General features: G+C 68.1%; 55 protein-coding genes and 1 tRNA gene (2 of these 56 only partly in view). 21 read left to right on the forward strand and 35 right to left on the reverse strand.

Annotated elements, in window-relative coordinates:
• Window positions 1-493, reverse strand: partial view of a DUF2232 domain-containing protein gene (locus H7J86_RS21505; protein ID WP_267293375.1) — the 5' end (the start) only. 1523 nt of this gene lie to the left of the window's left edge; the window shows 493 of its 2016 coding nt (coding positions 1-493); the start codon lies at window positions 491-493; its stop codon lies off the left edge, out of view.
• Window positions 494-598: 105 nt separating this feature from the next.
• Here H7J86_RS21505 and H7J86_RS21510 point away from each other — a divergent pair, with 105 nt between their 5' ends.
• The gene (locus H7J86_RS21510) at window positions 599-1051 is read left to right on the forward strand and encodes a MarR family winged helix-turn-helix transcriptional regulator (RefSeq protein ID WP_267293377.1); all 453 of its coding nucleotides are present in this window, start codon (window positions 599-601) and stop codon (window positions 1049-1051) included.
• A gap of 518 nt (window positions 1052-1569) precedes the next feature.
• Here the strand turns inward: H7J86_RS21510 and H7J86_RS21515 are convergent.
• From H7J86_RS21515 to H7J86_RS21525, 3 genes are read right to left on the reverse strand one after another with little or no spacing between them, the layout of a single operon-like run.
• Entirely contained in the window at window positions 1570-2604 is a 1035-nt protein-coding gene (locus tag H7J86_RS21515) for an isopenicillin N synthase family dioxygenase (RefSeq protein ID WP_267293379.1), read from the reverse strand.
• A gap of 34 nt (window positions 2605-2638) precedes the next feature.
• On the reverse strand, window positions 2639-3601 hold the full coding sequence (locus H7J86_RS21520) for an isopenicillin N synthase family dioxygenase (RefSeq protein WP_267293381.1): 963 nt from the start codon (window positions 3599-3601) through the stop codon (window positions 2639-2641).
• 19 nt (window positions 3602-3620) lie between these two features.
• Window positions 3621-5012 carry a purine-cytosine permease family protein gene (locus H7J86_RS21525; RefSeq protein WP_267293383.1) on the reverse strand — a complete coding sequence of 464 codons (1392 nt, stop codon included), beginning with the start codon at window positions 5010-5012 and terminating at the stop codon, window positions 3621-3623.
• Window positions 5013-5151: 139 nt separating this feature from the next.
• On the opposite strand from H7J86_RS21525, the gene H7J86_RS21530 reads away from it, so the two are divergent.
• Entirely contained in the window at window positions 5152-5760 is a 609-nt protein-coding gene (locus tag H7J86_RS21530; protein ID WP_090353581.1) for a helix-turn-helix domain-containing protein, read from the forward strand.
• A gap of 3 nt (window positions 5761-5763) precedes the next feature.
• Here the strand turns inward: H7J86_RS21530 and H7J86_RS21535 are convergent, their stop codons facing one another.
• Window positions 5764-6846 carry an esterase-like activity of phytase family protein gene (locus tag H7J86_RS21535; RefSeq protein ID WP_267293385.1) on the reverse strand — a complete coding sequence of 361 codons (1083 nt, stop codon included), beginning with the start codon at window positions 6844-6846 and terminating at the stop codon, window positions 5764-5766.
• Window positions 6847-7013: 167 nt separating this feature from the next.
• On the opposite strand from H7J86_RS21535, the gene H7J86_RS21540 reads away from it, so the two are divergent.
• On the forward strand, window positions 7014-8984 hold the full coding sequence (locus tag H7J86_RS21540) for an acyl-CoA dehydrogenase family protein (protein ID WP_267293387.1): 1971 nt from the start codon (window positions 7014-7016) through the stop codon (window positions 8982-8984).
• Here H7J86_RS21540 and H7J86_RS21545 read toward each other — a convergent pair whose 3' ends face one another.
• Entirely contained in the window at window positions 8985-12035 is a 3051-nt protein-coding gene (locus tag H7J86_RS21545; RefSeq protein WP_267293389.1) for an MMPL family transporter, read from the reverse strand.
• Between the two features lie 107 nt (window positions 12036-12142).
• Here H7J86_RS21545 and H7J86_RS21550 point away from each other — a divergent pair, with 107 nt between their 5' ends.
• Window positions 12143-12703 (forward strand): TetR/AcrR family transcriptional regulator, encoded by a 561-nt coding sequence (locus H7J86_RS21550; protein WP_267293391.1) that lies wholly within the window; start codon window positions 12143-12145, stop codon window positions 12701-12703.
• Here the strand turns inward: H7J86_RS21550 and H7J86_RS21555 are convergent.
• Window positions 12700-13179, reverse strand: a complete 480-nt coding sequence (locus tag H7J86_RS21555) for an LppP/LprE family lipoprotein (protein WP_267293393.1) — start codon at window positions 13177-13179, stop codon at window positions 12700-12702. The genes H7J86_RS21550 and H7J86_RS21555 overlap by 4 nt on opposite strands.
• A gap of 98 nt (window positions 13180-13277) precedes the next feature.
• Between H7J86_RS21555 and H7J86_RS21560 the strand changes: the two genes are divergently transcribed.
• Window positions 13278-13955, forward strand: coding sequence for a cutinase family protein (locus H7J86_RS21560; RefSeq protein ID WP_267293395.1), 678 nt, complete (start codon window positions 13278-13280; stop codon window positions 13953-13955).
• Between the two features lie 56 nt (window positions 13956-14011).
• Here the strand turns inward: H7J86_RS21560 and H7J86_RS21565 are convergent.
• A tRNA-Asn gene (locus H7J86_RS21565) sits at window positions 14012-14087 on the reverse strand.
• A 145-nt stretch (window positions 14088-14232) separates the two neighbouring features.
• On the opposite strand from H7J86_RS21565, the gene H7J86_RS21570 reads away from it, so the two are divergent.
• The gene (locus tag H7J86_RS21570) at window positions 14233-14487 is read left to right on the forward strand and encodes a hypothetical protein (protein WP_090353981.1); all 255 of its coding nucleotides are present in this window, start codon (window positions 14233-14235) and stop codon (window positions 14485-14487) included.
• On the opposite strand, the gene H7J86_RS21575 is transcribed toward H7J86_RS21570, so the two are convergent.
• Genes H7J86_RS21575 through H7J86_RS21585 form a run of 3 tightly spaced genes read right to left on the reverse strand, consistent with a single transcriptional unit; the run spans window position 14484 to window position 18062 of the window.
• The gene (locus H7J86_RS21575; protein ID WP_090353980.1) at window positions 14484-14780 is read right to left on the reverse strand and encodes a DUF7155 family protein; all 297 of its coding nucleotides are present in this window, start codon (window positions 14778-14780) and stop codon (window positions 14484-14486) included. The two genes, H7J86_RS21570 and H7J86_RS21575, sit on opposite strands and share 4 nt — an antisense overlap.
• Window positions 14781-14830: 50 nt before the next feature.
• Entirely contained in the window at window positions 14831-16786 is a 1956-nt protein-coding gene (gene dnaG, locus H7J86_RS21580; protein WP_090353570.1) for a DNA primase, read from the reverse strand.
• Window positions 16787-16790: 4 nt separating this feature from the next.
• A complete protein-coding gene (locus tag H7J86_RS21585; RefSeq protein ID WP_090353569.1) occupies window positions 16791-18062 on the reverse strand; it encodes a deoxyguanosinetriphosphate triphosphohydrolase in 1272 nt (423 codons plus the stop codon).
• A gap of 32 nt (window positions 18063-18094) precedes the next feature.
• Between H7J86_RS21585 and H7J86_RS21590 the strand changes: the two genes are divergently transcribed.
• Window positions 18095-20110: a TPM domain-containing protein gene (locus H7J86_RS21590; protein WP_267293397.1), complete on the forward strand. Its 2016-nt coding sequence runs from the start codon at window positions 18095-18097 to the stop codon at window positions 20108-20110.
• Here H7J86_RS21590 and H7J86_RS21595 read toward each other — a convergent pair.
• Entirely contained in the window at window positions 20107-20556 is a 450-nt protein-coding gene (locus H7J86_RS21595) for a winged helix-turn-helix transcriptional regulator (protein WP_267293399.1), read from the reverse strand. The two genes, H7J86_RS21590 and H7J86_RS21595, sit on opposite strands and share 4 nt — an antisense overlap.
• 76 nt (window positions 20557-20632) lie before the next feature.
• Here H7J86_RS21595 and H7J86_RS21600 point away from each other — a divergent pair, with 76 nt between their 5' ends.
• The 3 genes from H7J86_RS21600 to H7J86_RS21610 are packed head-to-tail and all read left to right on the forward strand — an operon-like array spanning window position 20633 to window position 22855.
• Entirely contained in the window at window positions 20633-21310 is a 678-nt protein-coding gene (locus H7J86_RS21600; RefSeq protein ID WP_267293401.1) for an SDR family oxidoreductase, read from the forward strand.
• A 13-nt stretch (window positions 21311-21323) separates the two neighbouring features.
• On the forward strand, window positions 21324-22349 hold the full coding sequence (locus H7J86_RS21605; protein WP_267293403.1) for an alcohol dehydrogenase catalytic domain-containing protein: 1026 nt from the start codon (window positions 21324-21326) through the stop codon (window positions 22347-22349).
• Complete coding sequence (locus H7J86_RS21610) at window positions 22346-22855, forward strand: DUF302 domain-containing protein (protein WP_267293405.1); 510 nt, start codon at window positions 22346-22348, stop codon at window positions 22853-22855. Before H7J86_RS21605 ends, H7J86_RS21610 begins: the two co-directional genes overlap by 4 nt.
• Here the strand turns inward: H7J86_RS21610 and H7J86_RS21615 are convergent.
• From H7J86_RS21615 to H7J86_RS21625, 3 genes are all read right to left on the reverse strand, one after another.
• On the reverse strand, window positions 22843-23199 hold the full coding sequence (locus tag H7J86_RS21615) for a hypothetical protein (RefSeq protein WP_267293407.1): 357 nt from the start codon (window positions 23197-23199) through the stop codon (window positions 22843-22845). The genes H7J86_RS21610 and H7J86_RS21615 overlap by 13 nt on opposite strands.
• 113 nt (window positions 23200-23312) lie before the next feature.
• Window positions 23313-23822 (reverse strand): EspA/EspE family type VII secretion system effector, encoded by a 510-nt coding sequence (locus H7J86_RS21620; RefSeq protein WP_267293409.1) that lies wholly within the window; start codon window positions 23820-23822, stop codon window positions 23313-23315.
• A 77-nt stretch (window positions 23823-23899) separates the two neighbouring features.
• The gene (locus H7J86_RS21625) at window positions 23900-25285 is read right to left on the reverse strand and encodes a glycine--tRNA ligase (RefSeq protein ID WP_090353561.1); all 1386 of its coding nucleotides are present in this window, start codon (window positions 25283-25285) and stop codon (window positions 23900-23902) included.
• Between the two features lie 96 nt (window positions 25286-25381).
• Here H7J86_RS21625 and H7J86_RS21630 point away from each other — a divergent pair, with 96 nt between their 5' ends.
• Window positions 25382-25735, forward strand: coding sequence for an ArsR/SmtB family transcription factor (locus H7J86_RS21630; protein ID WP_090353559.1), 354 nt, complete (start codon window positions 25382-25384; stop codon window positions 25733-25735).
• Entirely contained in the window at window positions 25732-26124 is a 393-nt protein-coding gene (locus H7J86_RS21635; RefSeq protein ID WP_090353558.1) for a Fur family transcriptional regulator, read from the forward strand. Before H7J86_RS21630 ends, H7J86_RS21635 begins: the two co-directional genes overlap by 4 nt.
• Here H7J86_RS21635 and H7J86_RS21640 read toward each other — a convergent pair.
• Genes H7J86_RS21640 through recO form a run of 4 tightly spaced genes read right to left on the reverse strand, consistent with a single transcriptional unit; the run spans window position 26117 to window position 28677 of the window.
• Entirely contained in the window at window positions 26117-26515 is a 399-nt protein-coding gene (locus H7J86_RS21640) for an NUDIX hydrolase (RefSeq protein ID WP_267293411.1), read from the reverse strand. The genes H7J86_RS21635 and H7J86_RS21640 overlap by 8 nt on opposite strands.
• Entirely contained in the window at window positions 26512-26919 is a 408-nt protein-coding gene (locus H7J86_RS21645) for a hypothetical protein (protein ID WP_267293412.1), read from the reverse strand. Before H7J86_RS21645 ends, H7J86_RS21640 begins: the two co-directional genes overlap by 4 nt.
• Window positions 26920-26960: 41 nt before the next feature.
• Window positions 26961-27854 carry a decaprenyl diphosphate synthase gene (locus H7J86_RS21650; protein WP_090353554.1) on the reverse strand — a complete coding sequence of 298 codons (894 nt, stop codon included), beginning with the start codon at window positions 27852-27854 and terminating at the stop codon, window positions 26961-26963.
• Window positions 27790-28677, reverse strand: coding sequence for a DNA repair protein RecO (gene recO, locus H7J86_RS21655; protein ID WP_090353553.1), 888 nt, complete (start codon window positions 28675-28677; stop codon window positions 27790-27792). The genes H7J86_RS21650 and recO overlap by 65 nt, the downstream gene beginning before the upstream one ends.
• A gap of 96 nt (window positions 28678-28773) precedes the next feature.
• On the opposite strand from recO, the gene H7J86_RS21660 reads away from it, so the two are divergent.
• Together H7J86_RS21660 and H7J86_RS21665 are read left to right on the forward strand one after the other, a co-directional pair.
• Window positions 28774-30201, forward strand: coding sequence for an amidase (locus H7J86_RS21660; protein ID WP_090353551.1), 1428 nt, complete (start codon window positions 28774-28776; stop codon window positions 30199-30201).
• 11 nt (window positions 30202-30212) lie between these two features.
• Window positions 30213-30701 carry a CAP domain-containing protein gene (locus H7J86_RS21665; protein ID WP_267293414.1) on the forward strand — a complete coding sequence of 163 codons (489 nt, stop codon included), beginning with the start codon at window positions 30213-30215 and terminating at the stop codon, window positions 30699-30701.
• Here H7J86_RS21665 and era read toward each other — a convergent pair whose 3' ends face one another.
• From era to H7J86_RS21695, 6 genes are all read right to left on the reverse strand, one after another.
• The gene (gene era, locus H7J86_RS21670; RefSeq protein ID WP_090353550.1) at window positions 30702-31613 is read right to left on the reverse strand and encodes a GTPase Era; all 912 of its coding nucleotides are present in this window, start codon (window positions 31611-31613) and stop codon (window positions 30702-30704) included.
• A complete protein-coding gene (locus H7J86_RS21675) occupies window positions 31610-31924 on the reverse strand; it encodes a cytidine deaminase-like protein (RefSeq protein WP_090353549.1) in 315 nt (104 codons plus the stop codon). Before H7J86_RS21675 ends, era begins: the two co-directional genes overlap by 4 nt.
• Window positions 31914-33209: a hemolysin family protein gene (locus H7J86_RS21680; RefSeq protein ID WP_187096194.1), complete on the reverse strand. Its 1296-nt coding sequence runs from the start codon at window positions 33207-33209 to the stop codon at window positions 31914-31916. The genes H7J86_RS21675 and H7J86_RS21680 overlap by 11 nt, the downstream gene beginning before the upstream one ends.
• Window positions 33206-33742, reverse strand: coding sequence for an rRNA maturation RNase YbeY (ybeY, locus tag H7J86_RS21685; RefSeq protein ID WP_090353976.1), 537 nt, complete (start codon window positions 33740-33742; stop codon window positions 33206-33208). Before ybeY ends, H7J86_RS21680 begins: the two co-directional genes overlap by 4 nt.
• Before the next feature lie 61 nt (window positions 33743-33803).
• On the reverse strand, window positions 33804-34841 hold the full coding sequence (locus H7J86_RS21690; protein ID WP_090353545.1) for a PhoH family protein: 1038 nt from the start codon (window positions 34839-34841) through the stop codon (window positions 33804-33806).
• Window positions 34842-34977: 136 nt separating this feature from the next.
• Window positions 34978-35145 (reverse strand): hypothetical protein, encoded by a 168-nt coding sequence (locus tag H7J86_RS21695; protein ID WP_090353543.1) that lies wholly within the window; start codon window positions 35143-35145, stop codon window positions 34978-34980.
• Between the two features lie 124 nt (window positions 35146-35269).
• Here H7J86_RS21695 and H7J86_RS21700 point away from each other — a divergent pair, with 124 nt between their 5' ends.
• On the forward strand, window positions 35270-35764 hold the full coding sequence (locus tag H7J86_RS21700) for a GNAT family N-acetyltransferase (RefSeq protein ID WP_090353542.1): 495 nt from the start codon (window positions 35270-35272) through the stop codon (window positions 35762-35764).
• Here H7J86_RS21700 and dctA read toward each other — a convergent pair.
• The 4 genes from dctA to hrcA form a co-directional block, all read right to left on the reverse strand.
• Window positions 35761-37137, reverse strand: a complete 1377-nt coding sequence (dctA, locus tag H7J86_RS21705; RefSeq protein ID WP_187096196.1) for a C4-dicarboxylate transporter DctA — start codon at window positions 37135-37137, stop codon at window positions 35761-35763. The two genes, H7J86_RS21700 and dctA, sit on opposite strands and share 4 nt — an antisense overlap.
• A gap of 76 nt (window positions 37138-37213) precedes the next feature.
• Window positions 37214-37948, reverse strand: a complete 735-nt coding sequence (locus H7J86_RS21710; RefSeq protein WP_090353538.1) for a 16S rRNA (uracil(1498)-N(3))-methyltransferase — start codon at window positions 37946-37948, stop codon at window positions 37214-37216.
• Window positions 37949-37975: 27 nt separating this feature from the next.
• Window positions 37976-39127 carry a molecular chaperone DnaJ gene (gene dnaJ, locus H7J86_RS21715; RefSeq protein ID WP_090353537.1) on the reverse strand — a complete coding sequence of 384 codons (1152 nt, stop codon included), beginning with the start codon at window positions 39125-39127 and terminating at the stop codon, window positions 37976-37978.
• Between the two features lie 38 nt (window positions 39128-39165).
• Window positions 39166-40197: a heat-inducible transcriptional repressor HrcA gene (gene hrcA / locus H7J86_RS21720; protein ID WP_090353535.1), complete on the reverse strand. Its 1032-nt coding sequence runs from the start codon at window positions 40195-40197 to the stop codon at window positions 39166-39168.
• 122 nt (window positions 40198-40319) lie between these two features.
• On the opposite strand from hrcA, the gene H7J86_RS21725 reads away from it, so the two are divergent.
• Entirely contained in the window at window positions 40320-40634 is a 315-nt protein-coding gene (locus H7J86_RS21725) for a type II toxin-antitoxin system VapB family antitoxin (RefSeq protein WP_090353534.1), read from the forward strand.
• 10 nt (window positions 40635-40644) lie between these two features.
• Here H7J86_RS21725 and H7J86_RS21730 read toward each other — a convergent pair whose 3' ends face one another.
• The 3 genes from H7J86_RS21730 to H7J86_RS21740 form a co-directional block, all read right to left on the reverse strand.
• The gene (locus tag H7J86_RS21730; RefSeq protein ID WP_267293416.1) at window positions 40645-42246 is read right to left on the reverse strand and encodes a phospholipase D-like domain-containing protein; all 1602 of its coding nucleotides are present in this window, start codon (window positions 42244-42246) and stop codon (window positions 40645-40647) included.
• 156 nt (window positions 42247-42402) lie between these two features.
• Window positions 42403-43815 carry an APC family permease gene (locus H7J86_RS21735; protein ID WP_267293418.1) on the reverse strand — a complete coding sequence of 471 codons (1413 nt, stop codon included), beginning with the start codon at window positions 43813-43815 and terminating at the stop codon, window positions 42403-42405.
• Between the two features lie 60 nt (window positions 43816-43875).
• Complete coding sequence (locus H7J86_RS21740) at window positions 43876-45333, reverse strand: aldehyde dehydrogenase family protein (RefSeq protein WP_267293420.1); 1458 nt, start codon at window positions 45331-45333, stop codon at window positions 43876-43878.
• 282 nt (window positions 45334-45615) lie between these two features.
• Between H7J86_RS21740 and H7J86_RS21745 the strand changes: the two genes are divergently transcribed.
• Genes H7J86_RS21745 through H7J86_RS21765 form a run of 5 tightly spaced genes read left to right on the forward strand, consistent with a single transcriptional unit; the run spans window position 45616 to window position 51153 of the window.
• Window positions 45616-46218: a TetR/AcrR family transcriptional regulator gene (locus H7J86_RS21745; RefSeq protein WP_090353528.1), complete on the forward strand. Its 603-nt coding sequence runs from the start codon at window positions 45616-45618 to the stop codon at window positions 46216-46218.
• A 22-nt stretch (window positions 46219-46240) separates the two neighbouring features.
• A complete protein-coding gene (locus H7J86_RS21750) occupies window positions 46241-47554 on the forward strand; it encodes a glycosyltransferase (RefSeq protein WP_267293422.1) in 1314 nt (437 codons plus the stop codon).
• Between the two features lie 2 nt (window positions 47555-47556).
• The gene (locus H7J86_RS21755) at window positions 47557-48777 is read left to right on the forward strand and encodes a glucosamine kinase (protein ID WP_267293424.1); all 1221 of its coding nucleotides are present in this window, start codon (window positions 47557-47559) and stop codon (window positions 48775-48777) included.
• A complete protein-coding gene (locus tag H7J86_RS21760; RefSeq protein ID WP_267293426.1) occupies window positions 48774-49748 on the forward strand; it encodes an SIS domain-containing protein in 975 nt (324 codons plus the stop codon). The genes H7J86_RS21755 and H7J86_RS21760 overlap by 4 nt, the downstream gene beginning before the upstream one ends.
• Before the next feature lie 34 nt (window positions 49749-49782).
• The gene (locus H7J86_RS21765) at window positions 49783-51153 is read left to right on the forward strand and encodes an NAD(P)/FAD-dependent oxidoreductase (protein WP_267293428.1); all 1371 of its coding nucleotides are present in this window, start codon (window positions 49783-49785) and stop codon (window positions 51151-51153) included.
• Between the two features lie 4 nt (window positions 51154-51157).
• Here the strand turns inward: H7J86_RS21765 and H7J86_RS21770 are convergent, their stop codons facing one another.
• The 3 genes in view from H7J86_RS21770 to H7J86_RS21780 are tightly spaced (each overlapping or abutting the next) and all read right to left on the reverse strand, a layout consistent with a single transcriptional unit that may run on beyond the window.
• Window positions 51158-51367 carry an MbtH family protein gene (locus H7J86_RS21770; RefSeq protein WP_187096205.1) on the reverse strand — a complete coding sequence of 70 codons (210 nt, stop codon included), beginning with the start codon at window positions 51365-51367 and terminating at the stop codon, window positions 51158-51160.
• Window positions 51345-52640, reverse strand: coding sequence for an NADPH-dependent L-lysine N(6)-monooxygenase MbtG (gene mbtG / locus H7J86_RS21775; RefSeq protein ID WP_090353520.1), 1296 nt, complete (start codon window positions 52638-52640; stop codon window positions 51345-51347). The genes H7J86_RS21770 and mbtG overlap by 23 nt, the downstream gene beginning before the upstream one ends.
• A protein-coding gene (locus H7J86_RS21780) for a non-ribosomal peptide synthetase (RefSeq protein ID WP_267293900.1) crosses the window boundary here: on the reverse strand, window positions 52637-56849 show its 3' portion. 89 nt of this gene lie beyond the right edge of the window; the window shows 4213 of its 4302 coding nt (coding positions 90-4302); its start codon lies beyond the right edge, outside the window; it ends in the stop codon at window positions 52637-52639. The genes mbtG and H7J86_RS21780 overlap by 4 nt, the downstream gene beginning before the upstream one ends.

The raw sequence follows: 56849 nt of genomic DNA on the forward strand, positions 1-56849 counted from the left end.
GGGCGAGGTCCTGCAGCCCGGGGATGCGGCCGAGGATCTTGGCGGTGCCTTCGACGTTGGCGGTCATCGCGTCGAACACCAGCTGGCGCAGCCGCGACGCGACGGCCAGCGCGCCGACGACGAACGCGCCGAACACCACCCCGGCGACGACCGACACCAGCATGGCCGTGGTCAGGCCACGTCCGCGCCGCTTCACCGCGCCGGTCAGACCGCCGATGTAGGCGCAGTTGAGCACCGTCATCAACCCGCCCATCCCGGCGATGAGGAAGGCGATGGTCGCCCCGGCGACGGCCGCGGCGATGAGCACCTTGATCCGGTATCGGTACGCGAGCAGTCCCATCGGCACCGTGCCCAGGACGGACAGGCCGGCGGCGAACGGAACGACCACCGCGATGATCGCGATGGCCGCGCACAGTGCCGCCATCACAGCGGCTTGGGCAAGCTCGTTGGGGTGCAACGATCCCGCCCGCCGACGGGTGTGGGTAGCGGGCATTTCTCGATTCTGCCAGGCGCAACGAGCACGTCGCCGCGGTGCACTGTGACGGTCCGCACGAACACCGGCGCTATCTACATAGTGATTCTATGCAACCATGGAGCCATGCCGACTACCACCGCGTTGGGTGCCGACCTGCTGTCCGTGGTCGCGCGTGTGAACCGGCTGGCCAATCAGCGGGCCCGCTTCCCGCTGCCCTTCGCCCAAGCGCGACTGCTGTCGACGATCGAGGACCAGGGGGCCGCCCGCATCTCGGACCTGGCCGCACTGGACCACTGCTCGCAGCCGACGATGACCACCCAGGTGCGCCGGCTGGAAGACGCCGGGTTGGTGTCCCGCATCGCCGACCCCGGTGATGCGCGCGCGGTGCTCATCAGCATCACCGAGGACGGCAGGGCCACGCTGGCGCGGGTACGAGCCGACCGCGCCGCGGCCATCGACCCCTTCCTGGAACGCCTGGACAGCAAGCAGCGCACCACCCTCACCGACGCCGTCACCGTGCTGCGCGACCTGCTCGAGGTCGCGCAGTCCCGTGCAGGTGTGGCTGAATCCGACTGACAAAGGTCACCTCACCGTTGTGCCGGTCCTCGATGGCAGGGCAATCACGGCCGCCGGTGGTCCGTGTCCACCATTCGGAGGACAACCCTTGCCTCACAGCAGATTCGGCCAGTGTCCGTCGTTCGGCGGATTATTCGTGCGCAACAGCGGATTCGGACTGACTCGCAGCGCCATCACAGCTGCCGCGCCGTACGCTCCCTTCATCCCGCGCAACCGCATTGGACAGGTGAGGGCGCATTCCAGGGTCCGAGTCCGTAGTGCCAGCAAAGCCCTGAACGGTTGAGAAAGGGATCGAAAGTGCTCAAGAAACTTCGTCACTGGTGGACCACACCTCTCATTCGTCCGACGCCTGCCATGTTGGAGGACCGGTTGGCCCCGCAGGAGTTCAAGCGAGCGAGCGCGGGTCACCACCTGGGCGATGCGGTCGAAGAGAGCGAACCCTCGGGAAACCCAGTTCCGATCCCGTGAGCTGGCCGTTTGGGCAAGGCACCCGGCGGCGGCGAATCGTCGGGGCCGGGTCAGCGCGCCAGCCGGGCCGCCTCCCGTTCCGCGCCGGGATTCAGCACCCGGCTGCGTGAACCGGCGAGCTTCGCGCGCAGGTGCTCACCGACAGTCACCGGCTCGTAGCGGGCCGGCCGCCCAGGGCCGACGCAGGTCGACAACGGGGCGATCACGGCGTCGATATTGCCGTCGTGGAAGTACGCGGCAGACCGGCGCGGCACCAGGACTCCGCCGATCCGCGGAGCGGCGACCCGGTGCATCGTCGATATCCACTCGTCATTGGTCCATCTGGCCAGTGCGTCACCGAGATTCACCAACAACGCGCCGGGCGCCGGCTGGACCGGATGCCAACGGCCGCCGTCGCCGAGCACTTCCAGACCGGGCACCGCGTCGGCCCACAGCACGGTGACGATGCCATAGTCGGTATGCGCCCCCATCCCGACCTGATCGGGCTCGAGCACCGTCTCCGGTGAGGGCAGCCGATAGTTGATCATCCGCAGCACGTCCAAGGAGTGGTCGGTGACGGAGACGAGACCGTCGTCCCCGAGCCCGAGCGCGCGTCCGAAGATCCGGACCATGGTGCGGGCGACAGCGCCCGCCGCGGAAAACCAATCACTCACGGCCCCAGTGAATCCCGGCACTTCGGCGGGCCAGATGTTGGGGGCGTAATCGGTGGCGGACAGCTCGAGTGCGGGATACTCAGCGGCTTCGGTGCCGATGTTGAAGGCCTCGAACAGGTCGGCCGCGCTCACCAGCCCCAGACTTGCGGCCAGGGCTTCGGACTTCGGCGGGGTGTAGCCGCGGTTGACCGACGGCGGACACCGGTAGGCCGCTTTGACGACGGAATCGAGGGCGAAGAAGGCATCGGTGGCGGCCGTGAAGGCGTGCAAGGTGGAGGCCGGGATGCCGTGACCCACGATCTGCATGAAGCCGACGGTGCGGGCTGCGCGGTCGACCTGGGCGGCAACCTCATCGCGGTGACGTTCGGCAGCCTCGGGATCGTTGAAGGCCCCGATATCGATGGTGGGGATGTCGAATTCGGGCATGTTCATGGGTGATTCACTTCCTGGAGATGGTTGACGGGTATCAGCTGACGGTGGCTGCCGCGGCCCGTTCGTCGAGGTACTCACCCGCGACGACGTCGGGATGGGTGACCGAGCCGACCGGGGCGGGCAATGTCCTGATGACGGCGTCGGCGTCCGCTTCGAGGAACATGATCAGTGAGATCAACTCCTCCCCCGGCGCGTCGGCGGCCGGTGGCAGCACCCGGTGCCGGGTGGAGCGCCAGCGGTCCCCCGTCCACCGCGCCATCAGATCACCGATGTTCACCGTGAAGGCGCCGGGCACGTAGGGAGCGGGCAGCCAGCTGCCGTCGGTGTGCTGCACCTCCAGGCCGCCGTACCCCGCCTGCCGGTCCAGGATGGTCAGCACACCCCAATCGGTATGCGGGGCAATGCGATATTGCCCCGGCGCGGGCGCCCCGGTCTCAACCAACGGCGGATACCGGTTGATGTTGAACGTGTGTGGCGAGTTGCGGGTCTGGGCGGCGAACCAGTCCGGCTCCAGGCCCACCGCCGAGGCGAGTAATCGCAAGGTGTCGCCATAGACCTCGCGAACCGCGGCCGCGTATCGGTCACACAGGTTGCGCAACTCCGGAACTTCGGCCGGCCAGACATTGTCGGCGAACCACATCTGGTCGATGCGGGGGTCGCCGGTGCGGAAATCGCGGCCCATGGTGTAGCTCTCCTTGAGGTCCGGCCGGGTGCCGTCGACATCCTCACCGTAGAACCCGTTGGCCTCGCGGCCTGGCCCCACCCAGCCACGACCCCCCACCGCTGCGGCGTACCGGGCCTTGACGTCCTGAGGAAGGGCGAAGAAGCGGCGCGCTGCCGACCGGATGTTCTCGCGCAGAACGGCACTCACACCGTGGCCGGCGAGCATCAGGAAGCCCGAGTCCTGCAGCGCCTCGTCCACTTGCCGGGCGAGTGCCGCGCGTTCCGATGCGGATCCGGTGCGCCAGATCTGCAGATCGATGAGGGGAATGGTCATGGGATACGTTCCTTTCAACTCAACGGGTGGCGTCGCGCCGGGCGAGCAGGAGGTAGGTCAGGGCCGCCACACCGAAGCCGGCCGGCGCACTCAGGTCCGCACCACCACCGGCGGCGCTCGCGAGCGGCCCGACGAAGACGGTGGTGTTGATCCACAGCAGGGCGGCGATCATGCCCGCGGCCTGCGCCGCGATTCCCGCCGGGGCGAATGCCCGTCCGCCACCCCCGAGGACGACGGGGTCATAGCGTCCCTTGCGCAGCAGGTGGTCGACGACGAACACGCCGGCCCACGGCGCCAACCACACGATCATGAAGAGCAGGAAATTGCTCACGAAGGCCATGAACGATCCGGACAGCACGACCAACAGACCCACGACGGCACAGATGACCCCGTCGAGTGCCACCGCCTGCCACCGGCTGACACGAATCCCGATGGCCTGCAGCGTAACTCCGGAGGAGTAGAGGTCCACCGCGTTGAGCGCGATCATCTGAACGACGAGCAGGACCAGGTACGGGATCACGAACCAGACGGGGTACGCGGTGGGCAGGCCGCCGACCGGATCGGTGGCCGAGGGAACGACACTGGCGACCGCGACCCCGAGCAGCATCAACAGGGATTGCGGTACCCCACCGCCGACCAGAACCCACCCGACCAGCCCACGCCGGGACACCGCGGCGGGCAGGTACCGCGAGTAGTCCGCGGCGTTGGGCGACCAGCCCAGACCGGAACCGCTGGCCGCCAGCGCGATACCGCCGAGGAAGACAGCCCAGTCCGCGGGCGGTGTGACCTGCAGGTGGAGCCTGCCGGCGGTGAGCCAGGCCAGCATGAGGAAGAGCGCACCGAACGGGACGATCAGCGTGCGCAGCACGCGGGTGATCGCGGCGTGCCCGACGATCGGCAGCACACTCTGAATCACCGCCAGTACCAATACGATCGTGACGGTTGCCGAATTCGACAGGGTGATGCCGCCCAGGCCGAACAACGCGGTCACCGCGAGGGTCATCAGCACGAGGTCGAGCACTTCGTATCCGAGTTGCATGACCCAGTTGAAGAAGGCCAGCGGACGGTTGCCGAGCCGCCCGAAGGGAACCCGATTGACGGTGAAGGTGGTGGTTCCGGCCGCCGGCCCGGCCAGGCTGCACAGTCCGGCGACGATCCAGGTCAGGTTGCCGATCACGATCGCGGCGACGCACTGCCAGATGTTGAGGCCGAAGGTGACCAGCAGCGCGCCGTAGACCACCACCTGGACGTTGAGTACGACACCGCTCCACATCAGGCCGACCTGGCGCGGTGTGCCCCGGCGTTCGTCATCCGGGATCCGGTCGATACCGCGCTGCTCGATCACACGACTGCCTTTACCAATCACACCCACCCCGGCCTGGGATACAGTCCGTTCCAGGTCGATAGCCATCGACACACTCCTGAGGTCTGGGAGTGCACTCGAGCTTCGACCCTGCGCACGCCATATTGATTGTTGCTAGCGATCAATATGGCGATTTTGAATGTCATAGACGTTCAGCTGAGGTTACGAACATGTGAGGAATCCGCGGATGACACAGCCTGACGAAGGCGCGCTCAATGCCATGATCGGCGCCACCGTGAAAAGCCTGCGCGAGAAGTCAGGCTTATCAATGCGCGAGCTCGCCCGCCGCTCGGGCGTCAGCCAACCTTTCCTGAGCCAGATCGAGCGCGGCGTCAGCGCACCGTCGATGATCACCACCTATCGGCTCGCGGATGCCCTCGACGTCCTGCCGGGAGCTCTACTGCCCGCGCCGCCCGCGTCCCGCGTCTCGGTGATCCGGGCCGGTGAGGGCCGATCGATCCCGGTGGCCAACCGGGCCGACGCGGCCGCAGGCAGGGCGCTGGTCATGCAGCCGGGTAACCCGTTGGAGGTCATCGACTACCGCATCGAACCCGGCCAATACATCTCCGAATGGTTCGAGCTTCCCGGTGAGCTGGCCGTCTATCTCATCAGCGGTGTGCTGGACGTCGAGATCTCCGGGCATCCGACCGTTCGACTCCAACCCGGAGATCTGGTGAGCCACCCTGCCGACCTGCCCCACCGCTGGCTGCTGGTCGACGACGAACCCGCCCACGCCCTGCTCGCCATCGCCCACCCCGGTGAAGGTGCGGCACATCGCGCGCCGTCGCACAGCTGACGCTCAGAGCGCGAACGCCAGCAGCTGCGTCACCTGATCGGGCGAGAAGTTGTCATCGGTGACCATGATCACCGACTGACGACCGTCGGACAGCTTGGGCCCCAAGGTGATTCCCTCTACGTTGTCCACCGAATGCACCGTCGCAGACAGGTCTGCCACCAGGGTCTTGCGCATGGGTGCCGCCCCCGCCGACGACGGCCGGCCCAGAATGTCGTCCGCCCCGGCGATGCTCGCCCGGTAGATGTGCACCGAGGTCCTGGTGCCGTGCCCACGCTCGATGACCAGGAAGTCCTCGGCGTTGAGCGCCACCAGATCGGACAATCCGTTACCGCCGCCGGCACCGGAGCTGACCGGATCCAGCGGATAGGCGTACTGCGCCGTCGCCTCCCGCGTCTCGGGATCCAGCCGGGTGATCCGGGTCAACGCACCGTGCTCGGCGGTAGGCAGCGGTCCGTCGTCGAAACCGGGCTCCTCCATACCCGCCCACAGTGCGGTCCCGTCGGGCGCCAGCGTGAGTCCCTCCAGTGCCTGATTCTTCCGCGGCCCCGCATCGGCAGCGGACATGTGCAATTCCGGCGGCAGGGCGAACTGGCCGCGGAATGCGCCGTCGAGCCCCGCCGTCCGTACCCAGGGATCGAGCAGCACCGGCGGAGCATCCGGTTTCACGATCCGCTCCCCCTCGCTGGACCAGTACAACTGCTGGCGGCGGGAATCGAAGGCGATGCCCTCGGGATCCGGGGGCACGGTGGTGGCCGACTTCGGCGCGAACCGCTGACCGTCGGTGTTCAGCAGTGGCGTGGCACCCCGCAGGTCGACGCGGGCCAGATTGCTGCCCGAGAGGGCGATGCTCATGGTGTAGAACCGGGCCGGGCTCTTCGCGGACCGATCGTCGCTGATCACGTAATACTGGTCGCGGCCGGCGTCGTAGGTGATGCCGGAAAGACCGCCCACCGTCGTATCGGCGAACAGCAGACCGTGCGCCAATTCGACCTTGCCGAGAAACTCCAGCTGGGAGGTGGGTGCCGGCGCGGCCGCACAACCCGCCACCACCAGAACCGCCGACAGCACCCACGCCGATCGCTTCACGCCAACAGATAACCACAGGCGCCACGAGCCCCCGTCGCACCGAATGTTGCTGCCCGCGGCCGGCCGCAGCTCACGTCGGCGTGGGTGTGGTCGCCGTCGTGCGGCAATTCGACCTCGGCGTTGCCAGAGTCACGTTTGCGGACCGCTTTCACGGGCTAAGTTCGGGTATGACCTCCACCGCGGAACATCTGCGCAACACCCTCGACGGACGCTGGCGCGACGTGAAGAACGCCGTGCGGACCGAACTGTCCGGTGAGATCTTCAAGCCGCACTACACCCCGAACACCGTCATCGCCCGCACCAAGGTCGGCGAACAGCTCAAGATCATGGCCGCCGCGGGCGCCGCGGAGGACGGCTTCCGCAAGGAGCACGGCGGCACGGGAGATGTCGGCGCGGCCGTCACCCGGATCGAGATGCTCGCCATGAGCGACCTGTCGCTGATGGTCAAAGCGGGTGTGCAGTGGGGGCTGTTCGGCGGCGCGATCGAGAACCTGGGCACCGAACGCCATCACAAGGCGTATGTCCGCGACATCATCAGCCTGAACCTGCTCGGCTGTTTCGCCATGACCGAGACCGGCCACGGCAGCGATGTGCAGTCGCTGGAGACGACAGCCACCTATGACCCGGCGACCAAAGAGTTCGTCATCGACTCCCCCACCCCGAGCGCCCGCAAGGACTACATCGGCGGTGCGGCCCAAACCGCGCGGGTGGCCGCGGTTTTCGCGCAGTTGATCACCCAGGGCGAAGGCCACGGTGTGCACTGCTTCGTGGTGCCGCTGCGCGATGAGGAGGGTAACGATCTGCCCGGCGTCACCACCTCGGACTGTCACTACAAGGGCGGCCTGCCCGGAGTGGACAACGGTCGCATCCAGTTCGACCACGTCCGCGTCCCGCGGGAGAACCTGCTCAACAAGTACGCCGACGTCGCCGAGGACGGTACCTACTCCTCACCCATCGAGAACCCCGGGCGGCGGTTCTTCACCATGCTGGGCACCCTGATCCGCGGCCGGGTCACCGTCGGCGGCAGCGCCGCCGCGGCAGGCCGGGTGGCGCTGGACATCGCGACCCGGTATGCGTTGCAGCGCAAGCAGTTCAGCGCACCCGATGCCGATGACGAAGTGCTCATCATGGATTACCTGGTGCACCAGCGCCGGCTGTTCCCCCTGATCGCGCGGTCCTACGCCCTGCAGTTCGCGCAGAACGAGCTGGTGGCCAAGCTGCACGAGATCCAGTCCTCGGACTTCCCCGACGCCGAGGACCAGCGCGAGGTGGAAGCACGGGCGGCGGGGCTGAAGGCCGCGAACACCTGGCATGCCAGCCGGGCCATCCAGGAGGCGCGCGAAGCCTGCGGCGGCGCGGGCTACCTGGCCGAGAACCGGTTGATCGCGCTGCGCGGTGACATCGACGTGTTCACGACGTTCGAGGGTGACAACCACGTGCTCACCCAGTTGGTGGCCAAGGAGCTGCTGACCGCCTACGCCGACGACATCAAGGGCATGAGTCCGGTGGAGTGGGTGCGCTTCGCCGCCAACTTCGCCGGCGAGCGGGTGCTCAAGCGCACCGCGGCCGAGACCATCATGCAGACCATCCTCGACACCCGGCAGGACAACGAGGAGGAAGGCAGCCTCTTCAACCGCGGCACCCAGGTCAAGATGTTCGAGGACCGCGAGGAGTACATCCTGTCCACCGTCGCGCGCCGGCTGCAGGGCAAGGCCAAGGAGATGAGCGCGTTCGAGGCGTTCAACTCGGTGCAGGATCACGTGCTGCACGCCGCCATCGCGCATATCGACCGGGTCGTGCTGGAGGCCTTCGTCGCCGGCGTCGACGCCTGCGAGGATGACGAGGCACGCGAGATCCTCAACCTGGTCTGCGACCTGTATGCCCTGAGCATCATCGAGGACGACAAGGCATGGTTCGTCGAGCACCGGTTCCTGTCCACCGAACGCGCCAAGGCCGTCACCCGCGCCATCAACGACCGCTGCCGCAAGCTGCGTCCGCATGCCGAACTGCTGGTGGACGGTTTCGGGATTCCCGAGCAGCTGCGGTACGCCGAGATGCTGCATCCGGAGAACATCCCGGACGCCGACGAGCATCAGGAGAAGGACGCCGTCAGCTCCGGCACCATCGAGCCGAAGTAATCACCCCCGCCGGGGCTTACTCGGCCACCAGATACGGTCGCCGATCAGGGACATGGCGGCCGGCACCAGGATGGTGCGTACCAGGGTGATATCGATGAGCAGACCGACGCCCACGGTGAACCCGATCTGCAGCAGGTTGATCACCCGGCCGCTCATCAACGCGAACATGGTGAGCGCGAAGACGATTCCGGCGGTGGTGATGACGCTGCCGGTGCTGCCGAAGCTGCGCATGATGCCGCGGACCATGCCGTCGCCGGACTCCTCGCGGATGCGCGCGGCAAACAGCATGCTGTAGTCGGCACCGACGGCGATCAGCGCCATGAACGACACCGGGAACACCGACCAGTCGACGTCCACCCCGATCAGGTGCTGCCACACCAGCACGCTGATACCCGAGGCCGCACCGAACGACAGCACCACGACGGCGACCATGAACACCGGTGCGGCGATGCTGCGCAACAACACCATCAGAACCAGCAGCACACCCAGGATGGCGACCACGCCGTAGACGGCGAAGTCCCGCCACACCTGGTCACGCATATCCGCCGACAACGAGGCCAACCCGGTGGTGGCGAAATGTGCGCCCTGCAGCGAGGTCCCGTCCGCGGCTTCGGTCGCCGCCGGGCTCAGTTCGCGGGTGGCGTTCAGCGCCGCATCGCTGTAGGGATTGATCCGCCACACCACGAGCATCCGCGCGGTCCGGCCGTCGGGGGCGAACAGCAGGCGTTGGCCCTCCTGAAATGCCTTGTCGGCGAAGCCTTGTGCGGGTAGGTAGAACCCGGCCCCGGCCCCGGCCGAGGTGTGCGCGGCCAGCGCGGCCAGATAGTCCGAGGCCTGGGTGAGTCCGTCGGTGAGCTGACCGGTCAGCCCCACCACCTGGTCGACGCCCCCCTTCACCTGATTCAGACCGGCGGCCAACCGGCTCATGCCCTCGTCGAGGCGATCCGCACCGCGGACCAGTTCGGCGAGCTGGGCATTGGCCCGCTCGGGTGAACCGCCGGGCACCATGGCCACCATGGCCTGCAGCCGGGCCAGGGCGTTCTTGATGCCCGGTTGGGCGGCGCGCACCTTGTCGACGGTCACCTGCGGTACCGCGGCCAACAACTGGGCCTGACGCAGCGTGCGGGTGACGGCACCGTCGGACACGGCATCCAGATCGGCGAGACTGGACCGGGCCCGCATGCACACCGGGTTGAGCAGACAGTCCGGTCCGGGCTGCGGGGTCAGCGCCGCGCCCAGTGCCGAACTGACCACCCGGCCGCCGTCGGCGATCTGGGCATTGTCCGGTATCGCCTGCAGGGCCACGTCGAGCAGGCCCACCGACGCGTTCAGATCGGCCAGCACCGCGGGGACGTCGACCCGGCCGTCGGTGACGGTGCGCAGCGCGGAGTCGGCTTCCTGATATCCGCCGAGTACCTGGTGCGCCAGTGCGGTGACGGACTTGATCCCCGAAACCAGTTGCGGGAGCTGCGCATCGGCACTGGCGGCGCCGTCGCGAAGGGTCGCGGTGCCCGCGGCCAGCCGCTGCAGGTCGGGGGTCGCCGTGCCGATGCGGTCCCTGGCGTCGCCGAGCCGGTGGGCGACGATACCGGCCTGATAGCCCACCGTCGTCTGTTCCAGCTGGCTGCCCGTCGGCCGCGTCATGGCACGGACGTACGCCACCTGCGGCATGCCGGCGATGCGGGCGGCGACCCGGTCCAACGCCGCCAGATCGTTGGTGTTGCGCATGTCGTGGTCGGCCGAGACGATCAGGTATTCGGGCGCCACCTCGTTGACTCCCCAATGGGCATAAGCCTTTTCATAACCCGTGGCGCTCTCGGTGCGGTCGAGTTGCATGGCGTTCTCGTCGAAGTTCACCCGGAAGGTGAGCAGCACCGAGGCGGCGGCGAGCAGCAATACCAGCGACGCCGCGGACAGCGCGCCCGAACGCCGGATCATCGTCGTGCCGATCCGGCGCCACCGGCGTTCGTTGAGCGGCCGCGGTTCGGCGAAGCCCCGGCGGCCCAGGAGGGACAGCAGCGCATACGGCAACGTCATCGAGATGGCCAGGGCGATCACGATGGCGATGGCGATCGGCGGCCCCGCGGCCCGGAACATGCCGAGCTGGGTGAAGGCCATCGCGGTCGCGGCCGCGGCGATGGTGAGCATGGAGGCGATCAGGATCCCGGAAACCTTCTGCCCGGCTTGCCCCAACGCGTCCGGCACGGCCAGCCCGTTGCGTCTGCCCTCGTGGTAGCCCGCCAGGATGAAGATCGCGTAATCGGTTGCCGCGCCGAGCAACATCGCGGTCATCAGCGCGATGGTGAAGTTGGAGACGGTCAGCACGCCGGCTCCGCCCAGCAGCGACACCACCGGCCGTGCCACACCGAGGCCGATGCCGATGGTGAGCAGCGGGATGAGCGCGGTGACCATCGAGCGGTACACCGCCAGCAGTACCAGGGTGATCAGCAGCACCGAGACCCCGGTGATGATCAGCAGCGAGAAGTCCATGGCGCTGAACAGATCGGCCAGCGTGGGCGACGGCCCGGTGTAGTACATCTGCAGACCCGTCGGCTTGGCCAGGGCGTCGATGGTGTTGCGGATGTTGACGGTGTTCTGATGCGCCTTGGTCGATCCGACGTCTCCGGTGCCGGCGACCACCAGGTTGATCGCCTTGCCATCCGGGCTCAGCGCGATGCTGCGCAAGGTGTCGCTGCTGTAGCCGTCCAGGACGTAGGCCACGTCATCGGTATCGGCCCGCAGCGCGGCCACCAGGTCGCGGTAAACCTTCTCGTCGGCGGCGCCGATACCGCTCTCGTTGACCAGCAGCACGCTGCCGATGGCCGATGAGGCCGGCACGCCGAACTCCTTGGACATATGCCGAAGTGTTTGCGCCGCTTCGATATTGCTGGGGATGAACGGTGCCGAATGCTCGGCGACGGTGCGTTCCAGCTGCGGGATGGCGAGGTTCAGCGCGCCGACCAGGACCACCCAGAACACGATGACCCACCACGCGTAGCGCGCACAGAACCGGCTGAACCGGCCGAACACCCTGCTCTCCCCATGAGCCACTTCGTCCCCCTCGCGCACCCCATGTAGACCAAACGGTCTACGCGTGGCGACAGACGTTAGTAGACTGATCGGTACACCGCAATCACCCTCAGGTAGGAAAAACGCGCATGCAGGCTCGAGACCGGCTCATCTCCTGTGCCGTCGACCTCATCCGGCGCAACGGCGTCGCAGGTACCGGGCTTGCACTGCTGCTGGAACTGAGCGGGACGGCCCGGCGCTCGCTGTACCTGAATTTCCCCGGCGGCAAGGCCGAACTCATCGCCGACGCCACCGCGGTGGCGGGCAAGGTGACCGGTGCCGCGATCGACCGGTTGGCCCGCGACGGCGATCCGGTGGCGGTGATCCAGCGCTTCATCGCCGGCTGGACCGACGCGCTGCGGGCCACCGATTTCACCGCGGGCTGCCCGATCGTGGCCGCCGCCCTCGGCCGCTCGGAGGCTTCCGTGGCCGCCGATACCGCCGGCGAGGTGTTCACCGACTGGGAACGACGCCTCACCGGCCATCTGCACGAGGCCGACCTGTCACCCGCGGATGCCGCCCAACTGGCCACGATGACCGTCGCCGCCGTCGAGGGCGCGATCATCATGTGCCAGGCCACCAAGTCCGATGAGCCGCTGCGCCGCGTCGAGGCGGGGCTGATCGAGCTGTACCAGCAGAAGGCGCGCTAGGGGTTCGGGATCGGGTCCAGCGCCTTGAGCTTGTCGTCGTCGCCGATCTGGAAGCGCACCTGGGCGATCCCGGTCGGGCAGCACGGTTTATCCGCGCCCTGCAGCCACTGATACTGCACCGTCGCGATCTTGTCCCCCAGCGGCACGACCGTGGTGTACGGGCGCGGGCGCGGGGTGGGCGGGCCCAGCGGCGAGTTGCGGTCGAAGAACAGCACCTGCACGGCCGCGTCCAGGGCCTTGTCACCCGTGCCGACGACCACCCAGTGCAACCGGCAGTCGCCGGTGTGCCCGTGCGAGGTCTCATGCCAGCGGTCGCCGAGTTGTTGCACCGCGGCGGCCACCGTCTCCGCGGTCGGGGTGTCCTCGGGCTTGCAGTCGGTCGACGTGGTGGAGCCGGAGTTCGGTGGGCTCCAGCCGCAGGACGCGGCGAGAAGCGTGACCGTGGTGACGAGCGGGATCATCCGCGAGAGCCGCATGGGTACGAGCTTACGGAGCACTGACATGCTCGCCCGGTCGCGGCGGGCCACCTGTCGCGCCGGTCTGCGCAGCGAACGCTGCGAGTAGCATCGGCCACATGGGTTTTCGTCATTTGCGCCGGTTGGTCGGCCCGTTGGTCGTTGTCGGCACGTTGGGCGCTGCGACGCTGGCAACCGGTGCCGCCCCGATGGCCTCCGCCGACCCGTGCCCCGATGCCGAGGTGGTGTTCGCCCGCGGCAGCGATGAGCCGCCCGGCGTCGGCACCGTGGGCCAGGCGTTCATCGACACGTTGCGCGGTCAACTCCCGGGCAAATCCATCGGCGTCTACCCGGTGAACTATGCGGCCACCGGCGATTTCGGCAATAAAGCGGTCTTCCCGTCCACGATGTTCGACGGTGTCCACGACACCACCTCACATCTTCAGGCGATGGCCGCGAACTGCCCGAACACCAAGCTCCTGCTCGGCGGGTACTCGCAGGGCGCGGCGGTGGCCGCCTATGCCACCACCGCGGACATCCCCGCCGAGGTGCACAACCACGTCGCCGGGATCGTGCTGTTCGGTAAGCCGACGGCCGAGCTGCTGGGCGGGTTCGGGGCCCCGCCCGCGAACATCTCACCGCTGTACAACGGCAAGTCACTGGATCTGTGCGCACCCGGGGACAGCATCTGCGACGGCTCGCCGGGTTCGTTCCTCTCGTCGCTGGCCCATGCCCTCTACCCGCTCAACGGCTTGGTCGCCACGGCAGCGTCGAAGGCTGCGGGCCGGCTGGTGTAGGTGGGTCGACCGACCCCTCCAAAGCACGAAGGCCAGCGCATTCGCGCTGGCCTTGCTGGCTCCCCCGGATGGACTCGAACCATCAACCGTCCGATTAACAGTCGGAAGCTCTGCCAATTGAGCTACAGGGGAATGAACCGAAGACAGACTCTAGCGCATATGGGCCGCGCGACCCGAATCGCCATGTCAGAGCCGTTTCCTCACGCCCGTCGACCAACTCTCAGCTGCGTGAGGCAGGATGGTGAGCGTTCTGCTGTGACCCGGGGAGGGAGTGCGCGTGTTCCGGATCGTGTTCGTGTTGGGGGTCGGCTACGTATTGGGTGCCAAGGCTGGTCGACGCCGCTACGAACAGATCGCCGGCACCTACCGGGCCGTCACCGAGAATCCGGCCACCAAGGCCGTGCTGGACGCCGGACGGCGAAAATTGGCCGACCGGGTATCCCCCGATCCGGCGTTGGTGAAGCTGACGGCGATCGACGCGGAGACCACCGTGCTGGAACCTCTCGAAGACGAGACCGCCGAGAGGCGTTAGCCCATCGGGACGTTCCAGGTCTGACCCGGGAGCAGCGGCCCGGAATTGATGCCGTTGCTGCCCACGGAGATGCCCGGGCTGCCGAAACCGAGGCCCCCGCCGCTGCCACCGGAGTTCGAGTAGGACAGGCACTTGCCGTCCTCTTTGTTCCCGAACCACGCCAGGCACGCAGGCTGGGCCTGCACCGAACTCTGGGATCCGGCGGCCGAGAATGCCACCAGCGGTGCCGCGGCGGCGGCCACCGCAAACGCGCCCACCAGGACCACACGCCTAGCTGAAGTGTTCACCGGGATGCCTTTCTCGTGGCGCCATCGCACGCCTCACCATAGCGTGCGACGCCTGTTCACGCAGTCATGTCGTCACCGCTGGCCTGCTCCAACAGGCTGCGGCGATAGGTCTCCATGGCCACCAGGTCACCGAACAGGGCGTGGTATTCGTCGCTGTGGTCCACCGGCGACATCCGCTGCAGCTTGGACTTGACCTCGGCGATCTGCCGCCCCACCGACACCTCCTGCAGGCGGGCGAGCACCCCGGAGACATAGCGGACCAACTTCTCGTCGTCCTCGAACCGGATGGCCTCCACACCGAGTTCATTCACCAGGTTCGCGCCCTCGGGGGAATCCTGCAGATCCCGCACCGTCTCGATCCACTGGGCGCCGGACAAGCCGGCCGACATGCCGCCCGCGTCCGCGATGGCCTTGCGCACGGCGGCATAGCCGGGATGGGTGAAACTCTCTGCGGTGAGCGTGTCGAAGACCGGACCGGCCAGCCCCGGATACTGCAGCGCCGCCTTGAGCGCCTCCCGCTGCGGGCGCAGGGTCGGATCCCGCGGATCGGGACGGGTGACGGTGACCATGGGCCGCTGTCGGACCGGTTCGGCCGACCCCCGCGACCGGCCGGCGTCGCGCCCCTTGGCGGGTCCCTTGCGCCCGGCCTCCTCGCGTACCCGGGAGAGGACCTGGGCGACGTTGTCCCAGCCCACCCAGCCGGCCAGCTGGCGGGCGTACTCGTCACGCAGGGTCGGGTCCTTGATCCCGGCCACCATCGGCACGCAGCGCCGCAGCGCCGCCACCCGGCCCTCGGCGCTGTCGAGGTTGTGGTCGGCGAGCGCGGTGCGGATGGCGAATTCGAACAGCGGGGCCCGGCGGGCCACCAGGTCGCGCAACGCCCCGTCACCGGAGCGCAGCCGCAGATCGCACGGATCCATCCCGTCGGCAGCCACCGCCACGAACGACTGGCCGGCCAGGTTCTGCTCCCCCTCGAACGCCTTCACCGCGGCGGCCCGGCCGGCCGCATCGCCGTCGAAGACATAGATGAGCTCACCGCGAAAGAAGTTGTCGTCCATCATGAGTCGGCGCAACATGGACAGGTGGTCGTCGCCGAAAGCGGTGCCGCACGCGGCCACCGCGGTGGTCACCCCGGCCAAGTGCATCGCCATCACGTCGGTGTAACCCTCGACCACGACGGCCTGGTGGCCCTTGGCGATATCCCGCTTGGCCAGATCCAGCCCGAACAAGACATTCGACTTCTTGTACAGCACCGTCTCGGAGGTGTTGACGTACTTGGCTTCGATATGGTCGTCGTCGAACAGCCGGCGGGCACCGAAGCCGATGGTCTCCCCCGACGACACCCGGATGGGCCACAGCAACCGCCGGTGAAAACGGTCCATCGGACCGCGCCGGCCCTCGCGAGACAGCCCGGCGGCTTCCAGCTCCTTGAATTCGAATCCCTTGCGCAGCAAGTGCTTTGTCAAGGTGTCCCAGCCCGACGGCGCGAAACCGCAGCCGAACCGTTTGGCCGCGTCGGCATCGAAGTTGCGCTCGATCAGATACCGGCGCGCCGGTTCCGCTTCCGCGGACTGCAGCGCCTCGGCGTAGAACTCCTGCGCGGCGGCGTTGGCGGCGATCAGCCGGCTGCGGCTGCCGCGGTCACGCTGCACATTGGTGGTCGACGAACCTGTGTAGGTGACGGTGTAGCCGACCTTGTCGGCGAGGAGTTCGACGGCCTCGACGAAGCTGACGTGCTCGATCTTCTGCAGGAAGGCGTAGACGTCGCCGCCCTCACCGCAGCCGAAGCAGTGGAAGTGGCCGTGGTTGGGGCGCACGTGAAACGACGGTGACTTCTCGTCGTGGAAGGGGCACAACCCCTTGAGCGAATCCACCCCGGCGCGGCGCAACTGGACATAGTCGCCGACGATTTCCTCGATGCGCACGCGGTCGCGGATGGCCGCGATATCGCGATCGGGGATACGCGCACCTTTACCCCGGGTCGCTTCGCTCCTGCCCACCGGACCAGCCATCGCGTCAGTCTAGAGGGCGGGGCGAACGTGCCTCATGCACTCGCTCCAGCCGACTCTCGGTGTAGGACGCGATCTGGTCGATCACCACCCGCAGCCGTGCCCCGTCGTCGGCGGCGGCGGCGAACTCGGGCGCGAACTGCGGGTCCAGGCTGCTGGGTGCCTGTGCCCACAGCACCAGGGCGACCTCTTCGACCAGGGTGCGCTGGTCGGCCTGGACCTGCAGGTGCCGGTGATCGGACATGATGAACTGCAGGGCCAGCATCTTGAGCACCGCGACCTCGGCGCGCACCAGCGCCGGCACCGCGAGATCGGTGTCGTAGCGGCGCAGCGGGCCGTCACCGGCTATTGCCCGGGTTTCGGTGATCGCCGCGTTGGCGAACCGTCCCACCAGCTCGCTGGTCATGTTCTTGAGCCCAACTGACGCTGCCAAGGTGCCGTCGAACTTGCCCACCGCGGCCACCACCGGCATCTCCGAGAGCCGCTGCGCGGCGGCCAGCAGGTCGTCGTGGGTCACCGTCGGGAAGGCGTCCGCGCCCAGGCGGGCCAGCGCGTCGGCCGCGTCGTCGTCGGCGAGCACCCGAAGGTCGATGCGGCCCGAGATGACCCCGTCTTCGACATCGTGCACGGAGTAGGCGACATCGTCGGCCCAGTCCATCACCTGGGCTTCCAGGCAGGTCCGCTCGGCGGGCGCACCGGCGCGCATCCAGGTCGCGGCCTCGGCGTCGTCGTCGTAGAAACCGAACTTCTTGCGCCCGCCGGCGCGGTACCACGGGTACTTCATCACCGCGTCCAGTGCGGCGCGGGTCAGGTTCAAACCAGCCGAATGGCCGCCCGCGTCAAGAATTTTGGGCTCCAGCCGGGTGAGGATGCGGAAGTTCTGGGCATTGCCCTCGAACCCGCCGAACGCCTTGGCGATCTCGTTGAGTGCCCGCTCGCCGTTATGCCCGTAGGGCGGGTGGCCGATGTCATGAGCCAGCCCGGCCAGGTCCACCAGGTCGGGGTCGCAGCCCAGTCCGACGGCCATCCCGCGGCCGATCTGCGCGACCTCCAGCGAATGGGTCAGCCGGGTGCGCGGGGTGTCACCCTGCCGCGGTCCGACCACCTGGGTCTTGTCGGCCAGGCGGCGCAGCGCGGCGCAGTGCAGCACCCGGGCCCGGTCCCTGGCGAAGTCGGTGCGGTGTTCGGAGCCGGTCCCGGGCAGCGCGGCAGCCTTGGGCGCCTCGATCACCAGGCGCTGCCTGTCGAGGTCGGTATAGGTATCGGTCGCGGTGCCCACTAACGGACAGTCTGCCAGCTAGATTTGCGGACATGCGCCTCCCCCGCCTGTTCAGCATGATCTTCGCGGTGTTGTCCGTCGGCCTGCTGGTGGCTCCACATGCGGGAGCCGAGCCGCCGTTCCGGCTGTCCACCCAAATCGTGGACAACGCACACGCGCTCAGCGGCCAGGACCTCGATCGGGTGACCCAGGCCATCGACAAGCTCTACGCCGATCGGCATGTCCGGCTGTGGGTGGTGTACGTGGACACCTTCTCCGGCCAGGACGCCGAGCCGTGGGCCCGGGCCACCCTGGCGGCCAGCGACCTGGGCACCTACGACGCACTGCTGGCGGTCGCCACCACCGACCGGGCGTACGCGTTCCTGGCCGGCGGTGTGGCTGCCAGCAACGCCGAGGCGAACAGTTTACGGCGCAACAAGATTGAGCCCGCGCTGCGCGACGGCGACTGGGCCCAGGCGGCCGTCAGCGCGGCCGAGGGGCTCGACACGAACGCCTCCGCAGCTCCGTCTTCATCCTCGAATGCGGAGATGAACTGGGTGGGCCTGCTGGCCATCCTCGCGGTGATCGCGTTGGCGGTGGTGATCCTGGTGCTGTGGCAACGCCACCGTCGGCGCAAGCGCCGTGCCGCGGATCTGGCGGCCGCCCAACGCGCCGACCCGACCGATCCGAATGCCCTGGCCGCCATGCCGCTGGAGACTCTGGACGACCTGTCCCGCTCGATCGTCGTGGAAGTCGACAACGCGGTACGCACCAGCGACAACGAATTGACGCTGGCAATCGAGGAGTTCGGCGAGAAGGACACCGCCCCGTTCGTCACCGCGGTCGAAGCGGCGAAAACGACGCTGGCGCAGGCCTTCAACGTACGACAGATCCTCGACGACACGGTGCCCGAGACGCCCGCGCAGCGCCGCGATCTGCTGACCCGGGTGGTGGTGGCCGCCGCGAAGGCCGACCGGGAACTGGAAACCCAGCGCGAAGCCTTCTCTGCGCTGCGTGATCTGGTGATCAACGCGCCCGAACGGTTGGACGCCCTGACCCAGCAGGTGGTCGACCTCACCGCGCGCCTCACGCCGTCGGAGCAGACCCTGGCCGGCCTGCACCAGCAGTTCGCCGATGCGGCTCTGGCCTCGGTCGCCGGCAACGTCGAAACCGCCAAGCAGCGGGTGGCTTTCGCCGACCAGAACATCACCAACGCACGCAGTCTGGTGGCGCGGCCGGTGGGTAGCCAGGCCGGGCTGGTGGATTCGGTACGGGCCGCCGAGTCCGCACTGGGCCAGGCACGCACCCTGCTCGACGCCGTCGACAGCGCCGCCACCGATATCAACCGCGCCACCGCGGCACTGCCCGCCGCGATCGCCGATATCCAGAACGGCATCAACGCCGCCGGCACCCAGCTGGCTCAGGGCAATCTGAGCCAGGCCACCGCTCTGAGCGCTGCGCGCGACGCCGCCGTCAAGGCGGTGGCGGCCGCGCAGGGCACGGGCAGCACCGACCCGCTGGGTGCCTTCACCGATCTCAGTGCCGCCGACGCCGATCTGGACCGGCTGCTGGACGCGGTGACCGAGGAACGCGAAACCGCCGAACGGTTGCGCCGCGCCTACGACCAAGCTCTGTTCAGTGCGCAGTCGCGGGTACGCGGTGTCTCGGATTTCATCGACACCCGCCGCGGCAGCATCGGCCCCGAGGCACGCACCAAACTCGCCGAGGCGGTGCGCCAGCTGCAGGCCGCCCAGGACAAGCAGGCCGAGAACATCGCCGGGAGTCTTTCGGTGGCCATCCAATACGCCAACGGCGCGGCGACGCTGGCCGGGCAGGCCCAGTCGCTGGCCAACCAGGATGTCGCCGCCGCGCAGCGGCACTACAGCGGATACGGCGGCGGCAGCTCGAATTCCGGTGCCGTGCTGGGCGGCATCATCATCGGCAACATCCTGTCCGGGGCCCTGCGCGGCGGGATCGGCGGCAGCGTCGGCGGGGGCTGGAGCTCGACGTCGTTCGGCGGGTCCGGCAGCTCGGGCGGTTCGTTCGGCGGGGGCGGCGGCCGCTTCTAAGCGCCGGGCGCCACCAGCGACACCGCGTCCGTGGGCACCTTGCTCCCGTCGCGGCGGCGGAATCCGATGGCCACGGACTCGCCGGTATCGGCTTCGACGAAGCGGTACGCGCTGCTGTGCTCGCGGGTCAGATGACGGTGACCCCACTGGCCGATGGCGGCCAGGACGGGGATCAGATCATGCCCGGCCTCGGTGAGCAGGTATCGGCTGCGGGTGCGGTCGCCCGGTTCCTGATAGTCGACCACCTGGAGGATTCCGGCGTCGACCAGTTCGGACAACCGGGTGCTGAGGACATCCGAGGCGATCCCCAGGCGCTCCTTGAACTCGGAGAATCGTGACCGGCCCAGCAGCGCCTCACGGATGATCAGCACCGCCCACCGCTGCCCCAGGACGGACATGGTGCGGGCGATCGGGCAGGGATTGTCGATCCACGAATCAGTGCGCATCGTCACATTCTACCTAAGTTGGAAATTCCAACTCAGCACTGCTACGTTGACGAGGGCACAAGCGAAGGAGAAGACCATGACAGGAACTCAGGTAGCCGGCGCGACCGCTCTGGTGACCGGCGGGCAACAAGGCTTGGGCAAGGCGATCGTCGCCGCCCTGTTGGAGGCCGGGGCCGCCAAGGTGTACTCCACCAGCCGGCGCCCGGGCACGTCCGACGATCCGCGCGTGGTGGTCATTCAGGCCGACGTCACCGACGCCGAGTCGGTCGCCCAGCTGGCGCGCGACGCCGCCGATGCCACCATCGTGGTCAACAACGCCGGCGTACTCGGGGGCACATCGCTGCTGCAGGACGATCTCGACGACGTCCGTTCGGTGCTGGACACCAACCTCTATGGCGCACTGCGGGTCACGCGAGCTTTTGCCCCCCTGCTCGCCGGCCGCCATGGCACCATCGTCAACATCGCCTCCGTGCTGTCCTGGCTGCCCGGTTACGGCTCCTACGGCGTCTCCAAGGCGGCGCTGTGGTCGGCGACGAACTCGCTGCGACTGGAGTTGCAGGAGCAGGGCACCACCGTCATCGGCGCCTACCTGGCTTATACCGACACCGATATGACGGCAGATCTCGATGTGCCGAAGAACGACCCGGCCGACGTGGCCCGGCAGATCGTCGAGGGCATCGTCGCCGGCGCGCCGGAAGTGCTCGCCGACGACCTGACCCGCCAGGTGCACGCGCCGCTCTTCCCGGCCGCGTAAGAGAATCCGAAACATGGCTACCTACAAAGCCTTCCAGGTCACCGGGCAGCGCGAGTTCGCACTCGTCGAGCGCGAGGTGGTCGAACCCACCGCCGGCGAGGTCCGGGTTCGGGTGCTCAGCTGCGGGGTCTGCCACAGCGACGTGCTGGCCGTCGAGGGCCAACGACCCGACCCGCGGCAGCCGGTGGTGCCCGGCCACGAGATCGTCGGTGTGGTGGACGCCGTCGGCGACGGGGTGCATGCCTGGACCCCCGGCGACCGGGTCGGCATCGGCTTCCTCGGCGGGCAATGCAACGAATGCGAATTCTGCCGCCGGGGTGATTTCGTCAACTGTCTCGATCAGCCGACGCCGGGCACCAGCACCGACGGCGGGTATGCCGAGGTGGTCCATGCCCGCGCCACCGGACTGGTGCGCATCCCCGACGGGCTCGACACCCACCTCGCCGCTCCCCTGCTCTGCGCCGGAGTGACGACCTTCAACGCGCTGCGTGGCACGTCCGCCGCACCCGGCGCCCTGGTCGGAGTGCAAGGCATCGGCGGCCTGGGCCATTTGGGTGTGCAGTACGCGCACAAACTCGGCTACCGGGTGGCCGCCATCGCCCGCGGGCCCGAAAAGGCCGATCTGGCAAAGACACTGGGCGCAGACTTCTATATCGACAGTGCCGCCGAGGATCCCGGGGTGGCACTGACGGCGCTGGGCGGAGCGGCCGCCGTCATCGCCACCGCCGCGAGTGGCGCGTCGATGGGACCTCTGATCAGTGGCCTGCGCCCGCGTGGGCAACTGGTCGTCGTCGGCGCCGCATTCGACCCCATCGAGGTCAACACCGTCGATCTGATCTTCGGCGGCCGCAGCGTGGTCGGCAGCCTGACGGGATCGTCGATCGAGAACGAGGACAACCTGGCGTTCAGCGCCGCCAACGATATCGCCCCGATGATCGAGGTCATGCCGTTCGAACAGGCCCCACAGGCCTACGAGCGGATGATGTCCGGGCAGGCCCGGTTCCGCGTGGTACTGGACATCGCGGGGGCCGACCGGTGAGCACCTCCGTCGAACATGTGAACCGGCGGCTGCTGATCAGCCTGCCGGGCAGCTATGAGGACGCCCGCACGCACTACGAGACCCTGGTCCCGGTGATCGACCACGAAGGCTTCGCGCGAGCGGACACCTGGGACGAGGTGGTCGCCGAAGCGAAATCCCAGGCGCCGCACGGCTTCCTGCGATACACACAGATCGACGTGACGCCCACCATGACCGCGTCCGGATCGACGGGGCGTGCCACCGAATACCTGATGGGCAATCACACCATCGCCGAACGCATGTACCGCCACGATCCCGGCGTCATGCTGCACGCGCCCCTGCGCACGCTGCTCTATGCCGGGCCCGGGAGCACCGTGCTGGCCGTCGACCAGCCCAGCCTGCTGTTCGGCAGTTACGGGAACGCGGCGATCACCGCGGTGGGTGTCGAACTCGACGGCCTGCTGGCGACACTCGTCGATCTGCTCGGCGGGGATGTCCCTGCGGCGCTGCGCGATCAGGTGGTGTAGAGCGAGAGGTGCACGTACACCTCGTCGGGCGCCCGCTGGTCGACGATGATCTCCCGGGTGATCGTGCCGTGATCGCTGGTGATGATCTGATCCTGGGTGTAGAGCGGATCAGGAGCCGAACTCAGCGCCGGCCCGGCGATCACCGGCGTGGATTTCGGGATCTCGGACTTCTCGGGTGTCTCGGGGAACTGCGCGACGAATTCACGCAGCTGCGCGTCGGTCATCCGTAACGCCAACCGGTAGCGGGTGTCTCGGCCCGAATCGGTGTCGGTGCCCAGCACCTGTACGCCTTGCGGCAACGTCACCTCACCGAATTTCGCGGCCGTCTCTGCCGGAACAGGCATCTTCTGATCTCCTCCGTCGCGAATCGCGTCATGCGTCGCGCATGCCGACAACGCACCCAGCATCATCAACAAGGCGGCCAGAATCATTGGCAATCGTGGCCGGTCCGCCACGGTCACCCGCGCCCCTCGCGGCCGGTGAGCGCCTGATAACCGGTGCCGATATCGCGGATCCGCGCGGCGATACCGCTCATATCGCTGTTCGACCGCTGCACGATATCGGCGACGTCGGCGACACCTTTGGACACCACCGGCATCAGGGCGCGCTCACCCGCGGCGTTCGGTGGCACGCTGGCAGCGGCACTGAGCACCCACTGCTTGACCGCATCCAGGTCCCGGCGACCGGCCGCCACCACCTGCGCGGACCGATCGACTTCGGCGCCGAGACGCCGATCGAGTTCGGCGAGCCGGGCCAAGGTGGCGGCCAGCTGGTGGTTGCGGTCGGTGTACGCCTCTGCCGACGAACCCGTCCACACGGACCCGGGCGTCGCCGCCGCGACCGTGCGGTGCAACTCGTCGAGCCGACCGCCCATGTCGAACCGGGACCCGTCCACCGGTGTTCCGGCGCCGAGTGTCGCGCGAGCGTCATCCCACGTCGAAAGAAATGCCCCCAGAACGCTGATCATCGCCCCCTTCACTCCCGTGCCTCACAATGCTAGGCGAGCCGGGAGTGCCTCTGGAGCAGCAATTCCGAACCGAGGCGCTAGGCGCCCTTGAGCCGGACCGCCAGGTAGTTCGACACCTCGGAGATGGCCACCCGCTCCTGCGTCATGGTGTCGCGCTCGCGGATGGTGACGGCCTGATCCTCCAGCGAGTCGAAGTCCAGCGTGATGCAGAACGGCGTGCCGATCTCGTCCTGACGGCGGTAGCGCCGGCCGATCGCACCCGCGTCGTCGAACTCGATGTTCCAGGACTGTCGCAGCTCGGCCGCCAGGTCGCGGGCCTTCGGCGACAGATCAGCGTTGCGCGACAACGGAAGTACGGCCGCCTTGACCGGGGCCAGCCGCGGATCGAGCTTGAGCACGGTGCGCTTGTCCACCCCGCCCTTGGCATTGGGGGCCTCGTCCTCGTGGTACGCGTCGACCAGGAAAGCCATCAGCGAACGGGTCAGGCCGGCTGCCGGTTCGATGACGTAGGGCACGTAGCGGGTGTCGGTGCCCTGGTCGTAATACGACAGGTCGACACCGGATGCCTTTGCGTGGCTGGACAAGTCGTGGTTGGTGCGGTTGGCGATACCTTCCAGCTCACCCCACGGACTACCGGCGAAGCCGAACTTGTACTCGATATCGGTGGTGCCGGCGCTGTAGTGCGACAGCTTCTCCAGCGGGTGCTCGTAGAGCCGCAGATTCTCCGGAGCGATACCCAGGTCGGTGTACCACTTCAGCCGGGTCTCGATCCAGTACTTGTGCCACTCCGGGGCGGTGGACGGCTCGACGAAGAACTCCATCTCCATCTGCTCGAACTCCCGGGTCCGGAAGATGAAGTTGCCGGGGGTGATCTCGTTGCGGAAGCTCTTGCCGATCTGGCCGATGCCGAACGGCGGCTTCTTGCGCGCGGTGGTCACCACATTGGCGAAGTTGACGAAGATGCCCTGCGCGGTTTCGGGCCGCAGGTAGTGCAGCCCCTCCTCGGACTCGATGGGGCCGAGGTAGGTCTTGAGCATCATGTTGAAGTCACGCGGCTCGGTCCACTGCCCCTTGGTGCCGCAGTCCGGGCAGACGATCTCGGTCATCGGGACCGCATCGGGGTCATCGAGATTCTTCTTGGCCGCGTACGCCTCCTGCAGGTGGTCCTGCCGGTGCCGCTTATGGCAGTTCAGGCATTCCACCAGCGGGTCGTTGAACACCGCGACGTGGCCGGAGGCCACCCACACCTGGCGCGGCAGGATGATCGCGCTGTCCAGGCCGACGACATCGTCGCGACCGGTGACCACGGACCGCCACCACTGCTTCTTGATGTTCTCCTTGAGCTCCACCCCGAGTGGCCCGTAGTCCCACGCCGACTTCGTACCGCCGTAGATCTCGCCGGATTGGAAGACCAGGCCACGGCGTTTCGCCAGGTTCGCGACGGTGTCGATGATGGATGCCACGGGTTGACAGGGTACCGATGAGCGTTGGCGCGCCACGCCGCGGGAGTCCCCGGAAAGCGTTGACATGCGCAGACATGCATGTAATCTGACTCCATAATGAAAACCGTTTCCACTACCGGTCACGAGCACGAACACCCCGCGACGCCGTCTCCCGAGCTGCCACCCCGGGAGATCCTGGACACCGCGGGCGACCTGCTGCGGGCGCTGGCCGCGCCGGTGCGCATCGCCCTGGTGCTTCAGCTCCGCGAATCCGCGCGCTGCGTGCACGAACTGGTCGACGCCCTGGAGGTGCCACAGCCCCTGGTCAGCCAGCATCTGCGCATCCTCAAAGCCGCCGGAGTGGTCGCCGGCGAGCGCAGCGGCCGGGAGGTGATGTACCGCCTGGTCGACCAGCACCTCGCGGAGATCGTGCTGGCCGCCGTCACCCACGCCGGAGAGGACGTCGCATGAGTACACCCGTGCGGGCCACCCGGCAGCGGGCCGCCATCTCCGCGCTGCTGGAGAACATCGACGACTTCCGCTCGGCCCAGGAGCTGCACGACGAACTCCGGCAACGCGGCGAGAACATCGGGCTGACCACCGTGTACCGGACCCTGCAGTCGATGGCCACGTCAGGGGTGGTCGACACGCTGCGCACCGACACCGGTGAATCGGTGTACCGACGCTGCTCCGATCACCATCACCACCACCTGGTGTGCCGGGCCTGCGGGTCCACCGTGGAGGTCGAGGGTGGGGCGGCCGAAGTGTGGGCCGAGCAGGTCGCGGCCCAACACGGCTTCACCGATGTCAGCCACACCATCGAGATCTTCGGGGTGTGCGGTTCCTGCGCCGTCAGCTGACCCGCGCGAACTCCAGGACCGCACCGAGCGTCAGCGGGGCCAGCTCGAGGTCCCCCGGCGCGTGCGGGTCCACCCACGCCATCTCGACGATCTCGGCGCCCGGCTGCGGTGGCCCGTCGAGGCCGACGACGAACAGGTCTGCGGCCACCCGGTGACCCGGTTCGTTGGCCGCGGCCGCGTCGTGATGTCCCAGCGAGGTGATTGATGCCTCGACGATGCCGGCATTGAGTTCCTCGCGGACCTCGCGGCGCAGCGCCTCGACCGGCGTCTCCCCCGGTTCGATCTTGCCGCCGGGCTGCATGAACGCCGTCGTGCCGCGTTTGCGGACCACCAGCACATGGTTGCGGTCGTCGAGCACGACGGCCGCCACGATCCGGATGACGGCGCTCATCCTACGAGCGCCCGCCGGACGTCGGCCCCGGTGGACAGCACCATGAGGATCAGGGTGCCGAGCGCCTCATCGGTCAAGCCCGCCGCCGGAAAGTTGTAGCGCAGCAACACATCCGCCTGCTTGCGGGAGTTACCGCCCGTCGCGGCGCCCTTCTCGGTCAGCGATATCGTGCCCAGCAGCGTGTGGTGCGCGTGCTCGCCGACCGTCGCCCGAAGTTTCGCGTCCAGGGGCAGATCCCAGGCCAGCATCTGGGTGAGCGCCACCATGTCCAGCCCCTCGGCGATGGTCACCACCCGCAGCGACGAGAACGTGCCGTCATGCTGCACGGTGAGCGAACCGTCGTCCTCATGGGTGGTGGGCAGGATCGCCTCGGCGACGGCGGCCAACCGCTGCTGCAACGACATCCCCGAGTCGCTGCGTTCCTGCCCACCGGAAAGCGACACCATCAGGCCCGGCCGAAACGCCGGTTGCGGTTGACGTACTCCTCGCAGGCCGCCCACAGGTCGCGCCGGTCGTAGTCGGGCCACAACTTGTCCTGGAAGACGTACTCGGCGTAGGCCGCCTGCCAGATCATGAAGTTGCTGGCCCGCTGTTCTCCCGAGGTCCGGATGAACAGGTCGACATCCGGGATGTCGGGACGGTGCAGATGCTTGGCCAGGGTGGCCTCGGAGATACGCGAGGGATTCAGCTTGCCCGCGACGGCCTCCTCGGCGATGGCCTTCGCGGCCTCGACGATCTCGGTGCGCCCGCCGTAGTTCACGCAGTAGTTGACGGTGATGACGTCGTTGCCGACCGTCATCTGCTCGGCGATGTCGAACTCCTTGATCACGCTGCTCCACATCCGCGGGCGCGAACCCACCCAGCGCATGTTCACCCCCATGGCGTCCAGATTCTCCCGGCGCCGCCGCACCACCTCCCGGTTGAAGCCCATCAGGAAGCGCACCTCTTCGGTGCTGCGTTTCCAGTTCTCTGTGGAGAAGGCATAGACGGACAGATGTTTGATACCGAGTTCGATCGCACCGCAGGTGATGTCGATGAGCACGGCCTCACCCATCTTGTGGCCTTCGGTACGGCCCAGCCCACGCTGGGTGGCCCACCGGCCGTTACCGTCCATCACCACCGCGACGTGGTTGGGCACCTGGTCGGCCGGGATCTTCGGGGCGGCGGCCTTCGACGGGTGCTGCGGCGGACGGGAGAACTTGCCGTTGGTGTGGGGCGGCAACTCCGGGAACACCACGGGCCAGGTCGACGTGTCCGGGAAGACCGGATAGTCGTCAGGCGCCGGGGCGAGCTGTGGGTACGGAGATTTGCCCCGCTTGCCTTCCCTGTTCAATGCCATGCGCCATATCCTGCCCGAACACCTCTGCCCGGCGTTCGAGGCCCGCGCTATCGATTCGATAATGTGCCTTCTGCTCTTCGCGCCAGCGCTCATCACCCCGTTCGACCAGCGGCAATGTCCGCAGCTGACGCTCCAAGTGCCACTGCAGATGCGCGGCGACCAGCCCGCTGGCCTGGCTGCGGTGTGACGAGGTGGAGGCCTCCGCGAACTCCCAGTCACCGTCGTGCAGCGCAACCATCAGATCCAGCACCGCCTGCGCCGGTGTCGCCGAACCCGACGGCCGGCAGTGCACGCACACACTGCCACCCGCGCCGATGTGGAACGCCCGGTGCGGGCCGGGCGTCGCGCACCGCGCACATTCGGCCAGCGCCGGGGCCCAGCCCGCGATACCCATGGCCCGCAGCAGATAGGAGTCCAGGACCAGCTCCCGCGGCCGCCTGCCCGCCGCGACCGCCCGCAGCGCCGCCACCGTCAGGCTGTGCAACTCCGGCACCGGAGCGTGCTCCTCGCCGGCCAGCCGTTCGGCGGTCTCCAGCACCGCGCAGGCACACGTGTAGCGGCCGTAATCGTTGACGATGTCGACGGCGAACGCGTCGATGGACTGCACCTGGGTGACGATGTCGAGGTTGCGGCCGGGATGCAGTTGAACGTCGATGTGCGCGAACGGTTCCAGCCGGGCCCCGAACTTGCTGCGGGTCCGGCGTACCCCTTTGGCGACGGCACGGACCACACCGTTCTCACGGGTGAGCAGGGTGACGATGCGGTCGGCCTCGCCGAGCTTGTGCTGACGCAGCACGACAGCTCGATCCCGGTACAACCGCATCGGGCCAGTCTTCCATCGCGTGCCGACACCGGCCGGGACGCAACGCCGGATATCCTCAAATTCAGCATGGCTCCCACCGAAGAACCACCCACCCGTATGGCACCCACCCCCAAGTTGCCCACCCTTACCCAACAGCTCTACCGCCTCGCCAGCGGCGCCACCACCTCGGAACAACTGGTACGCCAGTCCCTGGACGCGATCGAGGCCAGCCAGCCCGCGCTCAATGCGTTCCGCGTGGTACTGACCGACACCGCAATATCCGAGGCCATCGCCGCGGATCGTAAACGCGCTGCGGGACAACACCTTCCACTCCTCGGGGTACCCATCGCCGTGAAGGACGATGTGGACGTCGCCGGCGTCCCGACCCGCTTCGGCACCCGCGGCGAGGTACCGGTGGCCACCGCGGACGCCGAGGTGGTGCGCCGCCTGCGGGCAGCGGGCGCGATCATCGTCGGCAAGACCAACACCTGCGAGCTCGGCCAGTGGCCGTTCACCAGTGGCCCCGGCTTCGGGCACACCAGAAACCCATGGTCACGCGAACACAGCCCCGGCGGCTCCTCGGGCGGCAGTGCCGCGGCCGTGGCCGCTGGGCTGGTGACCGCGGCCATCGGCTCCGACGGTGCGGGCAGTGTGCGGATCCCGGCCGCGTGGACCCATCTGGTGGGCATCAAACCGCAGCGTGGCCGCATCTCCACCTGGCCCCTGCCCGAGGCGTTCAACGGCATCACCGTCAACGGCGTCCTGGCCCGCACCGTCACCGACGCCGCGATCGTGCTCGACGCCGCATCCGGCAATGCCGACGGCGACCTGCACAAACCCGAACCCATCCGAGCCTCCGAGCACATCGGCCAGGCCCCCGGCTCCCTGCGGATCGCGCTGTCCACCAAGTTCCCGTTCACCTTCTTCCGCGCCCAGCTCCATCCGGAGATCGATGCCGCGCTGCGTGAGGTGGCGACCCACCTGGAGCAACTCGGACACCGTGTCGATGAAGCCGACCCGAACTACGGACTGAAGATGTCCTGGAACTTCCTGTCCCGGTCCACCTCCGGCCTACTGGATTGGGGCCACCGCCTCGGGCCCGGTGTCCAGTGGGATAAGCGCACCGTGAGCAATATGCGCACGGGCCGACTGCTGTCCGAACATGTGTTGCGTAAGGCCCGGGCCGCGGAGGCCGAGGCACAGCAGCGGGTGGGCTGGATCTTCAACATCGCCGACGTGGTGCTCGCCCCCACCACCGCGCTGCCGCCACCGCGCATCCACGACTACGACGAACGCGGCAGCCTGGCCACCGACCGGGCGATGATCGCCGCCTGCCCGGTGACCTGGCCATGGAACCTGCTGGGCTGGCCGTCGATCAACGTGCCGGCGGGGTTCACCACCGACGGACTGCCGATCGGCGTGCAGCTGATGGGCCCCGAGGGCAGCGAACCGTTGCTCATTTCGCTGGCCGCGGAGCTGGAAGCCATCAGTGGCTGGATGACCAAGCAGCCCGAACCGTGGTGGGCGACTCCCACGCTGCAGTAATCTCTGTGACCATGTCCGCAATCAGTGTCGGTGCCCGCACCCTGCCCGTACTGGCCCTCGTTGCCGGCGCGGTGCTCACGGCACCGACCGCCAACGCCGACAACATCCGGCTCAACAACAGCGTGATCGCCAACGTCTACACCATTCAGCATCAGGCCGGCTGCACCAACAACGTCACCAAGAACCCGCAATTGCAGCTGGCGGCGGAATGGCACGCCAATGATGTGCTCAACAACCGGGCACTGGACGGCGATCTGGGCTCGGACGGCTCCACCCCGCAGTCCCGTGCCGCCGCGGCCGGCTACAAGGGCACCGTCGCGCAGACCGTCGCGATCAACCCGGCGCTGGCCATCAACGGCATCGAGATCATGAACCAGTGGTACTACCGTCCCGATTACATGGCGATCATGAGCAACTGCGCCAACACCCAGATGGGCGTCTGGTCGCTCAACAGCCTGGACCGAAGCGTCGTCGTCGCCGTCTACGGCATCCCGGGATAGCTAAAAGCCCAAGCGCCCCAGCTGTTTCGGGTCGCGCTGCCAGTTCTTGGCGATCTTGACCCGCAGATCCAGATACACCTTGGTGCCCAGCAGCTTCTCAATCTGAATGCGCGCCGCGGTGCCGACCTCGCGCAGCCGGGCGCCGCCCTTACCGATCACGATGCCCTTCTGGCTGTCGCGCTCCACGTAGAGGATGGCGCGTACGTCGATGAGGGCGTTGCCGTCTTCCCGCCCCGGCCTTTCCTCGATGTCCTCGATGACCACGGCCAACGAGTGCGGCAGCTCGTCACGCACCCCTTCCAGCGCGGCCTCCCGGATGAGCTCGGCCATCAAGGTCTCTTCGGGCTCATCGGTGAGTTCGCCATCGGGATAGTAGGCGGGGCCGGGCGGCAGATGCGCGACGAAGACGTTGGTCAGCACGTCGAGCTGCTCACCGGCGGTGGCCGACACCGGCACGATCTCGGCGTCCGGACCGACCAGCTCGCTGACGGCCATCAGCTGTGCGGCCACCCGCTCCTTGGCGACCTTGTCGATCTTGGTGACGATGGCGACGAGTTTGGTTCTGGGTGCCACGGCGCGGATCTGTTCGTAGATCCACCGGTCGCCCGGGCCGATGTTCTCATCGGCGGGGATGCACAGCCCGATCACGTCGACCTCGGAGTAGGTGTCCTTCACCAGGTCGTTGAGCCGCTGACCGAGCAGGGTCCGGGGCCGGTGCAGACCCGGGGTGTCGACCAGGATGATCTGGAAGTTCTCCCGGTGCACGATGCCGCGGATGGTGTGCCGGGTGGTCTGCGGGCGGTTCGAGGTGATGGCCACCTTCTGGCCGACCAGGGCGTTGGTCAGCGTCGACTTGCCGGTGTTGGGACGGCCGACGAAACAGACGAAGCCGGACCGGAATTCGTCACTCATAGCGGGTTACCGGCACGGTCGGTGACGATGACGGACGCGTCCGGCGACAGCTCGCGTACCGCGGCGACACCGGCGTCCTGCGCCGAACCACCCACCAGTACCGCAGCCTCCAGGCCGGCCGCACCACTGGACACCGCCGCGGCCACGGCGGCCTGCAGGGCGGTCAGCGGCAGCGCGGCCAGACCGACAGGGGCACCGGCGTAGGTCCGACCGTCCAGGTCGCGCACCGCCGCACCTTCGGCGGCTTCGGAGCGGCCCATCGCCCCGCGGGCCAGCACCACCAACTTGTTGTCCTCAGCGTCAAGACTCATGTGCGGAATGCTCCTCTGTCTTCACGGGGCTGATCAGCACGGTGCCGATCCGAACCCGGCCACGATGATCGGCCCCGCCCTCGGCCCGCAGGCGCAGGCCGTCCCAGGTGACCTCGGCGCCGGGCAACGGTACGCGGCCCAGTTCGTGCGCCAACAGACCACCGACGGTGTCGACCTCAAGGTCCTCGTCGATTTCCAGGTCCTCGTACAACTCGGTGAGATCCTCGATGGGCAGCCGGGTCGACACCCGGAACTGCTTGTCGCCCACCTCTTCCCAGGGTGCGACCTCATCCGCGTCGTACTCGTCGTTGATCTCGCCGACGATCTCCTCGAGCACATCTTCGATGGTGACCAAACCGGCGATCGCACCGTACTCGTCGACCAGGAGCGCCATGTGATTGCGGTCGCGTTGCATCTCGCGCAGCAGGGTGTCCAGCGGTTTGGAATCGGGCACGAACACCGCGGGGCGCATCAGATCGCCGACCCGAGTGTCCAGCTCCTCGCCCGCCGAATACGAGTGTTGCACCAGGTCTTTGAGATAGACGACACCCACCACGTCATCGACGTTCTCGCCGATCACGGGCAGCCGGGAGTGCCCGCTGCGCACCGCCAGCGAGGTGGCCTGCGACGTGGTCTTGTCTCCCTCGATCCACACCATCTCGGTGCGCGGGACCATCACCTCGCGGGCCGGGGTGTCGCCCAGCTCGAAGACGGACTGGATCATCTTGCGCTCGTCGTCGGCCACCACACCGCGCTGCTGGGCCAGGTCGACCACCTCGCGCAGCTCGATCTCGGAGGCGAACGGCCCGTTGCGGAAGCCTCGGCCCGGTGTCAGAGCGTTGCCGATCAACACCAGCACCCGGCTGATCGGGGTGAGCAACACCGAAATCGCTTGCAGGGGAAGCGCCGCGGCCAGCGCGATGCTGTAGGCGTTCTGCCGCCCGACGGTGCGGGGTCCGACACCGATGACGACGAAGCTGACCACCACCATGATGCCGGCGGCGGCCACCAGCCCCCAGCCGACACCGAGGTAGCCATCCAGATAGGAGACCAGCAGGACGGTCGCGCTCACCTCGCAGGCGATCCGCAACAACACCACGAGATTGATGTACCGGGGCCGGTCGTCGATCACCCGAGCCAGACGGGTGGCCCCCGGGCGCTCCTCGCGGACCATCTCGTCGACACGCGCGATGGACACCGTGCTGACCGCCGCATCGACCGCGGCGAAAAGCCCGCCCACGCCGACCAGGACGATCGCCCCGAACAGCGCCGCAAGACCGGTCACGGTGTGTCGAAGTATCGCGACTTGTCGAGCAGCCGGCGATCCTTCTCGGTCTGTACGTCCTGGCGGTAGGTCTGCACCTGGTCGGCCACCCACTCTTCGAGCAGGCGCCGCTGCAGGGCGAACATCTCTTTCTCCTCATCGGGCTCGGCGTGGTCGTAGCCGAGCAGATGAAGCACACCGTGCACCGTCAGCAGCGCGAGCTCCTGCCCCAGCGAATGCCCCGCCTGTTCGGCCTGTTTGGCCGCGAACTCGGGGCACAGCACGATATCGCCCAGCATGGACGGACCGGGTTCGGCGGCATCGGGCCGCCCACCCGGTTCGAGCTCATCCATCGGGAAGCTCATCACGTCGGTGGGACCGGGCAGATCCATCCAGCGCATGTGGAGATCGGCCATGGCCGCGGTGTCCAGCAGCACCATCGACAGTTCGGCCGCCGGGTTGACGTCCATCTGACCGATGACGAAGCGGGCGACGCTGATGAGTTCTTCCTCGGACACGTCGTACCCGGATTCGTTGGAGACCTCGATACTCATGCTGTTCCCTCGCAGGCTCGGGTCCCGCATGCCGCCCGTTGATTCGCTCCGCACGCGTCGCTCATCGCCGCGACCGCCCGTTCGACGAGCGGCGTTGCGCACGGTTCAGCATGCCCGGATCGTCATGGCGCGCATAGGCATCCACGATCTCCGATACCAGCCGGTGCCGAACGACATCGGCACTGGTGAGCTCCGCGAAGTGGATATCGTCGATGTCATCGAGGATGTGCATCGCCGCGCGCAGACCCGAGGACTGGCCACCGCCCAGGTCGACCTGCGTGATATCGCCGGTGACAACCATTTTCGAGTTGAAGCCGAGCCGGGTGAGGAACATCTTCATCTGCTCGGCCGTGGTGTTCTGTGCCTCATCGAGGATGATGTAGGCGTCGTTGAGGCTGCGGCCGCGCATGAACGCCAGCGGCGCGACCTCGATGACACCCGAGGCGAGCAGGTTGGTGATGACCTCCGGGTCCATCATGTCGTGCAGCGCGTCCAGCAGCGGGCGCAGGTAGGGGTCGATCTTCTCGCTCAGCGTGCCCGGCAGGAAGCCCAGGCGCTCACCGGCTTCGACCGCGGGGCGGGTCAGGATGATCCGGTTGACCTGTTTGGCATGCAGCGCCGCGACCGCTTTGGCCATCGCCAGATATGTCTTGCCGGTGCCCGCGGGACCGATACCGAACACGATGGTGTGGGCGTCGATCGCGTCCACATAGCGCTTCTGATTGAGGGTCTTGGGCCTGATGGTCTTGCCGCGCCGGGACAAGATGTCCAGCGTCAGCACCTCGGCGGGCGAGGCGTCCGATTCACCGGTCATCATCAAGACGCTGCGGCGCACCGCATCGGGATTGAGCGGCTGACCGGCGGCCAGCACGGCGACCAGCTCGCCGACCACCCGTTCGGCCAGCGCGATATCGGCGGGGTCCCCCGAGAGCGTGACGGCATTGCCACGCACGTGGATATCAGCGGTGAGCAGCGATTCGAGGGCGCGCAGGTTCTCGTCGGCGGAACCGAGCAGGCCCACGACAGCGTCGGGCGGAACTGTGATGCTGCTGCGCACCTGCCGGGAGGGCGTGTCAGCGGTCGTCTCGCGGGGCGTCACGTGGTGTTTCGTGCCTGCTTCCTGTGCTCTGGAGTCGGTGCTCCCAGTTTAGCGCCGGCCATGACCTCACCCAACGGTTGAGGGCCACCCCGCTACCGGGGTGGCCCTCAACGACAGTTGTGGTGTCAGTGCCTAGTCAGTGGCTCTGATGCACCGTGGTGTCCACCTGCGGAGCGGTGGCGTTCTGGCCGTTCTGATGTACCCAGTCGTTGTGCGCGACGTCGGCCTGCGCCGGGCCCGCAAGACCCAGGACGGCGGTGGCCATACCGGCGGCGATCACACTGGCAAAACCGAACTTCTTCATCTCTGTACTTCTTTCCTCTTCGTCCACCGGCATCCCCGTGCCGGTACGTAGGGAAGAACGGGAAAGGTGGGATGTTTCATTCCGGTTAATTCAAAAGATTGACCAGGAGTGACATGATTCACGCATGAGCGCAATCGAGCTCCGCATCACTGGGGCCGAGGCCCTGGACCTGCTCGAACCCCTCTGGCTGACGCTGCACCACCACCATATGAAGGTGGCTGCGCCCGCCGCGTTCCAGGACGACGCGACGTCCTGGGCAGCCCGTCGGGCGGCCTATGCGAGATGGCTGTCGGAGGACGGCTCGTTCGTCGTGTTGGCCGAACGCGACGGCGCGGCCGTCGGCTATGCAGTGGTCGAGATGCTGCCCGGACCGGACGACACCTGGGTGACGGGGGCGCGAATGGCCGAGGTGCAGACACTCGCGGTCGCACCGGCCGAACGCGGACGCGGAATCGGGACCATGCTGCTCGACGCCGTCGACGCCCGGCTGGCCGAACTGGGTATCGGCGATGTCTTCATCGCGGTACTCACCGGAAATGCCGACGCACTCCGGTTCTACGAACGGCGCGGCCTGCGGCCGGTGATGACGCACCTCGCCCGGTTCGCGGCCGAGGGCTAGTCCCTCGGCCCGGCGGCCAGTGCCTCCTGTTCGGGGGCGTCCTCCAGTGGTTCGACGTCCTCGCCCGCCAACACCCTGCGCATGCGGTCCTTGTCGAGCTGGCCCTCCCAGTTGGCGACGACGAACGTCGCCACACAGTTGCCCAGCAGGTTCACCGAGACGCGCATCGAGTCCATGATGCGGTCGGCCCCCAGCAGCAGCGCGACTGCCGCCACCGGAATCGCCCCGTGCCCGATGGCCGCAACCGTCGCCGACAAGGCCAGGAAGGACGAGCCGGGCACCCCCGCCATTCCCTTCGAGGTGAGCATGAGCACGAGCACCGCGGTGATCTGCTCACCCAGGCTCAGATCGACGCCGAGCGCTTGCGCCAGGAACAGCACACAGATCGACAGGTACAGCGTGGCGCCGTCGAGGTTGAACGAATACCCGGTCGGCACAACCAGACCCGTCGTGGTGCGGGAGCAGCCGGCGTTGGCCAGTTTGGTCATGATGCGCGGCAGCACCACCTCGGTGGACGCCGTGCCCAGCGCCAGGAACAGCTCGTCCTTGATGTAGACGACGAACTTCCACAGGTTCACCCCGGCGAAGATCTTTGCGATCGCCGCGAGGATGAGGATGAACAGCAGCGCGGCCAGATAGCAGGCGGCGATCAGCTTCCCGTAACTGGCCAGTGAGCCGATGCCGTACTGCCCGATGATGTAGGCCATCGCGCCGAACGCACCGAGTGGGGCCAACCGCATCACCCAGCCGATGATGGTGAAGAAAATGTGGCTCATGTGGTCGACGAACTCCAGGATCACCGGTGGCCCGGTCTCGCCGAACTTCGCCAACGCCAGGCCGAACAGCACCGCGAAGAACAACACCTGCAGCAGGGCGTTCTCCGCGAAGGCCGATACCACCGACGTCGGGATGATGTTGAGGAGGAACTGGACGGTGTGCGGCAGTTCGCCGTTGCTGGTCTTCTTGGCCACCGCCTCGGCGCCGGTGGCCAACGTCTGCGCATCGATGGCGAACCCGGCACCGGGCTTCACCAGATTGCCGACCACCAAACCGAAGATGAGCGCGAAGGTCGTCACCGCCTCGAAATAGATGAGTGCCTTGACCCCGATCCGGCCCACCGACTTCAGGTCGCCGACGTGAGCGATACCGAGCACCACCGTGCAGAAGATGATCGGGGCGATGAGCATCTTGATGAGCTTGATGAACCCGTCGGCCAGCGGTTTGAGTGCACCACCGACCTCGGGCCACAGCCAGCCGATCAGGATGCCCGCGACGATCGCGACCAGCAGTTGGACGAACAGGGAGGTGTACCACGGCGGCTTGTTGGCCAGCCGGACCATTTCGCTCTGTGGGGGGTCGATGGTGGTTGCCATGCAGCGACGCTACGAACGCGACATCACAGCCACGTGTGCCTGATGTTTCCCCGGGGAAACGTCCGGAATATATCCGCTACACGTCCCACCGGCGGGTCAGTACTCCGATCGCGCCGAGGGCCACCGCGGCCGCGCTCGACGTGCGCAGCACGGTCGGTCCCAGCCGGACCGCGACGGCACCCGCCTCGGTCAGCGTGGCGACCTCCTCATCGGTGATCCCGCCTTCCGGACCCACGATGAGCGTCACCGAGTCCGCTTGTGCGACACCCAGATCGGCGAGCGGCACGGTCGCCGACTCGTGCAGGACCAGGGTCAGGCCACCGATCCGGCCGGCCAGCTGCGCCGTGCTCAGCACACCGTCGACGGTCGGGATGAAGGCCCGCCGGGACTGCCGCGCTGCCGAGCGGGCGACCGCGGCCCACCGGCGCAGGCCCTTGTCGACCTTGGCGGCGCCGTCCCATCGAGCCACGCACCGCTGCGACTGCCACGCCACGAACGCGTCCGCACCCGCCTCGGTGGCCAGTTCGATCGCCAGTTCGGAGCGTTCGGATTTCGGCAGTGCCTGCACGACGGTGACCGGCGGCACCGGTGCCGGTACCCGCGTGGTGGTCAGCACCCGGGCCGACAACATGCCCTTGGTGGCCTCCTCGACGACACAATGGGCCGTCGTTCCGGCGCCGTCGCCGAGATCGAGTTCCTCGCCCGGACGGAACCGGCGCACCGTGGCGGCGTGGTGGCCCTCGTCACCGTCGACCACGGCGATCGCCCCCGGCTCAGGCAGCACGTCGACGTAGAAGAGCGCTCTACTCACGCGCGGCTCCACTCATGCGCGATCTGCTCAGCGCCCGGAGAAGGTTTCCCGCAGCCGGCTGAACAGGCCGCCGTTCGAGTTGGCATTGCCGTGAGCGGACCGCACCTCGGCCACATCGCGGGCCCGGTGCGCTTTGAGTTTGCCCAGCAGGTCGGTGTCGGTGCTGTCCAGACGCGTCGGGATGAGCACCTCGATGTGCGCGTGCAGATTTCCGCGCACCCCGGAGCGCAGGTGCGGCATGCCGTGGCCGCGCAGCGTGGTGACCGACCCGGGCTGGGTGCCCGGGGCGATGGTGATCTCCGTCGCCCCGCCCAGAATGTCCTCGACGGTGACCGCGGTGCCCAGCGCCGCGTCGAACATCGGGACCGACACCGTGCAGTGCAGATCGTCACCGTCGCGGACGAAGATGTCGTGCTGCTGCTCGTGCACCTCGACATAGAGGTCACCGGCCGGGCCGCCACCGGGGCCGACCTCGCCCTGAGCCGCCAGCCGCACCCGCATACCGTCGCCGACCCCCGCCGGGATCTTGACACTGACCTCGCGTCGGGCCTGAACGCGGCCGTCACCGGCGCAGCGGTGACACGGGTCGGGGATCACCTCGCCGACACCGCCGCACACCGGGCACGGCCGCGACGTCATCACCTGACCGAGCAGTGAGCGCTGCACCGTCTGCACCTCGCCGTGGCCGTGGCAGGTGTCGCAGGTGACCGGGGTGGAGTTGCCATTGGTGCCCTTGCCCTGGCACAGGTCGCACAGCACGGCGGTGTCGACGGTGACCTGCTTGGTCACCCCCGTGGCGCATTCGGCGAGGTCCAGGCGCATCCGCAGCAACGAATCCGAGCCGGGGCGCACCCGGCCGATCGGGCCGCGGGAACCGCCACCGCCGCCGAAGAACGCCTCGAACACGTCGCCGAGGCCCCCGAAACCGCCGAAGCCACCCGCACCCGCACCGGCGGCGCCGTTCTCCATCGGGTCCCCGCCCAGATCGACGATGCGGCGCTTCTCCGGATCCGACAACACCTCGTAGGCGATGCTGATCTCCTTGAACCGCGCCTGCGCCGCCTCATCGGGGTTGACGTCAGGGTGTAGCTCGCGCGCCAGCTTGCGGTAGGCGCGCTTCAGCTCCGAATCGCTGGCGCCTTTGCTCACGCCGAGCAGACCGTAATAATCGCGTGCCACGTACAACCTCTTTCATGCCGCCCGTTTGCGGCCGTCCTCTACCGGGTGCCCAAAACCTCGCCGATGTAGAGAGCAACTGCGGCGACATTCGCAATGGTTCCCGGATAGTCCATCCGAGTGGGACCGACCACACCCATGCCGCCGAACACCTTGCCCGAACTGCCGTACGCCGTGCTCACCACCGACGTCCCGGCCATCTGTTCGGCCTCGGTCTCGTGCCCGATACGCACCGTGACCTTACCGGCTTCCTGTTGCGCGGCGAGCAGCCGCAGCACCACCACCTGCTCTTCCAGCGCCTCCAGCACCGAGCGCAGTGATCCACCGAAGTCCGCGGTATTGCGGGTGAGGTTGGCGGTGCCGCCGAGCAGCAGCCGTTCCTCGGTGTGCTCGACCAGCGTCTCGACCAGCACCGTGGCAGCTCGCCCGATGGCGTCGCCCAGCCCGCCGTGACCGTCCAGGGTGCCGGCCAGGTCGGCCACCGCGATCGACGCCGTGGCCAGCGGTTTGCCCTCCAGAGCGCCGCCGAGGCGCTCGCGCAGCTGCGACAGTTCGTGTTCGTCGATGGCGTCACCCAGTTCGACCACCCGCTGGTCGACGCGGCCGCTGTCGGTGATCACCACCAGCAGCAACTTCGCCGGGGTCAGGGCGACCACCTCGAGGTGGCGCACCGTGGACGCGGACAGCATCGGGTACTGCACGATGGCGACCTGCCGGGTCAGCTGCGCCAGCAGCCGCACCGCGCGGCGCAGCACGTCATCGAGGTCCACCCCGGATTCCAGGAACTGCAGGATGGCGCGCCGCTCGCTGCCCGACAGTGGTTTCACGTCGTCGAGGCGGTCCACGAACTCGCGGTAGCCCTTCTCGGTGGGAACCCGGCCGGAACTCGTGTGCGGCTGGGCGATGTACCCCTCGGACTCCAGCACCGCCATGTCGTTGCGGACGGTCGCGCTGGACACCCCGAGATTGTGGCGCTCGACAAGCGACTTGGAACCGATGGGTTCCTTGGTGGTCACGAAGTCGGCGACGATGGCACGGAGCACCTCGAAGCGGCGGTCGTCGGCACTACCCACTGTTCACCTGCCCTTCGGTAACGGTCTTCATCCCATTTTACGGCGACCAACAGCGGGTATTCACGTTGGCAAGGACATCGCGCGCCGGGTGGCACTAACCTCAGTCGCATGGGAGCCCGCCGGTGATCTTCAAAGGAGTTCGCGACGGCAAGCCGTATCCCGAGCATGGCCTGTCGTATCGGCAGTGGTCCCAGATCCCGCCCCGCCAGATCCGGCTGGACGAATTGGTCACCACCACCACCGTGCTGGCGCTGGACCGCCTGCTCTCCGAGGACTCGACGTTCTACGGCGACCTGTTCCCGCATGCGGTCCGGTGGCAGGGCGTGATCTACCTGGAGGACGGGTTACACCGCGCGGTGCGGGCCGCGCTGCGCAACCGGACGGTGCTGCACGCCCGGGTGTATGACATGGACGCCGAGTCGGTGCCCCAGTCCTGACCCTTCGCGGTCAGTCCGGTGTGCCGGTCCCCATTCTCTCCAGATCAGGCGCGAAGGTGCGGACCTGGTCGGTGACGGCACGGATCGTCGACCACAGCCCCGGTGCGGCCTGCGTCAGCGGCCACAACACCGCGGCGATGGTCGTCGCACACAGCGTCTGCGCCAGGGAGGCGGGCACGTGGTCGGGATCCATGAGGTCGTTCTCGGCGAACGGTCCAGCATCCGCGGCCACCATGTATTCGGTGAACTTGCGCAATGAGCGGCCGGTTCCGCGTAGCGCCTCGACCGCACCCACGGTCGACTGCCGCCGTGCCGCCGCGGAACGTACGGCATCCACCGACACACCGAGGTGTTCGGCCAGCAGGTCGTCGCGCATGTGCTCGATGTGGCGGCGAATGTCGTCGCGGTCGGCAGCCCAGGCTTCCAGCGCGAGATCGCATTCGCTGTCGAATCCCAGCGACCTGTTGTTCAGGTTGGACGAGCCGATGCGCAGGAAGCGATCGTCGACGATCATCACTTTGGAGTGCACATACACCGGGACGCCACCCTTGGTCACCGGCCAGTAGATGCCCAGCCGACCATGCTCATCGGCATCCCACAGCAGGCGGACCAGACGTTCGCGGGCGCTGTCCATCGACCCCTGTTCCAGCCGGCTCTCGGAGCTGCGGGGCAGCACGATGATGACCTCGGGCCCGTCCGGCTCGCGTAGACGCGTCGCCAGGGCTTGCGCCAGGCCCCGGGCGGCGAGGTATTGGTTCTCCAGGTAGATGACGTGCCGGGCGGTCGCGATCGCGGCGAGGTTCAATGCCTCGACCTCACGGACCTCGTCGCTGCCGGGCAGAGCCGGCAGCGTGCGTGCCACCCCGACCTCGACAGCGCGCAAGGCGGGTGCGCACCCCCGCGGCCACGCCGACGTTCGGGCCGACAGCGCAGGCAGTTCTCGACCTGTGGCCGCCTGCCAGCGGTCACGGGCTTGCCGGGCCAGGACCCGCGCTGCGGGGCCGTCGACCACCGCGGCAACCTCGTGGCGCGGTCCGTAGGGTTCGCCGGACGCCCGCCGGCCCGGGGCGTCCGGTTCGTGATCGCGGGTGTCCCATCGCCCCAGCGTGAGATCGATACCGCCGCAGAAGGCCACCGCGTCGTCGACCACGATGATCTTCTGGTGGTGGACCGCTCCGAGGGGATGGGCGCCGTCGACGGCGAAATGCAGCCTCGACGAGGTGAGGCGATTGAGCCACGAGGTGGGGATGGGCCCGAACCAGTAAGGGTCGAACGCGCGCAGCAGACGCAGATTCGATTTCAGCAAGTACACCTGCAGTTCCGGCCGCTGCCACAGCAGGGCATGCAGAAACGTCATCAGGTGGTTCGGGCCGGGCAGCGTCGGGTCCTGGGCCTCGAACGACGTTCGGGAATCCACGTCCCACCCGACCAGGATGATCCGGTGGCGGGCGCGCAGCATCGCCGCCTTCACGTGCCGTAGATAGTCGGCTCCGTCGACTATCGGCGCGTACCGATCAGCGCGTGCGATATGCCAGCAGGTAAATCCAGGACGGAGTATCCGATCCGCAGATACCTGTGGCTCGCGGCTCTCGGGCAGAGCGAACCCCCGCATCGCTCAACTCCTCTACATGCTCGCTCTGCCGGGAATTACCCGGCCGACGGCTGTTCCAAACGGCAACTCCCGCAGTGTGATGCAGAACTCACCGAAGCCATCCGGAGCGAGCGGTCAAGGTGCGTGGCCCACGCCACCCTGGAAGACGTTGCCCGATCAGGGTTTCGCGGCGGCCCGGTCGCGGCGCTGGACGAACCACCACAGCAGCACGCCGCCGGCCAGGATCGAGACGGCGATACCCAGCTCGAGGATGCCGCCATAACCGGTGATGGAGAATCCGGTCGCGCCCACCACCAGCATGATGGCCAACAGCACCGCCAGACCGATCGACAGCGGGACGAACGCGCGCGGCAACAGGATGGGCCGCAAGGCATTCGGGCGGTCCTTGCGGAGTACGGCGAATCCGGCGACCGCGAGCACGTGGGCCAGGATGTAGCCCAGGTTTCCGGTGACGATGATGGCCAGCGGCTGTTGAAGAACCACCAGCAGAACGATGTTCAGCACCAGCATGACGTTGAGGGCGCGAATCGGCACACCGCGTCGGTTCAGCTTGCCGACGGCCCGCACGGTGACCCCCTCCTTGCCCATGTTGAACAGCACACGTGAGGCGTCGGCGACCGAGGTCAGCATGACCAGCACCAGAGAGGCGATGAGGCAGAGCACCATGACGCTCGCCCCGGCGCCGGTCAGCTTGGAGAAGCTGCCGACGAAGAAGGTGGCCGGGTCGGCCTCGACGGCCGACTCCCCGGCGAACCCGCCCAGGGTCAGCGGCACCAGGAAGAACACGCCCAGGCAGAACAACGCCGAGGCGCGGATCGCCCGCGAGGTGTCCTTGACCGGATCGCGGTATTCGGAGGCGAAGGTCGCGCAGACCTCCACACCCAGCGTCGTCCATGCCATCACGTACAACCACACGATGGCCGTGTGCAGGCCTTCCAGCCCATGCAGTTTCCAGGTGAGATCCATGGGGGCCCAGCCGGAGTTGAACAGCGGGAAGATGATGAAGACCGCCAGCGGGATCATCAGGATCGCGGCGGTGACATAGACGAACGCCATGGTGACGCGCACCCCGATGACGTTGATGCCGTACAGGATGAAGATGACGGCCAGCCCGACCAGGATCGGGAAGTTCAGGTGCAGCGGGCCGGCGTCGAAACTCCACTGCTGGTCGGGGAACCACTGTGACTGCACCAGCAGGCCGGTGAAGGCGCCGTAGGTGGCCAGGTTCGATCCCCACGGCAGCCAGTAGCCGACGCCGGCCAGCGGTGCGAGCCAGGGCGCGCGACTCTTCCAGGCCTCGGCCGCGTAGCCGGCGATACCACCGGACGCCTCGGGGAACATGGCGGCCAGCTCCGTGTAGATCCAGTTGACGCCGAGCGAGATGATCATCGAGATGGCCCACAGCACCGCCGCGCCCCACCCGCCGAGGCCGGCGATCGACGCACCGAGGGTGGCCACCAGCGCGGCGGGCATGGTCATGGCCATGGCGAATCCGTCGAACCAGCGCATCTTGCGCGGTAGCACCTCGGCGGCCGCCGGAGCGGCAACCGCGTTGTCGTTTGTCGTCATGTGACTGGTCCTCCGGTGAGTGACGTGAATGTTGTTGACTGTCTATCGATTACGTCCAGATCAGGCGGGGCGGAACGAGTCGTTCGCCGAGCGTGGTGCGTGCTTGACCATGACATGGCGAGCCACCGTGTACTCGGCCACCGCTGCGTGGCTCATGTCCTTGCCGAAGCCACTGGCCTTGACCCCGCCGTGTGGGGCCTCGGAGGCGATGGGCAGGTGATCGTTGACCCACGTCACCCCCGCCTCCATCGCGTGCGCCACCCGGAGTCCGCGGGCCCCGTCGACTGTCCAGACCGAGGAAGCCAGTCCGTAGGCCGAGTCGTTGGCCAGGGCGATCGCCTCCTCTTCGGTATGGAACGGCAGCGCCACCAACACCGGCCCGAAGACCTCGTCCTGGACGATCTCCGACGATTGGGCCGCGCCGGTGACGAGCGTCGGTGGGTAGTAGGCCCCTGCGCCGTCGGGAATCTCGCCACCGGCGCGCACCGTCGCACCGGCGGCCACTGCGCGATCGACGAATCCGTGCACCCGGTCACGGTGCTCGACACTGATCAGCGGACCGATATCGGTGTCCGCGCCGCGCGGGTCACCCACTCGAATACTGTTGAACTGCAGTGCTATCCGGTCGACCAATTCATCGAAGACGGATTCGTGCGCATACACTCGGGTAGCCGCCGTGCAGTCCTGACCCGAGTTGTAGGTCGCCCCCATGGCGATACCGTGCGCCGCCGCCGCAAGGTCGGCATCCTCGAACACCAGACAGGGCGCCTTCCCGCCGAGTTCCAGGTGCACCCGCGCGCCGCGGGCGGCCGCGGTCGCCATCACGTGCCGGCCCGCCCGGGTCGAGCCGGTGATCGAGATCAGCTGTACGCGCTCGTCGGCGACCAGCGCCGCACCCACCTGGTCATCGCCGGTCACCACCTCCAGGACACCGGCCGGGATGCCGGCCTGTACGGCCAATTCCGCGATCCGCAGCGTGCTGCTCGGTGTCGTCGGCGCGGGCTTGACCACGATCGTGTTACCCGCGGCGATCGCCGGTCCGATCTTCCACAGCCCCATGATCATCGGGAAGTTCCACGGCGCGATACCCACCACCGGCCCGACAGGACGGCGGACGATCATCGACGTATAGCCCTCGCTCAGCAGACCGGCTCCGGTCTCCTCCAGCGATCGGGCCGATCCGGCGAAGAACCGCAGATTGTCGGTGCCGAAGGGAAGTTCGCCGTCCCGGAAGACCGCGGCGGGTTTACCCGTCTCGGCGACCTCGAGATCGGTGAGTTCGTCGACGTGGGCGTCGATCAGGTCCGCCCACCGCAGGATCAGCCGCGCCCGCTCCCCTGCGGTACGTCGGGACCACTCCGGAAAGGCCTCGGCCGCAGCCGAAACCGCCAGCGCCGCCTCGTCGACGGTCGCCTCGGAGACGATCGCCGTCGACTCCCCCGTCGCCGGGTTGTACAGGGTCCGGCCTCCGCCGGACCCCTCGACCCGTAGGCCTCGGTGGAATCGTCCCGCGCTCATTCGCACACCCCTCTGCTTGCGGAAGGCAGATACCGAGCCGCGATGTATGCGTGCTCAATGGTGATCATCGGCGCCCTCATGGTGCTGTTCCAGATCTGGAGAATCGGCCTCGACCGGGGCCGCAGAAAGATAGTTGCATCGCAATTCAGGTTTCGCAACAGGTAAAAATCCAGTTCATAGCCTGCACGTCATCAAAACTTGATGCACAATTCAGAAAACACGACCAGATCCGGCGCGGTCTGGCAGAGTGACCCGAAACGTATGCCGAGGAGGTGTGCAGACATGGTGAGCCGCACGGAGCGACGCCTGAAGCTGCTCCACGCCGCCCAGCGTGCGGTGATGAAGCATGGGGCCGATGTCCAGTTGAAACAGGTCGCGGCGGAAGCCGGACTGACTTCGGGTGCCGTGCTGTACCACTTCCCGGATGTCCAGACGTTGTTGGTGGAGGCCAATCGTGCCGGCATGGAACGCTTTTACGACGAGCGCCTGCGCGCCATCGAGGGTATCGCCGAGCCGGACCGGCGCCTGGTCCTGACGATCGAATCAGGACTGCCGGTCGATTCCGACGATCCCGCCGTCAAACTCCTCTGCGAACTGGGTGGTGCCGCGGCCCGCTACCCGTCGTACGCGGTGCTGCTCACCGCGCTGTACGACCGGCAGGTGGCGATGTATCAGGTGATCCTGGAATCCGGTGCCGCACAGGGCACATTCACGCTGGCGTCACCGTCGCTGACGGTTGCCCGCAACATCGTCGCGCTCGAGGACGCCTACGGCTACCGCATGGTGGCCCGTCATCCCAGCATCGACGCCGTGGCCGCGACCGAACTGATCCTCGACTACGCACGGGTGGCCACCGGCCATCCTCTTCCGCGCGCGCAGGCTTGAGCACTCCCGAAAGGAATGACCGATGACCGCTCCGTTGACCGTCATGTTCTGGCCCGAATCGGCGTACGGGCCCACCAACCAGTGCATCGGCGTCGCGGCCAAACTCCGCGATCGCGGACACACCATCGTGTTCGCGGCCGAATCCTCATGGGCCGGAAAGATCGAACGCTTCGGGTTCATCGAGGAACTCGTGGACCTGGCCGAGCCCGCCCAGGACGGCGGTGGTGACGACGCCGGTCAGTTCTGGACCGACTTCATCGCCGAAACCTCCCCCGAGTTCGCGAAGCCGACCATCGAGCAGCTCGAGACCTTCATCCTGCCCACCTACCAGGCCCTCATCGACGGGGCGAAATACTGCGAGCCGCGGTTGCGCGAGATCATCGCCAAGCATCGGCCGGATGTGATCGTGGAAGACAACGTGGTGATCTTCCCGGCCCTGGTGACCGCCGGTAAACCGTTCGTGCGGATCGTGTCGTGCAGCCCTCTCGAAGTGCCGGGAGCCGATGTGCCGCCGCCCTTCTCGGGCCTGCCCAGCGACGACCGCTCGCAGTGGGGTCCCTACCGCGCGGAGTTCGACCGGGTGCTGCGCCCGCTGTGGGCGGATTTCAACGCCTGGGTGCAGGCCCAGGGCGCCGGCGCGCTGCCCGACTTGGAGTTCATGCCCCGCGACAACGCCGGAAATCTGTACGTCTACCCCGCCGAGGCCGACTACACCGACCGCCGACCCCTCGACGGGTCCTGGACCCGGTTGGATTCCAGCGTCCGCGAAACCGACGAGGACTACGAGTTGCCCGCCGCCATCGCGGACCGGCCGGACGGCAGTTCCCTGATCTTCCTGTCCCTGGGTTCCCTTGGCTCAGCTGATGTCTCGTTGATGCAGCGGCTCATCGACGTGCTGGCCCGGACTCCGCACCGGTTCATCGTCAGCAAGGGGCCGCAGGCGGACAAGATCGTGCTCGCCGACAATATGGTCGGGGCGCAGATGCTGCCGCAGACCAGGATCATCCCACTGGTGGATGCCGTGATCTCGCACGGCGGCAACAACACCACCACCGAAGCGCTCCATTTCGGCAAGCCGCTCGTCGTGCTGCCGCTGTTCTGGGATCAGTACGAGAACGCCCAGCGCATCGACGAACTCGCGCTGGGCATCCGGGTGGACACCTACCACTTCCGCGACGACGAACTGATCACGGCACTCGAGCGGGTTCTGGCCGACACCGAGATGCGCGAGCGGGTGGCCGCCATCGGGGACGCCGTACGCGGCCGGGACGGTCTGAGCGTGGCAGCCGATGTCATCGAGCGCATCGGACGGGCGCAGACCGCGGCGGCGCCCTGACCGTGGACCTCAACGTAGAGCTGACCCCGACGGATCTGCTCGACCTCGGTGCCGGTCGCGCCCTGGCCGTGATCTGGCACGACGCCGGGGCGTCTGCCGTGCCCGTGGTCACCGATCACGGCGGATGGCGGCGCGCGACCGCCGGCGACGGCGTGGCCGAAGCGCTGATCACGCTGCTCACCGCCACCGAAGGCCGGTCCGAGCGGGGGCGCTTCACCGTCATCTCCTGGGCCGCAGGACAGCAACCGCACGGCGAACGCCCCATCACCGTCGACCAGACCAACGAATCGGTCATCGTGGGCGACGCGGCCGTCGTGAAATGGTCGACGCACCTGGAACCCGGCCCCCACCCCGCTGTACCCCGGTTGTCCGCGCTGACCGCCGCCGGCTTCCCCTCGATGCCGCCAGCGTGGGGCCTGGTCACCTGGCGGCCCGACGGCGGCGGTCAGACCCTCGTCGCCACCGTGACCGGCTACCTGCCCGGCGCTGTCGACGGCTGGACCTGGGCCGTGGACCTGTTCGTCGCCGGAGCACGCGCCGACGATGCCACCGACGTCGCGACCGCGTGCGCCACCGTCGGCGCGGCGGTGGGCGACCTGCACCTGGCGCTGGCAGCGACGGCGACCACGTCCACCGCCGACGATGCTCGCCGATGGCGCGAAGGCGCCTTCGACACTCTGCGCACGGCAACGCTATTGGCCGACGACACCGGTGCTGCGGTGTTGGCCGAGCACGGCACCGAGGTCGCCGGCCTGCTGGAGCGTATCGGCGATCTCGTCGGGGTCCCGATTTTCGACGCGCACGGCGACCTTCATGTCGGCCAGGTCCTGCGCAGCGACGACCAGCGCTTCGTCATCACCGATTTCGACGGGAACCCGGTACTGCCGCCGTGGCAACGGGTACTTCCGGTGCCTGCGGCCGTGGACGTCGCCGGTATGCTGCAGTCCTTCGCCCACGTGGCGATCGTGGCCGCCCGACACCATGACCTCGATCCGGCACGTCTGCACCGTATCGACGCAGCAGCGCAGGCGGCCTTCCTCGACGCGTACACCACCAGGCTCGCCGCGGCCGGCCAGCAACAGCTGTTCTCCGCCGGAGCGGTCCCGGCCTTTCGTCTGCAACAGGTCCTACGTGAAATCATCTATGCCGCAAAGCATCTTCCGCGCTGGATGTACGTCCCCGATGCCGCACTGCCGGCACTGTTGAAAGGTGACCCGCTGTGAAACCCCACGAGTTCGCCGCCGACCTGGCCCGCAAGCCGGAGGTGCTCGACGCGCTCGCGGACACCCTGGCCGCGAGCAACCCGTGGTCTGAGGTGGTGCCGGCCGGCACGGAGCGTGTCGTGTTCCTCGGCATGGGCTCCTCGGCCTACGCCGGTGGTGTCGCCGCCGCCCGGCTGCGCGCCCGCGGGGTGGTCGCCGTCTCCGATATCGCCTCGAATGCGCTGCTGCCCGCCTGGGGATCCGGCGCCGTGGTGGTCGCCACCTCCGCCTCGGGCGCGTCGGTGGAAACCCTTGACGCGCTGACCCGTATCGATCCCACGGCCACAGTGGTGGCGGTGACCAACACCGCCGGATCCCCCATCACCGAGGCCTGCGGCGCGACGGTGGACCTGCTGGCGGAACGGGAGGCCGGTGGGGTCGCCTGCCGCAGTTTCCAGCACACGCTGGCGATGTTCCTGGCCCTGGAGTGTCACCTGACCGGGACCTCGACCGCAGCCCTGGTGGATACCGTGCGCGCGGCGGCGCGTGCCAGCGAGTGGTTGTTGTCCACCGAGGCGGACTGGCGCCCCGAGGTCGCCGACCTGCTGCTGGGACCGGACGAGACCCATCTGTGTGCGCCCGCGCACCGGCTCTCGTCAGCCCAGCAGGGCGCCTTGATGTTCCGCGAGGGTCCCCGTCGCGCCGCTACCGGCTGTGAGACGGGCGACTGGAGCCACGTCGACGTGTACCGGACGAAGAACACCGATCTGCGGATGCTCGTCTTCGCGGGCTCGCCGTGGGAGCACCAGATGGCGGAGTGGGCCGGGCCGCGGGACACCAAGTTGGTCGGCGTCGGCGGCGTGGTCCCAGCCGCCACCACGACGGTGCGCTATCCCGGCGACGACGACGATGACGTCCGTCTCCTCACCGAGACGCTCATCCCCGAACTCGTCGCGGCCCGCGCGTGGCAAGAAGCCGAGGGCACCCGATGAACCAACGATCCGAGCGAGTGAGTGGAGTGATGTCGTGACCGTCAATGGTGGAGTTTCCTTCTGGTGGCAGCAGATCGGGCTGCCCGCGCCGCGCCCAACGCTGCCCGGCTCGATCGATGTCGACGTCGCCATCGTCGGGGCCGGATACACCGGGTTGTGGACCGCGTACTACCTCAAGAAAGCCGAACCGAGTCTGCGCATCGCGGTCCTGGAGGCACGGTTCGCCGGTTTCGGGGCGTCCGGCCGCAACGGCGGCTGGCTCACCAACGACATCACCGGCGGCCGCGAGCGGATGGCGAAAACCTATGGCCGGCAGCCGACGATCGACCACCAGAACGCGCTGAACGCGACGATCGACGAAGTGCTCACCATCGCAGCCGACGAGGGTATCGACGCCGATATCCGCAAGGGCGGCGAATTGACCGTCGCCTACACCCCGGCCCAGTTCGGGCGCCTGCAAGCGGCGGCGGAGGCCTTGGCGGCGTGGCCCGGCACCGACGGCACGCTGCTGTCCGCATCCGACACAGCGAACAGGGTGAACGTGGCCGAAACCCTGGGCGGTATCTGGCACCCGCACTGCGCCAAGGTCCATCCCGCCAAACTGGCCCGCGGGCTGACCGAAGCCGTCGAACGCCTCGGTGTCGACATCTACGAGAACACGCCCGTCCACGAGATCGAACCGGGCCGTGCCAGAACGGATTTCGGCACCGTGCGGGCAACACACATCCTGCGCGCCACCGAGGGGTTCACCGCGAACCTGGCGGGCGAGCACCGCACCTGGCTACCGATGAACTCCTCGATGATCGTCACCGAACCGCTGCCGGAGACCACCTGGGAGTCGATCAACTGGCAGGGCTACGACACCCTCGGCGATATGGCGCATGTGTACATGTACGCCCAGCGGACCGCCGACGGGCGCATCGCACTGGGTGGTCGCGGCGTGCCGTACCGCTACGGCTCGGCCGTGGACACCGACGGCAGCACCCAGCCGGCGACCATCGACAGTCTCACCGCGTTGCTGCGGCGGTTCTTCCCGGCCCTGCACTCGGCCGCGATCGACCATGCCTGGTCGGGTGTGCTGGGGGTACCGCGGGATTGGTCCGCGTCGGTGACCTACGACCCCCGGACCGGCCTCGGCTTCGCCGGCGGGTACGTCGGAACCGGAGTGACCGCCACCAACCTCGCCGGCCGCACCTTGCGCGATCTGGTCCTGGGGCACACCACCGATCTCACCCGGGCGCCGTGGGTGGGCCACCGCGCGCGCCGCTGGGAGTTCGAGCCACTGCGTTACCTCGCCGTGCACGGCATCTATGCCGCCTATCGGGCGGCGGACACGTCCGAAGCGCGTGGCCGGACGACGAGTTCACCGATCGCCCGCCTCGCCGATCTGGTGGCCGGGCGCTGACGGCTCAGGACATCGCGTCGCGCAGGCTCTTCGGTCGCAGGTCGGTCCAGGTCTGCTCGACGTAGGCCACGCAGTCGGCCCGGGTGCTCTCACCGAACACCACCCGCCAGCCGGCCGGCACATCCACGAACGCCGGCCAGAGGCTGTACTGCTCCTCGTCGTTGCGCAGGACGTAGAACGTACCGTCCTCGTCATCGAACGGATTGCTGCTCATGACTTCTCCTTGCGAGGGTGGCGAAAGCGGGGGAACCCAGAACGCGGTCGGACAACCGGCCCAGGCAACTGAGGTTGGGGAAACCCGGCCCCTGGGTGAGGCCGGCGAGCCCCGGCAGGAACAGCTTCGGCTCGACATCGTCGACGGCCAGGTCGTGGCCGATGGCCTCCTGGAGACGGTCACCGGTCAGCGGTCCGCCGAGGCCGAGTTCGAGCGTGTCGAGCGCCTCCTGGCGCAGCAGCGGCTGGAACCACATCGCGTTGGCACCGGACCCGTCGATCACCAGGTCGAAACCGTGCACCGTCTCCAGCCGCTCGCCGCCGCGCTCGGTCTGCAGGGTCAGCCGGATCCGCTCATCGCGGGCCACCGCGTGGGCCACCCGGCCGCGCAGATGCCGGATCCGGTCGTCGGCCAGCAGCGCCTCCTGCACCCGCACCGAGAACACCCCGCGGTCGGTGCGGTTCATCGCATCCCGCTTCTCCGCCGGCGTCAGACCGTCCCAGTGAGTGGGGTCGGAGTACAGCGTGTTCTCGAAGAAGCCCTCGCCGCGGGTGAACAGCGTCACCTGCGGTGAGATCACGGTGATGGTCGACACGCGGTGGCGGAAGAGTTCGTCGAGCATGGTGCCGGCGGTCTCGCCACCGCCGATGACGGCCACCCGGTCGGCGGCGATCAGCTCCTGCGCCGCGGCGCGGTGCCAGAACTGCGCAATGGACAGCACTCTCGGGTTGCCCGGCAGGATCGAGCGCTCCGCCTGGCCGGGACCAGTGATCATCAGCGCGTCGGCCGCCACGGTGCTCTCGTGGGTCTTCAGTTCCCAGCCGGCCCCGGCATCGCCTTGCTGCAAGCCGATCTCGGTGACCTCGCCCAGGATCACCGACATGCCGACGCGTTCCGCCACCCACTGCAGGTACTGGCTCCACCGCCGGTGCGGCGGGGCGGGCCTGCCGCGGTCCACCCATTCGGCGAACTGACCGGTCCCCACCAGATAGGACTGCCAGCTGTGCCGCATCATCCGCTCGTCGAGTTCGGCGTTGCGGCGCGGCACCAACGCGGACTGGTACGGAAAACCGATGTCCTTCTCCGGGCCGGTACCCAGCCGGTGCGCACCGTCGGTCCAGCCGCCCGCGGCCTGCCAGTTGGCGCCGATCGCGGTGCGCTCCACCGCGATCACCTCCGGTGCGTCGACGCCCATGGCGCGCAGTTCGGCGGCCTTGGCCGCGACGGCCACCGCCTTGGCTCCCGCGCCGATGATGGCCAGTTTCTGTGTCATGAGACGACCTCTCGTAATGCGTCCTGCCACATCGCCTGCAGGGTGGCGACGTCGGCGGCGGACAGAATGTCGGGCAGGGTGCGCCACTGGCTGCCCAGCACCGGCACCCCGTTCCGCTCGATGAGTGCCACATTGAGCGTGAGCTCGTGGCGGACAGCCAGATTCGGTTCGGGCGTCGGGGACAGTGCGGCCAGCAGGGCGCGGTCAGGTAAGAGGGCCTGTGCGCCACCGGCATGGTGGATCCGGCCCAGATAGTTCAGCAGTACCTGCGGATCACGATGGGCACCGAGTCGCTCGGCGGTGTCTGCGCGCAGGTGACGCAGCAGCGCGTAGTCGATACCGTCGCCGGGGATCACCGGCAGGACACCGTCGACGAGCCGGACCGGGTAGATCGCGCTGAGCAGCCCGACGGTGTCACCGGTGTCGATCAGGTGTGCATCGTCGGCCAGCCCCGCCGAGACGACGGCATCGGCACGGCCGTGGGTTTCCAGCGCCAGCAACGGCGCCGGGGTCCGCTGTCCGCGCGCCCGCCGCCAGGCGGTGACGGTCCGTGCGGTGGCCGCCGCGAGTAACTCCGGCGCCGGTCCCGTCATGACGCGGGCCGAGACGTCGGGGTCGGTGAAGGACATGCTGACCACCACGTCCCGCACCCGGTCGGTCTCCGGGCAGACCCGGCGGGTGCCCAGCTCCGGGTCGTCGCCGGCGAGCTGCGCCTCCCAGAACTCGCAGGTATCGAGCTTGAGGGCCCGCTCGGCCAGGATTGCGGACCACTGCCGCAACGAGGTGTGCTCCCGCACCGGCGCCGGCGCACGACCGGAATTCACCGCATGCCAACCGGTTTCCAGCTCACCGAGAACGATCCGCCACGAGGCCGGATCCATCGCGAGCACGTGCGCGGTCAGCACCAGCACATCTGCGCCACTGTCGTGGTGGAGCAGCGCCGCCCGGAACATCACCCCCTGTTCGGGGTCCAGCCGCCGAAGGGATTCGTCGGTGCGGGCGCCGACGGCCGCGGCGAGGTCGCCGGTGACGTCCGCCTCGTCGAGGATATCGGTGACCTGATGTGCGACCAGCGTCATGGTGTCGCGGTCCAGCCTGCTGCGCAGCGCGACGTGGCCGTCGACCACCGTGCGCAGCAGCGTCTCCAGTTGTGCGCGGGTGACACCGCGGGGCAGGCGGATCGCCTCGGTCTGCGCCAGCCGGCGCGAATCGCCATGCGCCAGCAGCCAATGGCCGGCGGGCAGCAGCGGGATCGGGCCGGTGTCCTCGTGGTCGACCGTCTCTGCCTGCGTGTCCGCGTCCAGCGCCGCGGCCAGTTCGCGAATGCTGGCGCATTCCAGCATCAGCCGGGCCCGCAACGGGATTCCGCGCCGTCGTACCGCCTGCACCACCGAAAGGGCCACGATGCTGTCCAGCCCCAGGTCCAGGAAGTCAGCGGTGACGTCGACGCGTTCGAGGTCCAGTAGCCCGCGGAAGACTCCGGCCAGCACCGTCTCGGTGTCGGTGGCGGGGCCGGTCACCGCCGCGGTGTCGTGCCGGCCGTCGAGGGCCGCGAGCGCGGCGTCGTCGACCTTGCCGTGCCCGGTCAGGGGTATCTCGTCGACGACGATGATCTGCTGCGGGACCAGGTATCTCGGTAATGTCGCGGCGAGGTCCCGGCGGAGCGCCGTGGGAAGGACGCGCGTCACCACATAGGCCGTCAACCGCGGGCCGGTGCGATGCCTGCGCACCGCGACATGCGCGTGTGACACCTCGGGGTGACGGTGCAGGACGGCGGCCACCTCGCCGGGCTCGACCCGGAAGCCGCGGATCTTCACCTGGTCGTCGCTGCGGCCGATGAACTGCAGTTCCCCGGACACCCGTCGGCGCACCACATCACCGGTGCGATACATCCGGCCCGACGGATTGAACGGGTCGGCGACGAACCGGCCCGCGGTCTCCCCCATGCGGCCCAGGTAGCCGCGGGCGAGCTGCCCGCCGGTCAGGTACAGCTCCCCCGCCACGCCGTCGGGCACCGGGCGCAGCCAACGGTCCAGGACGCGCGCGGTGGTCGCGTCGGTGGGATAGCCGATACAGGGCTGCGGGTGGTCGGCGATCCGTGCCACGACCGCTTCCACCGTCGTTTCGGTGGGCCCATAGCAGTTGTGGGCGCGCACACCGGTGCGCGCACAATCGGCTTGGATGCCCTGCCATGCCGCCGGGTCGATCGCCTCGCCGCCGAGGGCCAGCACGGTCAACGGGACCGTCGAGAGCAGGCCCGCCGCCCGCAGCTGGCCGAACATCGACGGGGTGGTGTCGATCATGTCCAGGCCGAACCGGCCGATCTCGGCCACCAGCGCCTCTGCATCGCGCTGGACGGCATCTCCGATGATGTGGTTGCTGTGGCCGTACAGCAGTGCCACCAGCGGCTGCCAAGCCGCGTCGAACGTGAACGACCAGGCATGTGCGATACGCAGCCGGCGACCGGCCGGCTGCAGCACGTTTCGGGCATGGTCGGCCGCGTAGGCGAGCAGGGCGTCATGAGTTCCGATGACACCCTTGGGTTTTCCGGTGGTCCCCGAGGTGAAGACGATGTAGGCGCCCTGTCCAGGCCGGACCGGTGCGGGCGCGAACTCGGGTATCGGCAGGTCGGCCACCGCATCGGTGACCGTCTCATCGACGATCACCGTGGCACCGGTCTGGCCGATGATCTCGCGGATGCGTGCGGCGGGCATGCCGGGATCCAGCGGCACGATCAGACCGCCGGCCTTGAGCACGGCCAGCATGGCCACCACGTAATCGGGCCCGCGGCGCAGCAGGATCGGTACCGGTGTCTCGGCGCACACCCCGCGGGCCACCAGTTCGGCGGCGAGCCGGTCGGCGGATTCGTCGAGTTCGCGGAAGGTGAGCTCGCCACCCGCCCAGCTCAGGGCGACCGATCCCAGCCGGTCAGCGGCGGCTTCGGTGAACGCGGTGTGAAAACCTCCGCGATGAAACCCGGTGTCCTTGGCCGGCGACGCGTCGACCTCGTCGTCGAACGTGACGGCCACCTCGCGCATCGGGCGCTCCCAATGCTGCAGCAGACCACGCACCACGGCCAGCACCCGGCGCCCGAGTGTCTCGGGATCGATCAGTCCCAGTGCCCCGTCCAGGGTTTCGACCAGGACGGTGAGCCGGCCGTGGGTGGGATGGGCGGCGATGGTGATCGGGAAGTGCGACAGGCTTTCCAGCGCCGACGGGCGGATCACCGCGCCGCCGAGATCGAAATCCCCGCTGCCGACGAGCCCGCCGGGTGGGAAGTTCTCGTAGACCAGCAGGGTGTCGTACAGTTCGCCGATGCCGCCGGCCGCCCGCAGCTCGGCGTGGCTGAGGTAGCCGTGGTCACGCAGGTCGGCGGCCTCGCGTTGCAGGGCAAGGCATTGCCGGCCGACGCGCTGTGCCGGGTCGAGCCGGATCCGCAGCGGCACGGTGTTGATGAACAGCCCGACCATGGATTCGACGCCGGCGAGGTCGTCGGGCCGGCCGGACACCGTGACCCCGAACACCACGTCGGTACGGTCGGTGAAGACGGACAGGATTGCTGCCCAAGCCATGTGGAATAAGGTGCTGACGGTGACGCCGTGGGCGCGCGCCGAGTCCAGCAGCTCGGCGGTGCTCGCCTCATCGAGGGTCACCTCGGTGCGCCGGGGCAGCCCGGCCGCAGCTTCCCGGCCGGACAGTGCGGGAGCCAGCATGGTCGGTCCGTCCAGCCCGGCCAGGTGCGTGGCCCAGCGTTCCCGGCTGACCTGGGGGTCCCGGGCGGCCAGCCAGCCGATGTAGTCGCGGTAGGGCCGTGGCTGCGGTGGCAGCGCGGCGAGGTTCCCGCCGGCCCGGTACAGGCCGATCAACTCGCTGACGAACACGGGCAACGACCACCCGTCGATGACGATGTGATGGGCGACCACCACCAGCCGCCACCGGGAATGCGGAAGCTCGGCGAGCAGGAACCGGATCGCCGGGCCACGAGTCAGGTCGAACGGCCGGCGCCGGACCTCGTCCTCCAGCGCGGCCACCTCGTCGTCGGTATCGACGATCACGTGCTGCCAGGGCAATTCGAAGGTGGCGGGTACCACCGCGACCGGCTTGCTCAGCGCGCCCTGGAAGAAGCTCACCCGGACATTGGGGTGGCGGTCCAGCATCGCTTCGGCGCAGGCCCGCAGCCGCGCCGCGTCGAGGCTGCCCTCGACATCC

The organism is Mycobacterium hackensackense (genome assembly GCF_025822555.1).
GTDB lineage: Bacteria > Actinomycetota > Actinomycetes > Mycobacteriales > Mycobacteriaceae > Mycobacterium > Mycobacterium fluoranthenivorans.

Excerpts from the sequence above, each read along its gene's own strand:
- H7J86_RS21530 (WP_090353581.1), top strand. The coding sequence starts at position 5,152 with ATGACACAGCCTGACGAAGGCGCGCTCAATGCCATGATCGGCGCCACC.
- dnaG (WP_090353570.1), bottom strand. The coding sequence starts at position 16,786 with ATGGCTGGTCCGGTGGGCAGGAGCGAAGCGACCCGGGGTAAAGGTGCG.
- H7J86_RS21640 (WP_267293411.1), bottom strand. The coding sequence starts at position 26,515 with ATGAGCGCCGTCATCCGGATCGTGGCGGCCGTCGTGCTCGACGACCGC.
- H7J86_RS21560 (WP_267293395.1), top strand. The coding sequence starts at position 13,278 with ATGGGTTTTCGTCATTTGCGCCGGTTGGTCGGCCCGTTGGTCGTTGTC.
- H7J86_RS21615 (WP_267293407.1), bottom strand. The coding sequence starts at position 23,199 with ATGCCTGTTCCGGCAGAGACGGCCGCGAAATTCGGTGAGGTGACGTTG.
- ybeY (WP_090353976.1), bottom strand. The coding sequence starts at position 33,742 with ATGAGTATCGAGGTCTCCAACGAATCCGGGTACGACGTGTCCGAGGAA.
- H7J86_RS21550 (WP_267293391.1), top strand. The coding sequence starts at position 12,143 with ATGCAGGCTCGAGACCGGCTCATCTCCTGTGCCGTCGACCTCATCCGG.
- H7J86_RS21770 (WP_187096205.1), bottom strand. The coding sequence starts at position 51,367 with ATGAGCAGCAATCCGTTCGATGACGAGGACGGTACGTTCTACGTCCTG.
- H7J86_RS21630 (WP_090353559.1), top strand. The coding sequence starts at position 25,382 with ATGAAAACCGTTTCCACTACCGGTCACGAGCACGAACACCCCGCGACG.
- era (WP_090353550.1), bottom strand. The coding sequence starts at position 31,613 with ATGAGTGACGAATTCCGGTCCGGCTTCGTCTGTTTCGTCGGCCGTCCC.
- H7J86_RS21740 (WP_267293420.1), bottom strand. The coding sequence starts at position 45,333 with ATGAGCGCGGGACGATTCCACCGAGGCCTACGGGTCGAGGGGTCCGGC.
- H7J86_RS21525 (WP_267293383.1), bottom strand. The coding sequence starts at position 5,012 with ATGGCTATCGACCTGGAACGGACTGTATCCCAGGCCGGGGTGGGTGTG.
- H7J86_RS21595 (WP_267293399.1), bottom strand. The coding sequence starts at position 20,556 with ATGCGCACTGATTCGTGGATCGACAATCCCTGCCCGATCGCCCGCACC.
- H7J86_RS21635 (WP_090353558.1), top strand. The coding sequence starts at position 25,732 with ATGAGTACACCCGTGCGGGCCACCCGGCAGCGGGCCGCCATCTCCGCG.
- H7J86_RS21540 (WP_267293387.1), top strand. The coding sequence starts at position 7,014 with ATGACCTCCACCGCGGAACATCTGCGCAACACCCTCGACGGACGCTGG.
- H7J86_RS21750 (WP_267293422.1), top strand. The coding sequence starts at position 46,241 with ATGACCGCTCCGTTGACCGTCATGTTCTGGCCCGAATCGGCGTACGGG.
- H7J86_RS21695 (WP_090353543.1), bottom strand. The coding sequence starts at position 35,145 with ATGAAGAAGTTCGGTTTTGCCAGTGTGATCGCCGCCGGTATGGCCACC.
- H7J86_RS21600 (WP_267293401.1), top strand. The coding sequence starts at position 20,633 with ATGACAGGAACTCAGGTAGCCGGCGCGACCGCTCTGGTGACCGGCGGG.
- H7J86_RS21520 (WP_267293381.1), bottom strand. The coding sequence starts at position 3,601 with ATGACCATTCCCCTCATCGATCTGCAGATCTGGCGCACCGGATCCGCA.
- H7J86_RS21555 (WP_267293393.1), bottom strand. The coding sequence starts at position 13,179 with ATGCGGCTCTCGCGGATGATCCCGCTCGTCACCACGGTCACGCTTCTC.
- H7J86_RS21745 (WP_090353528.1), top strand. The coding sequence starts at position 45,616 with ATGGTGAGCCGCACGGAGCGACGCCTGAAGCTGCTCCACGCCGCCCAG.
- H7J86_RS21675 (WP_090353549.1), bottom strand. The coding sequence starts at position 31,924 with ATGAGTCTTGACGCTGAGGACAACAAGTTGGTGGTGCTGGCCCGCGGG.
- mbtG (WP_090353520.1), bottom strand. The coding sequence starts at position 52,640 with ATGACACAGAAACTGGCCATCATCGGCGCGGGAGCCAAGGCGGTGGCC.
- H7J86_RS21605 (WP_267293403.1), top strand. The coding sequence starts at position 21,324 with ATGGCTACCTACAAAGCCTTCCAGGTCACCGGGCAGCGCGAGTTCGCA.
- H7J86_RS21665 (WP_267293414.1), top strand. The coding sequence starts at position 30,213 with ATGTCCGCAATCAGTGTCGGTGCCCGCACCCTGCCCGTACTGGCCCTC.
- H7J86_RS21650 (WP_090353554.1), bottom strand. The coding sequence starts at position 27,854 with ATGGCATTGAACAGGGAAGGCAAGCGGGGCAAATCTCCGTACCCACAG.
- H7J86_RS21620 (WP_267293409.1), bottom strand. The coding sequence starts at position 23,822 with ATGATCAGCGTTCTGGGGGCATTTCTTTCGACGTGGGATGACGCTCGC.
- H7J86_RS21730 (WP_267293416.1), bottom strand. The coding sequence starts at position 42,246 with ATGCGGGGGTTCGCTCTGCCCGAGAGCCGCGAGCCACAGGTATCTGCG.
- H7J86_RS21590 (WP_267293397.1), top strand. The coding sequence starts at position 18,095 with ATGCGCCTCCCCCGCCTGTTCAGCATGATCTTCGCGGTGTTGTCCGTC.
- H7J86_RS21660 (WP_090353551.1), top strand. The coding sequence starts at position 28,774 with ATGGCACCCACCCCCAAGTTGCCCACCCTTACCCAACAGCTCTACCGC.
- dctA (WP_187096196.1), bottom strand. The coding sequence starts at position 37,137 with ATGGCAACCACCATCGACCCCCCACAGAGCGAAATGGTCCGGCTGGCC.
- H7J86_RS21645 (WP_267293412.1), bottom strand. The coding sequence starts at position 26,919 with ATGTCGTTGCAGCAGCGGTTGGCCGCCGTCGCCGAGGCGATCCTGCCC.
- H7J86_RS21515 (WP_267293379.1), bottom strand. The coding sequence starts at position 2,604 with ATGAACATGCCCGAATTCGACATCCCCACCATCGATATCGGGGCCTTC.
- H7J86_RS21700 (WP_090353542.1), top strand. The coding sequence starts at position 35,270 with ATGAGCGCAATCGAGCTCCGCATCACTGGGGCCGAGGCCCTGGACCTG.
- H7J86_RS21735 (WP_267293418.1), bottom strand. The coding sequence starts at position 43,815 with ATGACGACAAACGACAACGCGGTTGCCGCTCCGGCGGCCGCCGAGGTG.
- H7J86_RS21510 (WP_267293377.1), top strand. The coding sequence starts at position 599 with ATGCCGACTACCACCGCGTTGGGTGCCGACCTGCTGTCCGTGGTCGCG.
- recO (WP_090353553.1), bottom strand. The coding sequence starts at position 28,677 with ATGCGGTTGTACCGGGATCGAGCTGTCGTGCTGCGTCAGCACAAGCTC.